Annotated in this window: 58 protein-coding genes and 1 tRNA gene (2 of these 59 only partly in view); 33 read left to right on the top strand and 26 right to left on the bottom strand. The window is 63.1% G+C overall.

Annotated features, from left to right (window positions below; translation table 11 throughout):
* Together MTX21_RS05490 and MTX21_RS05495 are read left to right on the top strand one after the other, a co-directional pair.
* Positions 1-35 carry the 3' end of an AI-2E family transporter gene (locus tag MTX21_RS05490; RefSeq protein WP_280963805.1) on the top strand. Its footprint begins 1,072 nt before the window's first position, so only the last 35 of its 1,107 coding nucleotides appear in the window; its start codon lies beyond the left edge, outside the window; the stop codon is at positions 33-35.
* Positions 36-137: 102 nt separating this feature from the next.
* Positions 138-530: an NUDIX hydrolase gene (locus MTX21_RS05495; protein ID WP_280963806.1), complete on the top strand. Its 393-nt coding sequence runs from the start codon at positions 138-140 to the stop codon at positions 528-530.
* Between the two features lie 6 nt (positions 531-536).
* On the opposite strand, the gene MTX21_RS05500 is transcribed toward MTX21_RS05495, so the two are convergent.
* The 6 genes from MTX21_RS05500 to MTX21_RS05525 form a co-directional block, all read right to left on the bottom strand.
* A complete protein-coding gene (locus MTX21_RS05500; protein WP_280963807.1) occupies positions 537-776 on the bottom strand; it encodes a hypothetical protein in 240 nt (79 codons plus the stop codon).
* A 243-nt stretch (positions 777-1,019) separates the two neighbouring features.
* The gene (locus MTX21_RS05505; protein WP_280963808.1) at positions 1,020-1,802 is read right to left on the bottom strand and encodes a YdcF family protein; all 783 of its coding nucleotides are present in this window, start codon (positions 1,800-1,802) and stop codon (positions 1,020-1,022) included.
* A gap of 239 nt (positions 1,803-2,041) precedes the next feature.
* Positions 2,042-2,368, bottom strand: coding sequence for a hypothetical protein (locus MTX21_RS05510; RefSeq protein WP_280963809.1), 327 nt, complete (start codon positions 2,366-2,368; stop codon positions 2,042-2,044).
* Positions 2,369-2,579: 211 nt separating this feature from the next.
* Complete coding sequence (locus MTX21_RS05515; protein WP_280971363.1) at positions 2,580-3,320, bottom strand: Crp/Fnr family transcriptional regulator; 741 nt, start codon at positions 3,318-3,320, stop codon at positions 2,580-2,582.
* Between the two features lie 218 nt (positions 3,321-3,538).
* Positions 3,539-4,633 carry a DUF305 domain-containing protein gene (locus MTX21_RS05520; protein WP_280963811.1) on the bottom strand — a complete coding sequence of 365 codons (1,095 nt, stop codon included), beginning with the start codon at positions 4,631-4,633 and terminating at the stop codon, positions 3,539-3,541.
* Between the two features lie 77 nt (positions 4,634-4,710).
* Positions 4,711-4,908 carry a CsbD family protein gene (locus tag MTX21_RS05525; protein WP_280963812.1) on the bottom strand — a complete coding sequence of 66 codons (198 nt, stop codon included), beginning with the start codon at positions 4,906-4,908 and terminating at the stop codon, positions 4,711-4,713.
* A gap of 360 nt (positions 4,909-5,268) precedes the next feature.
* Here MTX21_RS05525 and MTX21_RS05530 point away from each other — a divergent pair, with 360 nt between their 5' ends.
* The 19 genes from MTX21_RS05530 (at position 5,269) to MTX21_RS05620 (ending at position 20,284) form a co-directional block, all read left to right on the top strand.
* Positions 5,269-6,051 carry an SDR family NAD(P)-dependent oxidoreductase gene (locus MTX21_RS05530; protein WP_280963813.1) on the top strand — a complete coding sequence of 261 codons (783 nt, stop codon included), beginning with the start codon at positions 5,269-5,271 and terminating at the stop codon, positions 6,049-6,051.
* A 2,365-nt stretch (positions 6,052-8,416) separates the two neighbouring features.
* Positions 8,417-9,652 (top strand): site-specific integrase, encoded by a 1,236-nt coding sequence (locus MTX21_RS05535; protein WP_280963814.1) that lies wholly within the window; start codon positions 8,417-8,419, stop codon positions 9,650-9,652.
* Positions 9,649-10,035: a hypothetical protein gene (locus MTX21_RS05540; RefSeq protein WP_280963815.1), complete on the top strand. Its 387-nt coding sequence runs from the start codon at positions 9,649-9,651 to the stop codon at positions 10,033-10,035. Before MTX21_RS05535 ends, MTX21_RS05540 begins: the two co-directional genes overlap by 4 nt.
* A 69-nt stretch (positions 10,036-10,104) precedes the next feature.
* On the top strand, positions 10,105-10,368 hold the full coding sequence (locus tag MTX21_RS05545; RefSeq protein WP_280963816.1) for a DNA-binding protein: 264 nt from the start codon (positions 10,105-10,107) through the stop codon (positions 10,366-10,368).
* Positions 10,369-10,558: 190 nt separating this feature from the next.
* The gene (locus tag MTX21_RS05550; RefSeq protein ID WP_280963817.1) at positions 10,559-11,032 is read left to right on the top strand and encodes a RusA family crossover junction endodeoxyribonuclease; all 474 of its coding nucleotides are present in this window, start codon (positions 10,559-10,561) and stop codon (positions 11,030-11,032) included.
* Positions 11,029-11,226, top strand: coding sequence for a hypothetical protein (locus MTX21_RS05555; protein ID WP_280963818.1), 198 nt, complete (start codon positions 11,029-11,031; stop codon positions 11,224-11,226). The genes MTX21_RS05550 and MTX21_RS05555 overlap by 4 nt, the downstream gene beginning before the upstream one ends.
* Complete coding sequence (locus tag MTX21_RS05560; RefSeq protein ID WP_280963819.1) at positions 11,223-13,082, top strand: AAA family ATPase; 1,860 nt, start codon at positions 11,223-11,225, stop codon at positions 13,080-13,082. The genes MTX21_RS05555 and MTX21_RS05560 overlap by 4 nt, the downstream gene beginning before the upstream one ends.
* Positions 13,083-13,330: 248 nt before the next feature.
* Entirely contained in the window at positions 13,331-13,729 is a 399-nt protein-coding gene (locus tag MTX21_RS05565) for a DUF5681 domain-containing protein (protein WP_280963820.1), read from the top strand.
* A gap of 185 nt (positions 13,730-13,914) precedes the next feature.
* Positions 13,915-14,103, top strand: a complete 189-nt coding sequence (locus tag MTX21_RS05570) for a hypothetical protein (protein WP_280963821.1) — start codon at positions 13,915-13,917, stop codon at positions 14,101-14,103.
* On the top strand, positions 14,100-14,255 hold the full coding sequence (locus tag MTX21_RS05575) for a hypothetical protein (protein ID WP_280963822.1): 156 nt from the start codon (positions 14,100-14,102) through the stop codon (positions 14,253-14,255). The genes MTX21_RS05570 and MTX21_RS05575 overlap by 4 nt, the downstream gene beginning before the upstream one ends.
* Positions 14,248-14,598 (top strand): hypothetical protein, encoded by a 351-nt coding sequence (locus tag MTX21_RS05580; RefSeq protein WP_280963823.1) that lies wholly within the window; start codon positions 14,248-14,250, stop codon positions 14,596-14,598. The genes MTX21_RS05575 and MTX21_RS05580 overlap by 8 nt, the downstream gene beginning before the upstream one ends.
* Positions 14,595-15,608: a tail fiber protein gene (locus MTX21_RS05585; protein WP_280963824.1), complete on the top strand. Its 1,014-nt coding sequence runs from the start codon at positions 14,595-14,597 to the stop codon at positions 15,606-15,608. The genes MTX21_RS05580 and MTX21_RS05585 overlap by 4 nt, the downstream gene beginning before the upstream one ends.
* On the top strand, positions 15,608-16,810 hold the full coding sequence (locus MTX21_RS05590; RefSeq protein ID WP_280963825.1) for a hypothetical protein: 1,203 nt from the start codon (positions 15,608-15,610) through the stop codon (positions 16,808-16,810). The genes MTX21_RS05585 and MTX21_RS05590 overlap by 1 nt, the downstream gene beginning before the upstream one ends.
* Before the next feature lie 3 nt (positions 16,811-16,813).
* On the top strand, positions 16,814-17,062 hold the full coding sequence (locus MTX21_RS05595; RefSeq protein WP_280963826.1) for a hypothetical protein: 249 nt from the start codon (positions 16,814-16,816) through the stop codon (positions 17,060-17,062).
* On the top strand, positions 17,059-17,472 hold the full coding sequence (locus tag MTX21_RS05600) for a hypothetical protein (protein ID WP_280963827.1): 414 nt from the start codon (positions 17,059-17,061) through the stop codon (positions 17,470-17,472). The genes MTX21_RS05595 and MTX21_RS05600 overlap by 4 nt, the downstream gene beginning before the upstream one ends.
* A complete protein-coding gene (locus tag MTX21_RS05605) occupies positions 17,447-17,656 on the top strand; it encodes a hypothetical protein (protein ID WP_280963828.1) in 210 nt (69 codons plus the stop codon). Before MTX21_RS05600 ends, MTX21_RS05605 begins: the two co-directional genes overlap by 26 nt.
* Before the next feature lie 20 nt (positions 17,657-17,676).
* Entirely contained in the window at positions 17,677-17,832 is a 156-nt protein-coding gene (locus MTX21_RS05610; RefSeq protein WP_280963829.1) for a hypothetical protein, read from the top strand.
* Positions 17,832-19,403, top strand: a complete 1,572-nt coding sequence (locus tag MTX21_RS05615; RefSeq protein ID WP_280963830.1) for a hypothetical protein — start codon at positions 17,832-17,834, stop codon at positions 19,401-19,403. The genes MTX21_RS05610 and MTX21_RS05615 overlap by 1 nt, the downstream gene beginning before the upstream one ends.
* 80 nt (positions 19,404-19,483) lie before the next feature.
* The gene (locus MTX21_RS05620; protein ID WP_280963831.1) at positions 19,484-20,284 is read left to right on the top strand and encodes a hypothetical protein; all 801 of its coding nucleotides are present in this window, start codon (positions 19,484-19,486) and stop codon (positions 20,282-20,284) included.
* Here the strand turns inward: MTX21_RS05620 and MTX21_RS05625 are convergent.
* On the bottom strand, positions 20,232-20,801 hold the full coding sequence (locus tag MTX21_RS05625) for a hypothetical protein (RefSeq protein ID WP_280963832.1): 570 nt from the start codon (positions 20,799-20,801) through the stop codon (positions 20,232-20,234). The two genes, MTX21_RS05620 and MTX21_RS05625, sit on opposite strands and share 53 nt — an antisense overlap.
* A 424-nt stretch (positions 20,802-21,225) precedes the next feature.
* On the opposite strand from MTX21_RS05625, the gene MTX21_RS05630 reads away from it, so the two are divergent.
* A complete protein-coding gene (locus tag MTX21_RS05630) occupies positions 21,226-21,594 on the top strand; it encodes a hypothetical protein (protein WP_280963833.1) in 369 nt (122 codons plus the stop codon).
* 260 nt (positions 21,595-21,854) lie between these two features.
* On the opposite strand, the gene MTX21_RS05635 is transcribed toward MTX21_RS05630, so the two are convergent.
* The 5 genes from MTX21_RS05635 to MTX21_RS05655 form a co-directional block, all read right to left on the bottom strand.
* Positions 21,855-22,421, bottom strand: coding sequence for a hypothetical protein (locus tag MTX21_RS05635; protein ID WP_280963834.1), 567 nt, complete (start codon positions 22,419-22,421; stop codon positions 21,855-21,857).
* 73 nt (positions 22,422-22,494) lie between these two features.
* On the bottom strand, positions 22,495-22,782 hold the full coding sequence (locus MTX21_RS05640; protein ID WP_280963835.1) for a hypothetical protein: 288 nt from the start codon (positions 22,780-22,782) through the stop codon (positions 22,495-22,497).
* A gap of 295 nt (positions 22,783-23,077) precedes the next feature.
* Positions 23,078-23,153, bottom strand: a tRNA-Lys gene (locus MTX21_RS05645).
* Between the two features lie 313 nt (positions 23,154-23,466).
* Positions 23,467-26,136: a glycosyltransferase gene (locus MTX21_RS05650; RefSeq protein WP_280963836.1), complete on the bottom strand. Its 2,670-nt coding sequence runs from the start codon at positions 26,134-26,136 to the stop codon at positions 23,467-23,469.
* A gap of 215 nt (positions 26,137-26,351) precedes the next feature.
* On the bottom strand, positions 26,352-26,945 hold the full coding sequence (locus MTX21_RS05655; RefSeq protein WP_280970977.1) for a beta-1-3, beta-1-6-glucan biosynthesis protein: 594 nt from the start codon (positions 26,943-26,945) through the stop codon (positions 26,352-26,354).
* Positions 26,946-27,275: 330 nt separating this feature from the next.
* On the opposite strand from MTX21_RS05655, the gene MTX21_RS05660 reads away from it, so the two are divergent.
* Positions 27,276-28,835 carry a beta-(1-6) glucans synthase gene (locus tag MTX21_RS05660; protein WP_280963837.1) on the top strand — a complete coding sequence of 520 codons (1,560 nt, stop codon included), beginning with the start codon at positions 27,276-27,278 and terminating at the stop codon, positions 28,833-28,835.
* Here the strand turns inward: MTX21_RS05660 and MTX21_RS05665 are convergent.
* The 4 genes from MTX21_RS05665 to MTX21_RS05680 form a co-directional block, all read right to left on the bottom strand.
* On the bottom strand, positions 28,795-29,175 hold the full coding sequence (locus MTX21_RS05665; protein WP_280963838.1) for a hypothetical protein: 381 nt from the start codon (positions 29,173-29,175) through the stop codon (positions 28,795-28,797). The genes MTX21_RS05660 and MTX21_RS05665 overlap by 41 nt on opposite strands.
* Positions 29,176-29,325: 150 nt before the next feature.
* The gene (locus tag MTX21_RS05670; RefSeq protein WP_280963839.1) at positions 29,326-29,481 is read right to left on the bottom strand and encodes a hypothetical protein; all 156 of its coding nucleotides are present in this window, start codon (positions 29,479-29,481) and stop codon (positions 29,326-29,328) included.
* 115 nt (positions 29,482-29,596) lie between these two features.
* Entirely contained in the window at positions 29,597-29,770 is a 174-nt protein-coding gene (locus tag MTX21_RS05675; RefSeq protein ID WP_280963840.1) for a hypothetical protein, read from the bottom strand.
* A gap of 237 nt (positions 29,771-30,007) precedes the next feature.
* Complete coding sequence (locus tag MTX21_RS05680) at positions 30,008-31,375, bottom strand: hypothetical protein (RefSeq protein WP_280963841.1); 1,368 nt, start codon at positions 31,373-31,375, stop codon at positions 30,008-30,010.
* A gap of 173 nt (positions 31,376-31,548) precedes the next feature.
* Here MTX21_RS05680 and glmU point away from each other — a divergent pair, with 173 nt between their 5' ends.
* Positions 31,549-32,904 carry a bifunctional UDP-N-acetylglucosamine diphosphorylase/glucosamine-1-phosphate N-acetyltransferase GlmU gene (gene glmU, locus MTX21_RS05685; RefSeq protein ID WP_280963842.1) on the top strand — a complete coding sequence of 452 codons (1,356 nt, stop codon included), beginning with the start codon at positions 31,549-31,551 and terminating at the stop codon, positions 32,902-32,904.
* A 6-nt stretch (positions 32,905-32,910) separates the two neighbouring features.
* Here the strand turns inward: glmU and MTX21_RS05690 are convergent, their stop codons facing one another.
* Positions 32,911-33,129, bottom strand: a complete 219-nt coding sequence (locus tag MTX21_RS05690) for a hypothetical protein (RefSeq protein WP_280963843.1) — start codon at positions 33,127-33,129, stop codon at positions 32,911-32,913.
* Positions 33,130-33,347: 218 nt separating this feature from the next.
* On the opposite strand from MTX21_RS05690, the gene glmS reads away from it, so the two are divergent.
* The 4 genes from glmS to MTX21_RS05710 all read left to right on the top strand — a co-directional run bounded on the left by glmS (position 33,348) and on the right by MTX21_RS05710 (position 37,399).
* Positions 33,348-35,174, top strand: a complete 1,827-nt coding sequence (glmS, locus tag MTX21_RS05695; RefSeq protein ID WP_280963844.1) for a glutamine--fructose-6-phosphate transaminase (isomerizing) — start codon at positions 33,348-33,350, stop codon at positions 35,172-35,174.
* A gap of 88 nt (positions 35,175-35,262) precedes the next feature.
* Complete coding sequence (locus MTX21_RS05700; RefSeq protein WP_280963845.1) at positions 35,263-36,042, top strand: DUF502 domain-containing protein; 780 nt, start codon at positions 35,263-35,265, stop codon at positions 36,040-36,042.
* Positions 36,043-36,052: 10 nt separating this feature from the next.
* Complete coding sequence (locus MTX21_RS05705) at positions 36,053-36,490, top strand: rhodanese-like domain-containing protein (protein WP_280963846.1); 438 nt, start codon at positions 36,053-36,055, stop codon at positions 36,488-36,490.
* A gap of 54 nt (positions 36,491-36,544) precedes the next feature.
* Complete coding sequence (locus MTX21_RS05710; protein WP_280963847.1) at positions 36,545-37,399, top strand: NAD(P)-dependent oxidoreductase; 855 nt, start codon at positions 36,545-36,547, stop codon at positions 37,397-37,399.
* An 84-nt stretch (positions 37,400-37,483) separates the two neighbouring features.
* Here the strand turns inward: MTX21_RS05710 and MTX21_RS05715 are convergent, their stop codons facing one another.
* The gene (locus tag MTX21_RS05715; RefSeq protein ID WP_280963848.1) at positions 37,484-37,912 is read right to left on the bottom strand and encodes a hypothetical protein; all 429 of its coding nucleotides are present in this window, start codon (positions 37,910-37,912) and stop codon (positions 37,484-37,486) included.
* Between the two features lie 769 nt (positions 37,913-38,681).
* Entirely contained in the window at positions 38,682-40,790 is a 2,109-nt protein-coding gene (gene recG / locus MTX21_RS05720) for an ATP-dependent DNA helicase RecG (protein ID WP_280963849.1), read from the bottom strand.
* A gap of 218 nt (positions 40,791-41,008) precedes the next feature.
* On the opposite strand from recG, the gene MTX21_RS05725 reads away from it, so the two are divergent.
* The gene (locus tag MTX21_RS05725) at positions 41,009-41,299 is read left to right on the top strand and encodes a succinate dehydrogenase assembly factor 2 (protein ID WP_280963850.1); all 291 of its coding nucleotides are present in this window, start codon (positions 41,009-41,011) and stop codon (positions 41,297-41,299) included.
* On the top strand, positions 41,296-44,814 hold the full coding sequence (mfd, locus tag MTX21_RS05730; protein ID WP_280963851.1) for a transcription-repair coupling factor: 3,519 nt from the start codon (positions 41,296-41,298) through the stop codon (positions 44,812-44,814). The genes MTX21_RS05725 and mfd overlap by 4 nt, the downstream gene beginning before the upstream one ends.
* 227 nt (positions 44,815-45,041) lie before the next feature.
* On the opposite strand, the gene MTX21_RS05735 is transcribed toward mfd, so the two are convergent.
* The 5 genes from MTX21_RS05735 to MTX21_RS05755 form a co-directional block, all read right to left on the bottom strand.
* Positions 45,042-45,434 (bottom strand): hypothetical protein, encoded by a 393-nt coding sequence (locus MTX21_RS05735; protein WP_280963852.1) that lies wholly within the window; start codon positions 45,432-45,434, stop codon positions 45,042-45,044.
* A gap of 162 nt (positions 45,435-45,596) precedes the next feature.
* On the bottom strand, positions 45,597-46,157 hold the full coding sequence (locus MTX21_RS05740; RefSeq protein WP_280963853.1) for a hypothetical protein: 561 nt from the start codon (positions 46,155-46,157) through the stop codon (positions 45,597-45,599).
* A 249-nt stretch (positions 46,158-46,406) separates the two neighbouring features.
* Positions 46,407-47,636, bottom strand: a complete 1,230-nt coding sequence (locus MTX21_RS05745; protein WP_280963854.1) for a GGDEF domain-containing protein — start codon at positions 47,634-47,636, stop codon at positions 46,407-46,409.
* Between the two features lie 83 nt (positions 47,637-47,719).
* The gene (locus tag MTX21_RS05750; RefSeq protein WP_280963855.1) at positions 47,720-49,225 is read right to left on the bottom strand and encodes a class I adenylate-forming enzyme family protein; all 1,506 of its coding nucleotides are present in this window, start codon (positions 49,223-49,225) and stop codon (positions 47,720-47,722) included.
* Positions 49,222-51,081: an extracellular solute-binding protein gene (locus MTX21_RS05755; protein WP_280970978.1), complete on the bottom strand. Its 1,860-nt coding sequence runs from the start codon at positions 51,079-51,081 to the stop codon at positions 49,222-49,224. Before MTX21_RS05755 ends, MTX21_RS05750 begins: the two co-directional genes overlap by 4 nt.
* Positions 51,082-51,343: 262 nt before the next feature.
* Between MTX21_RS05755 and MTX21_RS05760 the strand changes: the two genes are divergently transcribed.
* Entirely contained in the window at positions 51,344-52,144 is an 801-nt protein-coding gene (locus MTX21_RS05760; protein ID WP_280963856.1) for an invasion associated locus B family protein, read from the top strand.
* Between the two features lie 78 nt (positions 52,145-52,222).
* Here the strand turns inward: MTX21_RS05760 and hspQ are convergent, their stop codons facing one another.
* The gene (gene hspQ / locus MTX21_RS05765) at positions 52,223-52,555 is read right to left on the bottom strand and encodes a heat shock protein HspQ (protein ID WP_280963857.1); all 333 of its coding nucleotides are present in this window, start codon (positions 52,553-52,555) and stop codon (positions 52,223-52,225) included.
* A 106-nt stretch (positions 52,556-52,661) separates the two neighbouring features.
* Between hspQ and MTX21_RS05770 the strand changes: the two genes are divergently transcribed.
* On the top strand, positions 52,662-53,615 hold the full coding sequence (locus tag MTX21_RS05770) for an AEC family transporter (protein ID WP_280963858.1): 954 nt from the start codon (positions 52,662-52,664) through the stop codon (positions 53,613-53,615).
* Between the two features lie 8 nt (positions 53,616-53,623).
* Here the strand turns inward: MTX21_RS05770 and MTX21_RS05775 are convergent, their stop codons facing one another.
* Positions 53,624-54,808: a UbiH/UbiF family hydroxylase gene (locus MTX21_RS05775; protein WP_280963859.1), complete on the bottom strand. Its 1,185-nt coding sequence runs from the start codon at positions 54,806-54,808 to the stop codon at positions 53,624-53,626.
* 85 nt (positions 54,809-54,893) lie between these two features.
* Between MTX21_RS05775 and pcsA the strand changes: the two genes are divergently transcribed.
* On the top strand, positions 54,894-55,394 hold the 5' portion of the coding sequence (pcsA, locus tag MTX21_RS05780; RefSeq protein ID WP_280963860.1) for a phosphatidylcholine synthase. 267 nt of this gene lie beyond the right edge of the window; the window shows 501 of its 768 coding nt (coding positions 1-501); the start codon lies at positions 54,894-54,896; its stop codon lies off the right edge, out of view.

Here is a 55,394-nt window from a genome sequence, read left to right on the forward strand (position 1 = left end):
GAGCGGCGAGCGAAGGATCAGCCCGCTCTTTGTGAGCGGTCGATCGATCTGAGCGACTGACACGCGGGGGCTCGAACTTGTCTATTCAAATAGACAAGTTACCATTGGCGCGATTCTGGTATTGATTTACGGCAGCAATGGCGAAGTCTTCCAAGCTGGTTGCCGCGAAGCGCGGCAAGGTTCTTTTGGTCAGACGACGATCGGACGGTTTGTGGATGTTCCCCGGCGGCCGCAGGCGCGCGCGCGAATCCTCGAAGGACTGCCTGCGGCGGGAGATCAAGGAGGAGTTGCCAAAGCTCAAGCTCGGCAGGATCAGCCTCTGGAAGGAAGTGAAGGCCAGAAACAAGCGCACCGGCCGCAGGATGAGCGATGCGATCTTCATCGCCAAGAACGCCAAGGGACGGCTCGCGATCGGCGACAAGAAGGAGATCGATCGCGCCGCCTGGCAGAAGCCGCGCGGCATCCGCCTGACGCCGACCTCGCGCTACATCCGCGACCGCTTGTTTCCGAGGAAGCGGCGGCGGAGTTAGGCCGCGCTACGGCTTGGCAGCGAGCGCGTCGAGGCAATGGTTGAGATAGGCGGTGCGGTCCCTCGGCAGCACCTTTTCCAGATCGGCCTTCAGGGCACACTCGCGTTGCCGTAGCTGCTCGGCTCGGCGCTTTTCGGCGGCCTCACGATATTCAGGGGCAACCTTGTTGGGATCGACCAGCGTCTGGGACCGCGCAGGGGCCGCAGCACACAGTGCGATGGCCGCAATGCAAATGACCTGTTTCAAATGAGCCTCCATGAAAGAGGCCATGCTACCTCGCGGCATCCGAACGTTCAAACCGACGATCGGTACGAGCGAGGCGTGTGAACCAGTTCACAAACATTTACCGCGTTTGCTGCTATGAAGACGTCATTGCTTGACCAGTTCATTTGAACGAAACGCCCCAGCGGTGCTCCAAGCGCTGGGGCTTTTCGTATTTTGCGAGCCAGGACGCGGTCGTACCGAATCCGCTGATGTCCGCGTGCCGAGCTAGGGCCCGGGCAGGAATGCATTCGTTCTTCCGAGTGCGCGATAGGCTGCAAGGCCAATCCATTCGCGGCTGGCAATATGGACGAGAAGGACGGAAGAGGCGAAGTTGCCGAAGTCGAGCCATGTGGTGTGCCCACCGGTCAACCAGCCGGTAGGAACGGGCTCGACCGGAAAGTCTGCCGCGCGGAATAGGCCGACGGCGCGCGGCATGTGGTAGGCCGACGTGACGAGCAGCCAACGGTCACCGGGTTTTGGCGAGGCCGCAGCCCTTGAAAGGATTGCATTCTCGGCTGTGTTGCGCGAGTCGCCTTCAATTTGAACGCGATCCTTCGAAATGCCCAGTTCACCCAGGATCTGCAGAGCGTAATCGGCCTTTCGCAGATTCCCGGGGAGGAGGTTGGGATTGCCGCTTGAATAGATGATGCGTGCATTCGGATAGCGCCGCGCAAGCATTGCACCGGTGATCAGCCGGTCTACTCCGATGTCGGACACCGGTCGTCCATGCGCCGCCGAGATATCGGGCTTGGTGCTTCCACCGAGGATGACGATGCCGGTCGGAGCGTCCGCCCCCGGGAGCCATGGTGGAAAGCGATCTTCGAGAGGCCTTAGCAAAAGGCTTCCCACCGGAGTGAACCCACACACCGCCAGGGCGACGGTGCAGCCTATCGCAAGTTTCCGGCCAGCGGCGGCGTATCGCGTCAACATCAGCAAGCAGCCGATCATGCTGCTTGCTGCAAGAAAATTTGGCAAGATGGCAACTGTGCCCAGGGTCTTGGAAAGCAAGAACACCGCTGTTGCCGCTACTTCAGGTCCTTCGGGATTGCGTTGAACTGGTCACCCAGCGCAGCGTTCGCCTCAAGCACGCACCCGCACGAGATCGCGAGCACGATCACTCCCACCACACCGACCAGTTTCACGGCAGTCCTCCCGCTGCGTCTCAGTCCAACTAACGAGTGGGACGGAATAGGTCAAACGCGCGACAGCCAGTGATCGCCATTGAGGAGAGAGAAGGGGCAAGCGATCTACGACCCGATGAATCCCGCCTGCGCGGCGAGACACCAGACGGCAGACAGTAGGACGATCGCCGTCACCAGCTTCGGCGCGACCCACCCGTCGTCCAGCAGGGTCCCCTGCGCCCGGGCCCTCCATCTCAAGCCGATGATGCCCACGTTGGTGATCAACGCGGCCACGCCGAAGAGCAGTGCGATCGTATTAAGGCCAGCCGCGAAGCAGAAGACCGCAATCGTCCCGAGCACCCAATCCATAACCTGCAACCCCTTTGGCCCACTCAACCAGCGCCGCGCGAACTCGTCGCAATTGGGAACAAGTTCAGCTAGCGCAGGTTCCATGGAGCATTGGTGGATTGCCCCCATCCGAATTCTTTGCCTGTTTGCGGCCTTCCCGTTTTCAGACCGCGTGGCGTAAGTCGTCCCTAGGGACTACTACCGTAAATTGCTGCGCTGCGCACTGGAAAATTGCAGGCGCGCGGTGGTTTGATCGCTGTTTTGCTTTCCATGGTCGAAAATCCGGCAGGCGCCGATATGCGCGCGATGTGATTGTTTACGCGAGAGCAGCTCCCGAGGCCACGAGGCTGGGTTGCGACGGTCGCGCGTCGCCGGTGGCACGAACGCCCAGATAGGTGGGATCGAAGCCGGCGAGCCGAACCAGGCCCGGCCAGTCCATGATCGTCATGAACTTGCCCTGCCATTGCAGGAGGTTGCAGCGGCGCAACTCCTGGACGGTGCGATTGGCATGCACCGGGGAGATGCTGCAAGCCGCGGCAAGGTCGGACTGGGTAAATGGCGAGGATAATCGGAGCTCCCTGGCGAGGCCGACATTTTGCAGGCGCGTCGTGATCTCGCAAAGCAGATGCGCAACGCGGGTCAGGGCGTCCCGGCTGCCGAGGTTCACGGTCCAGTTTCGCTGGATGGCGTGATCGACGAGCATCATCAGCAGCAGTGCGCGCGACATGGCGGGCGAACGCCCGGACAGGTCGCGAAAGAAGCGGTGCGGGACGAAGGCAACCACGGCCGGGCCGAGTGCGACCAGGTCGCTGTCGGCGCGAGCACGGTACAGCGTGTGCAGGTCGGGTATGTCACCGGGAACGTAGATTGACGTGATTTGCCCGTCGCCGCTTTCTGCGTCCTGCCAGGACAGATATCCCTGGAGCAGCAGGCAGCATTGGGTCGGCTCGTCGCCATGGCGCAGGATTGCGTGACGAGAGCCGAAATGAGCGATGGCGCTCGGCATATCCGAGAGAAGGTCGAGGTCCTCGGCACTGAGGTCGGCGAGACCCGCCAAACGATCGGCGAGTTTGGAGAACGCAAAGCCTGCTTGCATCGATTATCCGCTGGTCCCCAGCCATAGGTACTTTGCTCAAGGTCGTGAGAGCAGGCATTAACCTGTGATAGGTCCGCATGAGTGCAGCCTTTGCAGCAAGCGATGCCGTTCGAAGGGAACGGCCAGCGCAGCGACGAGCGCGCATCAGCCCGCTCGCCCGTCCAAGGTCCCTCAGCGGGTCAATTGACGTTGTCGCCGAGCATATTGCGGAAGGCGATGGTGACCGCGGCAACGCCGCTCGCGCCCTGCATCAGCGCGATCTCGCCCTGCTGCTCATGGCGAATGGCATGGGCCATGATCCGCAGTCGCGGGTCGCCGCTTCTGTGCCACATCTGATCAGCCATCTTCACCGCGCCCAGATGATGCAGCGTCATCATCTCGACAAAGATCGCGTCGAACCGCTCGGGCGCGGCGGTTTTGACCTGGCGTAGCTCAGCCGGGGTCAGGAAGCCCGGCATGACGGCGCGCTCTTGCGCGGTGCAGTCCGGCATCTCCGTGTCGAACCAGCTCAGCCACCAGTTCTCGAAAATCCTGTTCTCGCCGGTCTGACTCGCCACCATCAGCATGGCAAGCTTCTGCAGATGCGGATCGTGCGCGCGCTCAGCCGCGATCCGCGCAAGCTCGATGCCCTGTGCGTGATGCGCGGTCATGTGCCGAATGAAGCTCTGGTCCGCGTCCCTGTCGCGGCCCATCCACGGGAGTTCGTAGCAATGCCGGCCGAACAGCGCGATCGTCCCGAGCAGCGCAATCGCGACCAAGCCGCCCGTGATCCAGGCGTCGGTGAAGCGCACATCCTGCTTAGGCGCATCGCTGCCTGCCCAGCGCAGTCGCGCGAACAGGGGATACATCACGGCCGACGAGCTGTGCACGAGCAGGCCGATCCAGTAGGGCTGCTGCAGCGTGAACAGCGGCTGCCGGAACGGAAACAGCGGCACCAGCACAAACCATTCCATCGCCGAAGAGAACACCGCCCAGGGAAGCGCGAGGACCAGGATCGCCTGCGGCCGCAGGTGAGCGGTCCAGCGGCCGAGGACACCGAAGAAGACAAGCGCCCAGGAAAAATCCGCCCATTGGTGGAAAGCGATTCCGGACAGGATCGCGCTCCATGATGGCTCGGCACTGATCGCCCAGTCGCGCGCCGGAATGGCGGCGACCGTCATCCAGTCGACCGCTGCATCACGGCCGATCCGGGCAGCGAAGAGCTGGCTGACGACGGTCGAGAAGGTGCTGCTGATCAGGCCGAGCTCGACCGCAGCAATCCAGCGCGACCGCAAGCGGCGTTTGGAAACCGTCGAAACATGATCGTCAATGCGTCGATCTGCATCGAAAACCGCAGGTTGCGCCCCGTCGTTCACGTGAGCTGCTTGAGCTTCTTCAGCGGATTGAGCGGGCTCGGCTCCTTCTCCCGCTCGTCGCGCTCCTGCTCGTCGCGGCCGCTCTCCGCTTGTGCCTTCCCATCCTCATGGAGATCCTGGTCGCCAAGGATTTCGCCGACAGCCTGCTTCGTCTTGCCGATGATCCGCTGTTGCAGACCTTTGGTCCTGCTCATCGCCTGCCTCCAAGCTCACGCCGAGACCCGGCGCGCGCTAAAGGGAATGACGCCGGGGCTACGGCTTCGTCCAAACGGCTTCCGGCAAGCAGGGGGCGGGAACACCGGAAGCATCGGCTAGACTCCGCGGCAGGCGAATGGTTCCTCGCGCGCCAAATGACATGCCGCAGCGCAAACAGCTCCACCACGCCGAGGCCGAACCAGCCAAGCCCACGGAAAAGCTGATCCCCGGGCCGCTTCAGGCTTGATCCGACGATCTTCGGGCCTTCCTTGGAGCGCACATGCGCTTGCGCGCCGGAGTTGGAACGAGCGGTCGGCGCGGCGATTGGGCGTAGCGAACGCAATCTGGAGGATAGGCCCATGGCCGCCAAGCAGCTCGCTGTCGTCACCGGTGCCTCCACAGGAATCGGCCTGGAACTCGCGAGATGCTGCGCCGAGGCCGGCTTTGATCTCGTCCTCGCGGCGAACGAATCGGCGATCGAGGACGCGGCCATCGATCTGCGCAAACTCGGCGTCAGCGTGGAAGCGGTCGAGACCGATCTTGCCACCACCGAAGGTGTCGACATGCTCTGCGCGGCGGTGGGCGAGCGGCCGATCGAGGCGCTGCTGGCCAATGCCGGCATCGGTCTCGGCAAGGCCTTCCTCGATCAGGAGTTTGCCCGCATCAGGTGCGTGATCGACACCAATATTGCCGGCACGCTCTATTTGATCCATCGCGCCGGCAACCAGATGCTCCGGCGCAATTCGGGACGTATCCTCATCACGGGCTCGATCGCCGGCTTCATGCCGGGGAGCTTCCAGGCCGTCTACAACGCTACCAAGGCGTTCCTCGATTCATTCTCCTTCGCGCTGCGCGAGGAGTTGCGTGACAGCGGAGTGACTGTCACCTGCCTTATGCCTGGCGCCACAGAGACGGAATTCTTCCGCCGCGCCGACATGATGGACACCAAGGTCGGCACCGAGAAGAAGGACGATGCGCATGAGGTCGCGAAGGCCGGATTCGACGCGATGCTGCGCGGGGACTCCAACGTCGTCACGGGGCTGAAGAACAAGATCCAGACGACTATCGCGAGCATCACACCGAACGAGATGCTCGCCAGGCAGCACCGCAAGATGGCCGAGCCCGGCACGGCGAAGCCGTAGCGGCGGCCGAATGCAATCGCAAGGACGCGCGTTCACGCTCGGGGGCGCTCACCTGGCCGGCGTCGGCTTCCACCCGTAGGACGGGTGCGGAATTTGGCCGGTGATGTCGAGGCCTCTCTCGTCGGAGAGGCGCCAGGCCGCCACCCCAAAACATACCGTCAGCATGAGAGCCGTCGCTAGCAACAGCACGGATAAGAACTGGCTCACGTCTCCCCCCGCGATCGGAACACTCGCGAGAGCGAGCATGGAGCGCCGATTCGGAAAATGCAGAGGCACTGACGCAATAGCGGTTTTCCCCAAGCATCACGGTGGATTGGGATGGCTCCGCCGTCCTTGGCTTCAACGAGCACGACGACCATCGGTGCCCGGCGCGGCTTCCCCTACGAGCGCCATGCTCGGGCAACGGGTCAAATGCGGTCCATTGGAGACTGTCGGCCGTCGTTCATCCGAATTTCGGGCCTTCTATGAGTCGGGAACGACAGGCAATGTGGCGCGTTCTCGATGTGCTTCGGTCACCGGGTCCCCCTGTACGGTGCCGGAGTTCGACCCCAAGGCCCCAGCCGCCGCCAACCGCTGGGGCCGACTTTTTTCCGCGATGAATGCAGAGAGGCCGCCCGAAGGCGGCCTCAGTATTGAAAGCGCTGATCTCATTCCGTGCGGAAACAGGCCCACGGCCAACCCTAAAGCTGTGCGCCGCCGCGGGTACAACAATAGATCGGAAATTTAAAAACCAGCCCGGCCATCGAAAGCTACCGAGGCAGCGAGAGAGCCATAACAAATGCGAATCCGAACGGGAAAAAACGGCATGTTCTATGAGGAACATTGCCGCCAATGTGCGGAAGCGAACAGAACGGCGCCGTGAGCTTTGAGTAAGCTTGCGGTCGCTTGGCCTTCCCCAAAGGTCCAAGCGCCTCCAAACGGCCCCGGCCACCACGATCCCCTTAAAAGCCCCCACGGCCGGGGCCGTCTTTGAGCCGCTATCGATAATCCCATAGCGGCAAGCCCATCCCAGTTGAAGCCGGACCGGCTCGCCGCTCCACGCTTTCCACAATCGTGCAGACAAAACCGAGGCTCAAAGTCCGACGGGCTCAGCTCGTCCGGCCCACTGATCAGCAGTCAGCGGCGCGGAAGGGGCGCGAGCTGGCGAACGTATTGGATGTAGAAAATTCCTTGGAATGCATGGGCTTAAAGCCGCCAGAAGCGACGGAACTTTAAGTACTCTGTGTTCTACTTAGAGACGGTCACGGCCGCCCCGTGACCGGGGCGGCCGAGTGCCGTGCGTCCTCAACCTACCCCAGGCTGGTGCTTGGCCGCCTCCAGTAGCAACGCTTGCGATGTAATGCAAAGTAGAGTTGCAACCGCGCTGCAGGCAAATCGGTCGGCAGGTTGCGACCGAATTCGCGGTCGAGTCGCATTGTCGTGGCCGTCAGTGGATGGCGTGTTCTCGACCTCGTCGCAGACTCATCGGCTTTGAGGGAAGGCCCGCCGGGGGCTGGCATTTGGCGGGCCCTCACCCCAAGCTCGAGGCAGCCACACATCCCTGTGATGGCCCCGTAGCAAGTCAACAGTTTGCGCAAACTGCGTACCGCTTGCCTGAACAAACGTTAAGGAAAAATCCGAAGCGTTTGCAAAAATCCTGATTGACATCAGACTTGAGAACTCACGAAACTCAGAAATGTTAAAGGGGGAACAAGCGGTCACGAAATACCTTGTGCGAACCGGGGCTGGCATTTCATTTCGGATTTATTGCAACCCGGTAGGGCCGCTGTTTCAAAGCAGCGGCCCTTTGGCGTCCCGGGCGATGAGGGCGGTTCAACTGTTGTAACGCGAGCCTTGTCGACATGATGGGCTGCACCTGCCGGCTTCAGGCGGCGGCAGGGGTCTCGACGCCCGGCACCCTCAATCCCATCAAATCCAGCGTCGCAGCAACCGAACAAGCGTTCCGCTCTGATGTAGATCGAGCCTGCCGCGTTCGGCCGCATGCATGATCTCGGCGCCGAACTCCTCGCCCGGCACCTTTGAGCTTGAAGAGGAAAGGCGCGTTGACCTTTTCGATGTGGACGACTTCGACGTGGCGATCTTGGCAAGCTCCTCAACTTGCAACAGTCTCGTCGAACTTGCTTTTGCTTGGTGAGCGCGCTGGGGCTCGAACCCAGGACCCCGTGATTAAAAGTTATGGCCGTGCACACAGGCCAAGTTGCTGCAAACATTGCGTTTCCTCCGAAACCCCAAGAAAATCCTATAGATTCAGGCTTTACTGCGCTTGTCAACTGATGGCGAGAAATGACTTGCGTTGACCCTGCCGTGTGTGCATAGAGTGTGCACAGAGACCACGTAATGATTTGGTGTGCACGGAGGGCGGGCGATGCAGGTCAAGATCAGCAAGACGCAAGTTGACCGGATGACAGCGGGGCAGATCCTCGCGGACAAGGAAGTGAAGGGCTTTGTGGCGCGCTGCCTCAACAGCGGTGCCGTGACGTATGGATATCGCTATCGCGACAAGACGACCGGCAAGCAGCGTTGGCTCGGCCTGGGGTTGCACGGGAATATCACTGCCGAGCAGGCTCGCGACTTCGCCAAGAAGGCAGCCGGCGAGGTGGCGGACAAGAAGGACCCGCAAGGGGAGTTGGAAACCTCCCGCGCCGACGCCAAGCGGGAGAAGCTGGCCGCCGTCAACACGGTGAACACGGTGCTGGACGCCTTCGAAAAGGACCACGTTGACGCTCTACGGAGCGGCGATCAGGTCAAGGCGGCCTTCACCAATCATGTTCGGCCGCGCATTGGTGATAAGTCGATTTACGATCTGAAGCGCAGCGACATCACCACCATGCTCAACGAGATCAAGGCCGAGAGCGGTCCCGTGATGGCTGACCGGGTGTTGGCGCACGTCCGCAAGGCCTTCAACTGGCAGATGGTGCAGGACGACGAATTCAAATCACCGATCGTCCGCGGCATGGCGAAAACGAAGCCGAAGGAGCGGGCTCGCAAGCGCATCCTGGCGGATGACGAGATCAGGGACGTTTGGGCGGCCCTCGACAAGATCGAGCAGCCGGCCTGCTATCCCCGGTATGTGAAATCTCTGCTGCTCGCCATGGCCCGGCGCAACGAGTGCTCCGAGATGCACTCGGAAGAGATTAATGGCGATCTCTGGACCATCCCCGGGGCGCGCTACAAGAACAAGCTCGATCATGTCATTCCGATCACGCCCGCCCTGCGAGCGCTCATAGGCGAGAAGCCTGACGGCTACGTGTTCTCGACCACCGGTGGCAAGAAACCCTTCAGCGGCTTCAGCAAGGCCAAGAAAGAGCTAAACCGGATCATAGCCAAGATCCGGAAGGCAGAGGGCAGGGCGCCAATGAAGCAATGGCAGCTACACGACCTGCGGCGCACCGGCCGTAGCCTCATGAGCCGCGCCAAGGTTGACGCTGATCATGCCGAACGGTGCATGGGCCACGTCATCGGCGGTGTGCGTGAGACGTATGACCGTTACGAATATCTGGAGGAGAAGCGGCAGGCATTCGAGGCGCTGGCCTCGATGCTGAACATGATCCTGAACCCGCCGGCAAACAACGTGATCCAGTTTGCGGAAGCTTCCAAATGAAAAAACGGAAGCCCTTCCCTGAGGTGCAAGACCATGAATTGGACATCGCGTTTCAATGGGTGCGCGCTCTGCTCGACGCCCTTGCAGAGAGCCCGCTTAAGACGGATCGCGAAAGGTATGCCGCTTTAGTAACTCTCAAGAAGGCTGGCGGCATATTGACATCCGGCGACACGCTGGCCGGCAACCGGCCCAAGGGTGAACTCATTTCGCCCGTTGATGCCGCAGTGATCGCTGACGAGGAGCGCTACGGATCTCTGCGCAAGGCAGTTGCCGCCCATGTGGCGGCGGGCAAGCTGTCTCGGCACACACAAGAAAACTCACACTATCTTCGTATCCTTGGCTTAAGGAACGGGGCGAAAACTAAGATCAAACGCAAGCGATAGTCCTAATCGTGCGCGGCCAGGTAATAGGCCGTAATTGGATGGCGGTTCTTTCAACACAAGGACTGCCAAATGACCACCACGACCAAGACCCGGCGCCCGCCAGTCGATACTCAGGGTGCCGCGATCTACACCGGCTTCGCCGAAAGTTATCTCACCAAGATCCGCTGCACTGGCGGTGGCCCCATCTTCATTAAGCGCAACGGCACCGTCCGGTATGACCTGGACGACCTTGATGCGTGGCTCGAGGCCGGCAAGCTGGCTTCTACTTCCGGCGAACGCCGCGGCATCCCGCGAAAGCGGAAGGCCAAGGAGAGCGCGGAGGCCGCCGCCTGATGCAGCCTCACATGGAAAACCCGGCGCTGGCGGGCACCGGGCTTCCGAAATCTGATCTGGCTGGCGCTTCGATCTGTTCGGAATCTAACTCACCGCTTCGCAAACTTCAAGCATCTCGCCTCATGCGACGTTGCGCGATCAGCTTCGCGCTGGCGGCTGCCATCGTTCCGTACGTTCACGGAGATGCAGCATGAGTGAGCCCATCACCATCACTCTTCCTGGTGCCCCTCAGGGGAAGGGCCGCGCTCGAGCTTTCCTTCGCGGCGGCAAGATCGGCCACTACACGCCCCAGAAGACACGCTCTTATGAGAGCCTGATCTTCGGCGCCGCCGTCGACGTAATGCGCGATCGGCCACCATTCGATGAGGCGGTGCAGTTCACGCTCCGCGCCATCTATCCGGTCCCGGCCTCATGGTCTGAACGCAAACGCCAGAAGGCACTAGCCGGCGAAATCAGGCCGGCGAAGAAGCCGGATCTCGACAATGTCGCAAAGGCCTGGAACGACGCTCTCAATGGCGTGGTGTACCGGGACGATGCGCAAATTGTCTTGATGTGGATCGAAAAGCGCTATGGCCCGCAGCCGCTTGTCGTCTGCACCATCCAACCGGTGGAGGCCGCAAAGATGTCCGAAGTCCGGACAGCTTCGGCGGAGGGCTCGCGATGAACCCGCTAGCTCTCGCAATCATTGGTCAGCTTCGCGCCATCAGCGAAGCCACCTCCCAGGTTCATTGGCGGGCCGAGGAGCTTCAGGCGATGTCGAGCTTGCTGCACCAGGCAGCCGGCAACGTGGAGCAAGCCATCTCCCGGCGGCAGGTCACGAGGAAGCGTAACTATCCCGACCAGGGAGGCGCTGCATGAACCTTTCGCTTCAGCAACTGGCTGCGGCCCTTGGTGGCGAGATCTCAGGGAAGCAGATATTGGCTCCTGGACCGGGGCACTCTCCGAAAGACCGATCCCTTTCGATCAGGCTGGACGATACCGCGCCCGGCGGTATGGTGGTGCATAGCTTCGCAGGCGATGATGCGCTGACGTGCAAGGACTATGTGCGCAATCGGGCCGGCCTCGCGCGGTGGGAGCCACAAACATCCGGCAACGCCAATAACGCCATTTCGAACATGACGAGCCGTGTTTCGCGCCCGGTTGCGAAGGCCGGTAGTCCGCCAGCAGAATACATCTATCGGCAAGCGGACGGCACGCCATACCTCCGCGTCAAGCGTCCTGGCTTCTACCAAGCGCATTGGGACGGCAATGTGTGGGTTAACGGTGCTCCAAAGGGGCCGAAGATCCCTTATCGGCTGCCCGAACTAACCGCGGCCGAGCACAATGACGTGGTCGTGGTCGAGGGCGAGAAAGACGCCGACAACGTTGCTGCGCTCGGCTTCGTCGCCACGACCAACTCTGGCGGTGCGGAGAAGTTCACTCCCGACCTGGCCGAACACTTCGAGGGCAAAGACGTCTATATCCTTCCTGACAACGACGACCCAGGCGAGGCGCACGCTGAGCAGGTAGTGGCAACGCTGCAGAGCGTCGCCCGCTCAATCCGCGTGGTGCGTTTGCCGGGCCTCCCCGCGAAAGGGGATGTCTCTAACTGGATCGAGGCCGGCGGGACCGCGGACGAACTCGCGGACCTGTTGCGCCGCGCGCCCGTCATTGAAGCAGTGGCTCCTCAGCGCCTCATTAAGTCCAGCGCGGAGTTTCTGGAAGGCTTCACGCCGCCGGACTATCTGATTGATGGGCTTGTGCAGCGCCGCTTCCTCTATTCGATCACGGCCCCAACCGGACACGGCAAAACAGCGGTTGCGCTGCTCATCTCGGCTCATAAAGCGCTGGGCCTGCCAATCGGCAAGCACGATGTCGATCCGGGCCGCGTTCTCTACTTTGCGGGCGAAAACCCCGACGACGTTCGGATGCGGTGGATTGCTCTTTCTGAGAGGATGAACTTCGATCCCAAGACTATCGACGTTCATTTTCTCGAAGGAACGTTCAAGGTTTCCGAGCTGATCGCACGCATCAAGCAGGAAGTGAACGACCTTGGCGGCGTGTCTCTTATCGTTGTCGACACGAGCGCGGCGTATTTCGAGGGCAGCGAGGAGAACGGAAACGTTGAGTCTGGCACACACGCCCGGATGTTCCGGCAATGCCTGAAATTCGCTGGCGAGCCGTGCACACTTGTCCTTTGTCATCCGGTCAAGAATGCGAAGCAAGACAACCTGCTTCCCCGTGGCGGCGGCGCCTTCGTTGCGGAGGTCGATGGCAACCTGACATGCTGGAAGACGGACAGCCTCGTGTCCCTGCATTGGCAGGGCAAGTTTCGTGGTCCCGACTTCGCGCCGATCACCTTCCAACTCGAGACCGTCACATCAGCGCACCTCAGGGACAGTAAGGGCCGACGAATCCCCAGCGTGGTGGCCAAGGTGCTTTCCGATGCCGAGAAGAGCCGGGCTGAGACCACTTCGCGGGACGATGAAGATGTTCTGCTGCTCGCGGTCGCAGACCACCCACGCGCGTCCTATGCCGGCCTGGCTGTCGCGCTCGGGTGGGTATCGGACAAGGGCGAGAACAAAGCCAAGGTGAAACGATGCGCCGACCGGCTGAAGTCCGACAAGCTCGTCAAACCTGATCGTCGCGGCACTCTCTGCCTCACAGAAAAGGGTGAAACGGAGGTGAAACGGCTGCGCGCCAATCAACCTCATCAAGCCGGCGTTTCAAACTGAGTGAAACGACTGAAACGACGTGAAACGACACAGCGAAAAGGCAAGCAGATGAAAGTACTTCTCCAATCCACGAAGGCTGAAACGGTTGAAACGGTCTCCCCATTACGGGGTGGGTTTTCAAACCCCGTAGGGTCGTTTCGTTTCAGTCCCTTCCCTAGGGGTGAAACGATGAAACGCTCGAGGTGCTATTGCGAGGAATGCGAAGGGTTGATGGCAGAAGGGCTGGTCTACGGGCCGGACGATTACCGGTGAAGAAACAGCAACGAAGCACCGGGCTGAAAGCGCCGTGGAAGCCTGGCCAATCTGGGAACCCCCTAGGACGGCCTCAGGGCGCCCGTAGCAAGTTCTCCGAAGCCGCATGCGCTGATGCGCTTGCGGACTGGACGAAGAACGGCGCAAACGTCCTGGAGCGGGTGAGGGAGACCGACCCGTCAACCTACTTGAGAGTTTTGTTCGCGATCATCCCGCGCAACGTCGAGCTTTCGATCGAGAACCGCACTGGTCCGATGGACGCCGTTGAGATGCAGGCGATGCGCCGGCTTGTGGCGCTGATCCAGGCGACGGCGAGCGCGGTCGATCCTGAGACCGTCTTCGCATGGATCGAAGAGGATCTGAGGGCTCGAGTTGCGAAGCAGGTTGGCGGCTAACCCTGAGTCATTTTGACGCACATTTTTGCCGTTTGTGTGCATAGTGTGTGCATCAATTCCGACGAATTACCTAACGCATTTGAAAAAACGATGTAAAAGCACGATGAGCGCGTGATTAAAGATTACGTGGTCCGCTCAAACGTAGTACATTCGTACGACTCTGATTTGCGAAAGGACGCAACTGAATGGCCTACGACTCCAACGACGACCGCTCGAACAACCCCAAGGCGGTCCTCCGCCGTGCCGGCTTCACGATTGTGAACAAGAGCATTCCGGAGGGGTATATGCGGAATCAATCGACCACGGAAATCGGCCGCAAGATCACTCCGAGCGGCGACGGTTCGGGCTGGGGCGATAATGGGAAGCTTGGGTGATCGCCATGCTTTCCGAAGAGCAACTGCGTCAGCTTATCAACGACCTGCGCGACCAAACCGCACTGGGCCGGATCGCCCTTCGCGAGGCTGAAGAGATCTTCGCCCGGCTGGTTGAGCTTGGCTATGTCGTGAGCAAGCCCGCCAATGGCTGAGTTTAGATACGCCAGAGAAGACCTCCTGAAGGCCGCAGCCGAGCGCAAGGGTTTGACCGTCTCAGCCTATCTCCGCTCACTGGCGGACTCCGCATTGGCTTCTGAGGGCTTTCCCGTTGCCGAGCAGCAGTACTGCCTGGTTCGTGGCGGTGAGCTGATCGCCACCAGCTTCAAGCCGGCCAAGGACGAGGACGGCGGCGAATGGCTGCCGATCGAGAACGAGGACAGCCAACCCTTTGACCCTGCCAAGCATTGGCGGCTGAAGCCTCTCCCGCTTCGCCTGGATGGTGATCGGGTGGTGCGGGTCTATCCGGTGGTCGTGAAGTCGCAGGAGCACGCATGACCGGCGTAGCATGGTGGTCTCAGACGGCGGCAAGCAACGCCACCCAGGATCCGACTGTCGGGTGGGCTGAAGGACAATCGCCTTCCAGCGTCAATGACAGCGCCAGAGCCATGATGGCCTCTGCGGCCAAGTGGCGAGATGACATCTCCGGCGCTATCACGACTGGAGGCGTTGCCACTGCCTACACGGTGGCTAGCAACCAGAACTTTGACAGCCTCTCACGGCTCGCCAACCAGGTGATTGCCTTCACCCCGCACACGACTTGCGGCGCCACGGTGACGTTGTCCGTTGACGGTCTGGGCGCGAAGCCTCTTCGCTCGGCGCCTAACGTCGAACTCGCTGCCGGACATCTCGTCCAGGGCACGCCGTATGTTGCCATCTACAATAACGGCGACGGGGTGTTTTACCTTCAGGGCTTCTACGGCAATCCGTACAACACCCCGATTGGCGGTGTTTTGCCCTACACGGGCACCAGTGCGCCCAACAGCTCGTTTGTGCTGCCGTACGGTCAGGCGATCAGCCGCACGACCTATTCCACCTATTTCGGGATTGTGGGCACGACGTACGGCGGCGGTGACGGATCAACGACGTTTAACATTATCGACCTTCGTGGCCGCGTTGTCGCGGGCAAGGACGACATGGGTGGCGTTGCTGCAAATCGGCTCACTGCCGCCGGAGCGGTGACGGGAACGACCCTCGGTTACGCTGGCGGCGCCGAACTCCATACGCTGAGCGCATCTCAACTTCCGACGATCAACTCATCTGGCACAGCCTCGGTTACTTCGACGGAAGACAAGATCCCCTCAAACACCGTTCAGCTCGGAACGGTGACTGCTGTGGGTGGCGCTCAGTGGGGCATTGTCGGTCCGTCAAACGGTTCTCAGCCGGCAACGATTGGACTGATCCATTCCACCGGTACGGCCACCGTGGCCTCTACGAACACCGCGGGCGGGTCGCATAACAACGTGCAGCCGACGATCATTCTCAATTATCTTCTGAGGATCATTTGATGTCCGAGACCGAACAGCCTCGCAGCGAAAACGGTCAATTCACGAGTGGCAATGAGCAGTTGTTCGGCCGATCTGCTGAGCTTGTGGATCACGGGTGGGTTGAGCCGGACAAGCCGAAAGAGGAAGAACCTGAGGCCAGCCTTGATGACCAACTCCGGCAAGCGGCTGACGCGTTGGCGGACTCTCGGTTCTCGGGCGACCCTTTCGAGACCAGCCCAATCGAGTTGACGCATGGCGGCGAGAAAGCGGCAGATAATCTTGCACTGACGCCTGAGGAGGCGTCAGACTCGCTGAAGCAGTGGCGGGCAGACGAGGCCGAAACGAAGCAGGTGCTCGAGGATGCCGAGTTCCTGGAATCGATCGGGCTTGACCCGCTGCCGCCGCAATTACAGCAGCCGGCTGAAGCGGCTCAAGACGGGGTGGCGAATAAGTCCGCAGAGGCACAACAGCAGCCTGCGGACCAGCATCAGCATGAGGCGGACGAACTCGGCAAGGCGCTGGCGAACCCGGTCATTGTGGAGGCGTTGAAGGGTGAGTTTGCCAAGGCCGAGCAGGTTAGGTCAGCGTATGCGCAAACCCTGGACAACGCTGTCGCGGTCGCCGAGTTTAGCTTCCTATCCCAATTCCCCGAGTTTCGGGGAGTTACCGATGCCGGTCATCTGAAGTCGATTGCGAATTCGATCGCTGTTCAAAATCCGCAGCGATGGCAGGCCATTCAGCAGACTGCGGCACAGGCCGGCCAGCTCGTGCAGGCGCAGGCGGCGGAACGTGCCCATGCTGCGCAGGCTCGTCAGGCGGATCTCGACCGCGTTGGTGCGGAGCATGACGGCAAGTTTGCCGCATGGGAGAAAACACTGCCAGAGACAACGCGGCGCGCGGCAGCAGCCGAATTGCCAGCGATGTTCGCGGAGGCGGGGGTCTCGGTCGATGACTTCGCGCGTGAGATGAAGACCAATCCGGCGCTGCGGCACCATGCATTTCAACGCATGGTGATGGAGGCTGCGGCCTATCGGGCTATGCAAAAGAACGTGCCGAAAGCCCTCCCCAAAAACCTGCCTCCGGTTCAGCGGCCGGGAACGGCACAGCCGCGCGCTCCCCAGGGTGTGCAGGATGTCAGCCGAGCGAATGCACGGTTTCAGGCGTCGGGATCGATCGACGATGCACTTGAATTGTTGTCCGCACAGCGAGCCTCAAGAGGATAAGCCATGGCTGATGATTATTTGACCCGCTCGCGGCGGCGCGCCGGCTACTTCGGTACCGACGACACGCCGCAGGAAATTGCCCGCAACTTTGGAACGATGCCTCTCGAGAAGAGGGCCAACGTTCTCGAGGAACTGGAAAACGGCTCGGACGATTCGATTGACAGCACGGACATGACGGCCGCGCTTGATAAGCGTCGTTACGTCGAGCTGATGCGGCGCACTCATGACGCATTGCGGAGGCAGGGCCGATGAGGCTGTTTCTGGGCTGGTGTAAGCTCAACCAGGCGCATCATTTGCCTGCCTCGGTGCCGGACGTTGTTCGGTTCGTTACGGACAATTCGAACATTTCGCCCGACCTGATGCATGCGGAGCTTACGGCGATCGATGAGGAGCACGAAGCCTTGCTTTATGCCCCTCCCGGCAAGGCTCGCGCAGTAATCAAGGCAGTCAACGCGGCATGGCCGATTGATGCGCCGCGATCGTGGCCCGCAGAAGATAAGGGGCGTTTTGCCGAGCTGCCGCATCATCTTCAGGTCTACCTTGAGAGGCGGGAGAAGCAGCGCGATCAGGCCGTGAGGGACGCACAGAACGAGGCCGCCGAGCTGCGCAAAAAGCTCAAGAAATTCGAGGAAGCAAATGCTGAAACCAAAACCGCAGCCTGAAAAGCCGCTGGCTGAGCGGATCGCAGATTTTCGGGCTGAACTTGACGCCTTTATCGATGCGAGGGCCAAGGAGGTGGCGGAGGATTGCCCCGGTGTGCCGCTTGGCGTGGTGCGCAACATGCTGACCGCTCACGCTGGCGCCTGTCAGTGTCAGGCCGTGCAGAACCTAGAGCAGAGCGCATGAGCGATATGGGACTCCTCTCCATGCTGGCCGACAACGATTTCATGGCTCGATTGGCCGAGAAGGAGCGCATTGCCGAACGCGTTGCCGAGCAAATGGGTGTAACGCTCCAGGAGGCTCATCAGGCGCTCTATCATTTCGCGGCCGATCTCTCCAGTGATGGGCAGACGTTGCATTGATGCACTGGACGGACGCAATCAACGGCGCCCTGGATCATGCCGAGCGGCTTGATACGGACCTGGAGTATTTCGCCGAGCAGCACCTGAAGATCCGCCCCAAGGCCGGCGGCCTTGTGCCGTTCAAGTTCAATCCGGTGCAACGGAAGCTACATCAGATCATCGAGGAGCAGCGCGCCAAGACCGGGATGGTGCGCGTTGTGGTCCTCAAGGCGCGACAGGAAGGCGTCAGCACCTATGTTGCCGGCCGCTACTATCACAAGACGATCAAAAAGCCCGGCTTCCTCACCGCGATCGTGGCGCACGAAAAGCCGGCGGTGCGAAACCTGTTCGGCCTGGTCAAGCGCATGCACGATTGCATGCCTGACGATATGCGCCCGGTGACTGGTGCAAGCAACGCTGAAGAGCTGAAGTTCTCTAGCATCGATAGCGGCTATCTCGTCTCCGTCGCGACGGAAGACGGCGCCGGCCGATCGTCAACCGCGCAGGCTTTGCACGCTTCGGAGGCTGCGTTCTGGGTGAACCTCAAGGAGCAGCTTGCCGCACTGATGGAGACCGTGCCCGATCTCCCCGACACGGAAATCATCGTGGAGACCACGGGCAACCAGTTCGGTGATGAGTTTCATCAATTCTGGTGCAAGGCCGTTGCCGGCGAGAACAGCTTCCTGGCGGTCTTCCTTCCCTGGTCTGAAGATCCGACCTATCGCAAGGCCATTCCCGACGACTTCGCGATGACGGCGGAGGAGAAGCGGCTTGCCGAGCTGCACAACCTCGATGCCGAGCAGATTTACTGGCGGCGCTGCAAGATCGCCGACAAGGGGGACATCAACTATTTCAAGCGCGAATATCCGCTGACACCGGATGAAGCTTTCCTTGCCTCCAGCTTCGACAGCTTCATTCCGCACGAGCTCGTGATGCGAGCCCGGAAGGCCCCGAAGACTGGATCGGGGCCGCTCATCATCGGGGTTGACCCCGCGCGCTTCGGTCCTGACAGCACGGCCATTGCCTGGCGCCGCGGTAGCTGCATCGAGAAGATCGAGAAGCGGAAGGGCCTTGATACCATGCAGGTGGCCGGCTGGGTTGCCTCGATCATGCGGGAAGACAAGCCGGCCAAGGTCAATATCGACGTGGGCGGCCTCGGCTCCGGCATCTATGACCGTCTCGTGGAGCAAGGCTACGGCGGCTCATTCGGAAGCGGCAAGCTGAACGCGATCAACTTCGGTTCAAAGCCGATCGAGCCTCCGCCCCTGGATGACACCGGCAAGCCGTCCGGTGGTCCCGCCAACCGGCGGGCTGAGATGTGGTCTCATCTTAAAGCCGCGCTCGAGGGGGCTCACTTCTCATTGCCGGACAGCGACAGCCTGCAAACCGACATCTGCGGTCCTGGCTACCGCTACATGAGCGACGGCCGGCTCGTGCTGGAGAGCAAGGACGAGATGAAGAAGCGGGGGATGCAGAGCCCCGACGAAGGCGACGCGGTGGCGCTGTGCTTCAGCGAGCCTGGAGGGGCTCCCATGGTCGCCAACAGCAACTTCAATCGGCCGATCGTGTATCCCAATGCGGGGATCGTTTGAGCGAACCACTTACTCCAGACAAACGAGAACTTAGCCGTTTCGTTGCCTCGATCTTCAAGCACGCAAACCGTGAGGGTCACGTGCTGTTGCAGGCCTTCCCGGCCGGCAAAGGATATGATGAAGCACTGTTTGCCGAGACGATTGCCCTTGATGACCCGCGTTTTCTCGACGCTGTCTATGAGCGAGCGCGGGAGACGGCAGGCCACCCGGTCCCGGCTGCGTTCTGTCCTCCTGTGTGGACGTTCAGGCCCGATTCGACGGAGCCATTCGAGGGTTTATGCATCAGCATCGATGCCGACTTCATGCCAAACGCGGGACGGGATAGGCTCGAGCGAACGCTAGGCCCCGCAACGATCGTCATTGCCTCCGGCGGTAATTGCCTTGGGACGGGCGAACCAAGGCTGCATCTGTATTGGCGTCTCGCCAGTCCGGCTGTCACGCCTGAAGATCGGGCGTTGTTGGCTGATGTGCGCGAGCAGGCAATCAGGCTCGCGATTGCTGACAGGGGTATATTCCCACTGCGCTGGCCGGGGAGTTGGCACCGCAAGGGTGATCCAAAATTAGCGAGGATCATTTTCGAGAGTGAAACAGAGATAGATCTGAATGTGGCCATGAGCCGCCTTCAGGAGGGATTTGACCAGCTAACGGACGTTGAGCAGCTTGCCATCGATCTTGAAGATCAAATCAATCACTTCGCTTGCCTGATTGCCGATCTGGCCATTCCAGAACTCTTGGAAATGTTTGAATTTGCGGCCCGCGAATACGGCCTTTCCCTGTTGCAGTATCTACGCGCCATGATCAGGCTGTGGGCTACGGGATCAGGCCTGCCTATCGGTGATTGCGCAGCGCCCGCTTCTGTTGCCAAGCCCTTAATTCATTGATGATCTCGGTCACCAGGAACGCCGCCGACCCTCCGAGGATTGCGGCGAGATGCCCGTTAGGTGTCCATTGCCAATGGATGTTTGAAGCCACCACGGCAAAGAATATCGAACCTTGAAGCAGATACCACCACATGGCGTTAGATCCTGCTGCGATGCGTGGATTCAACCGAAACGGGCGCGTAAAGGCAAGATGTGGAGATGAGCCATGGATGTGATCGATTTTCACAACGTCCCCGAGCTGTTTTTTGACGGCCTCCACGAGGTGAAAATCATCAACGGCATCGTGCGCGCCGCGCTTTTCAGCCGGCAGAATGACGTTGGCGTCGTCGTCGCGCGTCTCGCTCTGCCGGTCTCCGAGCTTGCTGACGTAATCCAGGCACTCGTCATTGCGCAAACCGAAGCGGCAAGGAACCCGCCGGCAACGAGTTGATGCCCCCGAAGGGGATGGATTTTTAAGCAAATCAGGTGCAGGCTGTCCGTGGGTGTCGAAACCCGGACCAGTGATAAGCCGCTTCATGCTTGGTCTGCATGTCCACTCGATTGGCGTCGAGCGGTGACGGCTGAATGAAATGGTACCTCGACGGTACCGTTTCGACGGACGCACTTGGCGGTGCGGCTCCGACCCGAGAGTTATTGCCTATTCGGTTCCGAATGGCAAGGCCGGGGGCGGACTGTGCTGTCCAGGGCGAAAGCCTAAAAGCGTCCGACCAGTCTCACTGGCTGGTTTCGACCCCCCGGCTGCCTCGTCTGACACGGGGTACGGCTGTCGAAAGCCGAACCAGTGAGAAACCACCATGAAAGCCCAATACGTCCTAGACGCCCCTGGCGAGTCCCAGGAATCGTTCGCCGCGCTCGCGGCTGCCGTACACCCCGCTTGGCACCAGGCCATCATACGACTCGCTAACGCCTCTGAGAGGGTCGCCTTTCGCCTTGAGGCGTTCATGGGTACGCCCATCGACCGCGGAATGGTCCACCACGCCCGAGAGCTGGTTAAGGATCTCATCGACTTCCTGGACCAGCTCGAGGCCGATCCCGACCTCGAACCTTCGTTCGGTTCGGTAGCGTATGGCTACGGTCCCGGCGCCGATGAATGCGAGCCGGACGACGCAGAGCCGTCCCTTGGCTCTCTCGACCGCGCCATGGACCAAGTCCGCTGGGCTATGGGTGCCTGCGACGATGCCGAGCACGAGCACGATGGCCGGGAGCCGGAGGACCGCGAGGACGACCCTGCCGAGGCCGGCGTCGCCGATTTCGAGGGGCTGCTTGAGCAGATCGGCATGCGGGACTGGACAAACACGGTGATGGCCTGATGCGTCTGATCCGGCTTCTAGTCATGCGAGCGCGGGTCCGGCTCGTCTGCTGGGCGATTAAGGGCAGCCTCTTGCTTGCCAAGCTCTATAGCCTCTTGATGCCGGAGGAGCATCGTTGAAAGCAGGGGCGCTGCCGGGCTCGAAATCCATGTCCCCCCGGCAGCGTCCTGTTTCAAGACTGGGCACTGAAATCCCAGTCCGTTTCGAATGTGCAATGGTCATGCCACAGGTTTGTGACAGTGCCCATCGGCCCGACGGTCCTACTGCGATTGCCAGCTAAGCTTTCCGTCGCGCTCAGGGCGCGTGAAGAACCGGAATTGTGTCTCCCACAGTGTAGGCCAATAGCCCGGCCGGTAATTCACCTTCAGGATAAAATCCGCTGCTGTCAGACTGACCGGCTTTTCGGCCGTCAGAGCGTCGTCAATCCGAAATGTGTACTTTTGATCGCGAGTACGGGTATCAACATGTAGCTGCGCAAACCGTAGCCACGTAGGGGAGCATGGAATCGGGTCTATTCGAATAAGCGGTCCATCCGTTTGGACAAAGCACAGCCCCAGGTCGATCTGGACGTCGTTGAGGCTAATGAATCCGGTGTTGGTTAGCTTGAATTGAAGCGGATGCGGATCCCGCGGGTCGAAGCTCGATGGGTCAGCGTCAAGCGTCATCCGTGGCCAAAGGAATTGGAAACTGAGCACAAAACCGACGATGGCAATTGTGCCGAAGAAGACGGCAGCCCTTCGACTGCCTTTGCGCTTGCGCTCTTTCGCAAGTTGATCCTCTAGCCATTTGATGTGCTTTCGGTCGGCTCTGCTGTTTCTTTTCGACATAGCTCCCTATCGGACGACAGGACCTGGGCTGCTTTCGTCTACCAGAATCAGATCTTCGAAAGGCCGCCCCAGATCATGTCGTGTTTCGATACCCCATCGATGGACCACGCGTTTGGCCCCAGTTGAAATCAGGCCGGATCTCGGCACCGCGCCTGCCGCAGGCCTTGCAGGCGAATCGGGGCTCGAGGTCGGACAACCGTACTTCATCAGGCCAGGAGTCCGCATTCAGGGCAACGCTATGGCCGCACTGATAGTCGGCGCAATAGACCAGCACGCCGCGCACGCCCATCTCGCGCATCTCGCCGAGGGTGATTTTGACCGGGCGGTGACCGGGCGGTGTGTGGGGAACGGGCTTACGCATGCCGCCATCAAAGCGGCGCCCAACACGGCGTCAAACTATCGATTCCTAGCGGCCCGGAACGCGCGCGAGCTACTGCCGGTCGTGGGTGTGGAAAAGCGTCGGGTCTGCCGGCGAACCGCTCTTTGCCCGCCGGGCGAGGCGAACAACGATTATGCACCAAAACATTATCAGGCCCCCGAAGGCGAAAGCGTCTTCGCTCATTGCGGCACCCGCGGTGTGTGCATGACGTGTGCACGCATTAAAAAAGCCCCTCGATTTGAAGGGCTGAAATACAGGATAAGTCCTTGATTTTGCTTGGTGAGCGCGCTGGGGCTCGAACCCAGGACCCCGTGATTAAAAGTCACGTGCTCTACCGGCTGAGCTACGCGCTCCCATGGCCGCTTGATGGCGTTGCGAGATCGGTCGCCATCGTCGTCGGTCATTCGAGAAGCATGTCTTGCCGCTTACGTCTTAACGCGCGCCGCGGGGAAAACCGGTAAGGCAATTTCCGGATCATGCTTCGGCCCGCGCTGTGTAGGGGGAGCCGCCGCCGAGGTCAATAGCGCGGATGGCTACCGGAGTTCGCGGCAGGGATGGGGATTGTTCCGGCGTTTCCGTCGCTTAGCCCCAAATTTTCAACCCGATTGACGGCCCGTCATCCACGCCGAAGAGTGCGGGATGATGCCGCCTTGGCCCCGTGCCCCCTTAGTTCACCTCGCGGCGGACCTCGCTCGGCACTGCTTGCGAGGAACCGACCGGCGTCGGCAGTGCGACGGGGCGTAGGCCGATGAGCTCGGCGGTGCGGATCGCGCTGTCGCGCCAGAACTTGAAGGAATTGATGCGGCTGAGCTCGAGGATCGCGATTGCGACCGCAGCCAGGAACGGCAGGCTTTGCAGCACCAGGACGCCGGCGAAGATGTAGATCTCGGTAATCTGCCGAAAACTGTTGGAGGCGATCAGGACGCCGGCGCCGATCAGGAGCAGGGCGCCGATCACGGCCTCCCAGAACGCCTGGAATTCGATCGACATCCGCGACAGGCCGCCCTTGGAGGTACGCGCGAATGCAAGGTGCTCGGTGATCAGGCCCTGCGCCACCGCGCGCGACACCGTCCATTGCACGCTCATCGCCGCGATCATGGCGCCCAGCATCTGGCCAGGCTTCACCGCGACGCGCAGGCGGTACATCGACAGGAAGTGCGCGAGCGAGACGATGAAGGCCGCGATGATCGGCAGCGTCAGGATCTTGTCGGGGATGGCGATGTCGGCAAAGGCGACGATCGGCACCCAGACGAGGTTGAGCAGCGCCACGACCACGCCGAGGCTCTCGGCGCCAAGCCAGTTCAGCCAGCCGAGGCCATAGTCGCGCTTCTGATCGGGTGTCAGGCGGCTCCTGCCCGGGAGGAACTGGCGCCAGTGCTTCTTCACGATCTGGAATCCGCCATAGGCCCAGCGGTGACGCTGTTTCTTGAAGGCCTCGTAGGTATCGGGCAGCAAGCCCTGGCCGTAGCGGTGGTTGGTGTAGTGGGTGGTCCAACCGAGCTCCTGGATTGCGAGGCCGAGATCCGAGTCCTCGCAGATCGTGTCGCTCGACCAGCCGCCGGCCATGTCCATCGCGGCGCGGCGAATCAGGCACATCGTGCCGTGCACGATGATGGCGTTGGCCTCGTTGCGCTGGACCATGCCGATGTCGAAGAACCCCGCATATTCGCCGTTCATGATGTAGTGCATGATCGACTGGTCGCCGTCGCGATGCTCCTGCGGCGCCTGCACGAGGCCGACACGCGGATCGGCGAAGGCCGGCACGAGGTCCTTCAGCCAGTCGGGATCGACCACGTAGTCGGCGTCGAGGATGCCGATGATCTCGGCATCCGCCGCTGTGCGGTCCATCGCTATGCGTAGCGCGCCGGCCTTGAAGCCTTGCACCTTCTCGGCGTTGATGAACTTGAAACGTTCACCGAGCGCGCGGCAGTGATCCTGGATCGGCTGCCAGAAGGCGGGGTCGGGCGTGTTGTTGATGATGACGACGCATTCATAGTTCGGGTAGTTCAGCCGCGACAGTGCATCGAGCGTCTGCTTGAGCATATCGACCGGCTCGAAATAAGCCGGGATGTGGATCGAGACCTTCGGGCAGTAATTCTCGGGCACGTCGGCGATCGGCTTGCCCTTGGCGAGCAGCCGCTGCGGTGGCCTGCCGAAGGCAACTGCCGCGATCTCGTCGATGCGCGCCATCGCGATGAGGACGAGGGGAACGAGCAGGATCATGCCGAGCGTCAGCGCGAAGGCCGAGCCGAAGATGAAGTAATGCCCGTTCCAATAGGCGAACACGGTCGCGGCCCAGGCGCCGACGCCGTTCGCGGTCGCCGACAGCAGGAAGGCCTGGCGCGCGGTCGGCTGCTCCAGCCGCAGGATCGGGAGCGACAAGAGGATGCCGACCAGGAGCGCGATCGTCATCAGCTTCCAGTAGTCGGGGTTCTCGACCGGGCCGGTCCAGGCGAATTTCGGCTCGCGGCTGGCGTCGAGGATGCCCCAATAGGGACCGACGCCGCCTTCGAAGAATTTCCAGGGCTGATCAATCGCCTCGACGATGTTGTAATCCATGCCCATGGCGTCGGCGCGGCTGACGAAATTGCGCAGCGTCAGCGCCTGCTGGAACGGACCGGGGTCGGCGTTGCGAAGGTTATAGCCCGCGCTCGGCCAGCCGAACTCGGCGATCACGATGCGCTTGCCGGGGAACAGGTTGCGCAGCAGGTTATAGCGGTCGACGGCCTGATCGACCGCCTGGTCCGAGCGGAAGTTCTCCCAGTAGGGGAGGACGTGGGCGGCGATGAAGTCGACATTGGACGCAAGGTCCGGATTGTCGCGCCAGATATTCCAGATCTCGCCGGTCGTGACGGGGACGCGGACCGCGCCCTTGACCTTCTTGATCATGTCGATGAGGTCTTCGACCTTCTGCTCGCCGCGGTAGATCACCTCATTGCCGACGACAACGCCGATGACGTTGCTGTTCTTCCGGGCGAGCTCGATCGCGGCCTTGATCTCGCGCTCGTTGCGATCCTTGTCCTTGTCGATCCAGGCGCCGACCGTGACCTTGAGACCGAACTCGGCCGCGATCGGCGGCACCAGTTCGACGCCGCCGGTGGACGAGTAGAGGCGGATCGCGCGCGTCATCGTCGACAGCGTCTTGAGATCTGCGCGGATTTTCTCGACGGTCGGGATGTTGTCGATGTCGGGGTGCGCCGACCCCTCGAACGGCGCGTAGGAGACGCTGGGCAGCAGGCCCTTGAAATCGGGCGCGGGTTCCTTGTCGCGCAAGACTCCCCAGATGCCGGCGTGGAGCACGGACACGAGCAACAGAACGGCGGCGACAACGCGCATCGCGGCTAAACCAAATGGGGCTGAGATGGCAGGGAAGCGGATCCGACCCCGAGATCCGACCAAGTCCGCGGCAAATGGAGCATACCTCTGCCGCGTGGTTTCACAACTGTCATGGCCTCATGTCCTTATGAGGGCACGGACTTTCGGAAAACCTGGCAGTGCCAACCGGAGCTATCGTCGATCGTTCCTGAACGCAGGCTGAAAACGATCGCGGGTTATTTCGAGGGCGCGGGCGAGGGGCTGGCTGCAGGTGAGGGGCTCGCCGCCGGCTGCGGTTGCGTTGCGCCGGTCGTTGGCGCGGCGGGTGCCGGGGCTGCGGCGGTTGCCTGCTGCGGCTGGGCTGCCGGGTTGATCCAGCAGGCGTGCACGCGGCTGTCCAGGGTCTCGGCGACCTTCGGGTCGATCTGGGCGCCGAACCGGGTCAGGCAGCGGAAGGCGGCCTGGATGTGGCCGCCGGGGCAGCCGAAGCGGTCGTAGAGATCAAGGTGGCGGAACGCGGTATCGAGGTCATCGCGCCACATCAGCCGCACCACGCGCCGGCCGAGCCAGACGCATTCGGGGTTGCCGGCCGGGCCGTTGATGACTTGCGCCGCTTCCGCGAACTCGTCGGTGCGGCGCTGGTTCTGGGCCGCATCCTTGGCCGCATCGGCTGGCTGCGCCGCAGCCGGCTTGCCTTGGTCCGGCGCGGGGGTGCCGCTCTGGGCGGAGGCGCCGCTGAGGCCGATTGGAATGACAAGGGAGGAGACGGCCAAGGTGGCGGCGAACTGCCGCAGGACCGCATTTCGTAACTCGAGCACCCGTCGCCGCATGAATTCCCCAATTTCTCCACTGATCGCCCACATCAGACCTCGCGGACGCGCGCTGTGATGGCGTCCAAATGGGTCTCCAATGCGGCGGAAAAGTCCCGCGGAATCCCATGACCTGTATTTGGATTTTTGTCCAGCAAAGTCACGCTCGTAAGACCCGGTCGAACGGCCGCAGGTTAATTCGCCGGGGAGACCGGGACGTTGCCGCATACCACCCCCCTTGGCAGACGGCGTGCGAGCAGGTAATCGACGGGCCCTTCGCGGAGGACGGAACCGATTTCTCTTCGTACGCCACTGGCGCTTCTCCTCGCTTCCCTGTGTGCGATTGCTGCCGTGTGGTGGTGGCTGGCGACGCCGATCACGCTCGCGCGCGCCCCGATCGACCCCAGCGACAAGCTGCAATGTGTCTCGTATGCGCCGTTCCGCGGCGACCAGACGCCGCTGAACCAATGGACCCATATCGAGGCCGACCAGATCGAGCAGGACCTGCGCCAGCTCAAGGAGATCACTGACTGCGTCCGCACCTATTCGATCGAGAACGGTCTCGACCAGGTGCCGGCGGTCGCGACCAAGGTCGGCGGACTGAAGGTGATCCAGGGCATCTGGCTCGGCAGCAATCGCGCCAAGAACTTTGCGCAGGTGGCGACCGCCATCCACCTCACCAAGGAATTCCCCAACACCATCTCCTCGCTCGTCGTCGGCAATGAGGTGCTGCTGCGCGGGGAGATGACGACGGCCGATCTGATCGCCATCATCCGTTCGGTGAAGGCACAGGTCAGCGTGCCCGTCACCTATGCTGACGTCTGGGAGTACTGGCTGAAGAACCGCGACGTCTACGACGCCGTCGACTTCGTCACGATCCACATCCTGCCCTATTGGGAAGACATGCCGGTGCGGGCGAAGTTCGCAGCCTCCCACGTGGAATCAATTCGCGAGCGGATGGCGGTGGCATTCCCCGGCAAGGAGATCCTGATCGGCGAGACCGGCTGGCCGAGCGAAGGACGAATGCGCGAGGGCGCGCTGCCGTCGCGCACCAACCAGGCCCGGGTCGTCTCGGAGATCCTGGGGCTAGCGAAGGCGCAGAAATTCCGGGTCAACCTGATCGAGGCCTATGACCAGCCCTGGAAGCGCCGGCTCGAAGGCACCGTCGGCGGCTATTGGGGCCTGATCGATTCCGTGCGCCGGCAGCTCAAATATCCGCCGGGGCAGCCGATCAGCAATTTCCCTTACTGGAAATGGTACATGGGCGCCGGCATGGGCCTCAGCGCGCTGGTGTTCGCCATCGCCGGGATCACGCTGCGGCGCAGGCCATGGACTCCGCGCTTCTCGGCCTGGCTGGGGGTCGGAATCTCGGCGACATCAGCGGGTATCCTGCTCGGGATCGGCGCCGACAAGATGTACTATGAGAGCTATGGCTGGGGCGGCTGGCTGCAATGGGGCGCGCTGCTGCTCGCCGGCATTCTGTCGCCGATCCTCTGCTCGCAGGCGCTGGTCATCGGCCGCGGCCTGCCGACCTTCCTCGATCTGCTCGGTCCGCGCGAGGAACGGAAGTGGTCGAAGCTCACCGCCGTGCTCGGTCTGACGCTCGTCGTGACCGTGGTGATCGCGGCCGAGACCGCGCTCGGCTTCGTGTTCGATCCGCGCTACCGCGACTTCCCCTATGCCTCGCTGACGATGGCGGTGGTGCCGTTCGCGCTTCTGATGCTGAACCGGCCGCAGATCGGCGTGCGCCCGATCGCGGAGGCGGTCTTCGCAGGGCTACTCGCTTTGTCGGCGGCCTACACGCTGCTCAATGAAGGCCGCGACAACTGGCAGTCGATGTGGACCTGCGCGATCTATCTCTTGCTGGCGCTCACGCTGTGGCAGGCGCGGGCCGCGCAAAGCCAAGAATGAGCAGGCCGATCGCCAGGCCCGACAGGACGATGTTGTAGAGCACGATGCCGAGGCCCGCGGCGATTACGCCGAGGGTCAAGAGCACGATCGAAGGCCGCATCAGGTTCAGCGTCGCGATCACCAGCGCGACGATGCCGAACACCGAATTCTTGAACAGCGACGTCGAGACCGAGCGTGCCTTGCAGATCATCGTCTGCAGGCCGGCATCGCAGGCGAGCGCCACCTGCGAGAACTCGATCGCGAGATAGCGGACATAGAGCGCCCAGCCGACGGTCACGAAGCCGACGACGAGCAGGAACTGCACCTGATAGGGCGTCAGGCGAAAAGGCTTTTTCTTCATAAGGCCAATATGGTCGGGAAGGGGCGAGCGGGCAACAGGGGAGGTGAATCTTTCCCGCGAATTCGCCTGAGAATCTTGAGCTAATCGCCTGATGGCGTGGAGGTTTCGCGGTCAACCGCACGCGCGGTTGATGGGTCGAGAGAGATGGCTTCACGGGATGATCCGGCGCAGCACACGTTCGTAGATGTGATCCGCGCGGAACGTGGATCTGGCTTTCGCGCGGAACGCCTGCGCAAGCTCCAGGCGCCGTTCGTAGATCCCCTCTGTCAGATCGACCAGATAGGGATCGACAATGTCGTCGATCAACGGCTGCGTCAGTGGAGTGCTGGAGTTGCAAAGCGCCAAGAGAGCATTGACGGTACCGTCAAAAGTAGATGCGGCCATCTTGGTTCGCTTTCCTCGATAGCGACGTGGCCGTCTCTCAGGGAAGCAGCCACACGATGAGCTGCCAGCTCACCCAACTGATCGCCACCGCCCAAGCGGCCGTCGCCGCCGCGGCCAGCGCCAGGACGCCGGCTGGCAAAACGCTGTCGCGAAGCCTCTGCCGATGATCGGTTGGGGCAGCCGGGTTTGCCTTGTTGGTTTCGTCGAGCATGTCCGCGCCGGCGCACCTAAGACAGAAGTGAAAGCCGGCGCTCCGTCGGCCGCTCCGGTTCACGACCGAGTTAACTTGGCAGCCGATGGCCGGTTTCTATGGCGGACTGAAAATTTGGGTGTGTCCAACTGGCGGTTCACTGCGGCCGCCGCGCCCAGCGCATAGGTAAGATCGTTTCGGCCCCGGCGGACCGCTTGTCCATAAATTGCATAATGCGGTGCGGCGTTTGACGGGAGCTTAGTCCGTCCTGCGCCTGAAGAAGGACGACAGGGTCGATCCCGTCGACGCGGTTTCCGGCTTCGCGGGAGCAGCCGGCGGCGGCGGAGGCGGGGGGTCTTCATGTTTCGCGCGCTTGGAGGAGTAGCCGCGGCGACGCTGCGGCTTTTCGGGCTTGACGCTTGGGGCGGGCGGCGTCTCGGCCTGGGTCGTCGTGTCCTGATCCTTGCTCGCCTCCGAGCTCTTCTCTCCCTTTTCTTGCGCCTTCTCTGCCTTCTCTTGCGCCTTGTCCGAGCCGCCGCGCATTGAGAGCCGCTGGCCGTCGAACACGGTGGTCTCGCAGTGGCGGTTGCTCTCGGTCAGGCCTGCGCAGAGTTTCGCCGCGGCGGCGGCATTGATCAGGGGACCGGCGCCGAGGCGAAGCTGCATGCCGAGCCCGTTGGTGCCTTCCTTGATCATGATGATGGGTCGGAGCCCGGCGACCTCCGGATTGGACTTGGTCAGGCCGCGCCAGAGCGCACGCAAGCCGTCGATCGAGTTGGCGCCACCGAGATCGATTGCAAAGCGCGTCTGCTGAACCGCGATCGCAGGCGCCTCGCTTTCGGCTGCCTCCGGCGACTTCGCCGTCGTTGCCGCAACTTCGGTGGAAGCGGGCGGCGGCTCGGCCTTCTTCTCGGCCGCTTCGGGCTGCATCAATTTTTGTGCGGCTGGATCAGGCGGCGCCATGATCGACTTCGATGCGACCAGCGGAATGGTTGGCAGCGCCGAAGCGGCGGGCGGTGACTGCGGCACGAGCGAGGCTGCGGCCGCGGTCTGCGGCGGCGCGCTCGGTTGATCCTTTGCAGTTTCCTTCGAAGCTTCCTTCGGCTCCTTGGCGGCACCCGCACGCGGCTTTTCGCCTGACGCCGCCGTCGAGGCGACCGGCGCGACATCGGGCGCTGGCTGCGCGGCCGCGACCGACGCGTCCTGCTGTTTTGACGCGGATGCTTGCGGCGGCGGAGTCTGCTTGGCGATGGCACCGGTGACGGAATCGAGCCCTTGCTCCAGCACCGTGACGCGCGCGTAGAGGCGGTCGCGATCGGTGTTCAGCGTCTCGATGGCGGAGGCGAGCCTGCGGGCTTCGGTCTGGCTTTCCTTCGTCAGCATCTGCAGCCGGTCGGCCTGGCGCGCCAGATCGGTGGCCGCGACCTGATCGCGCCGCCAGCCGAGCTGCGCCTGGTTGGCGAGGACGGCCACCACGACGGCGCCGACAGCGGCCACGCTCCACGAGCCCAGCCGCCACATCATGCGGCGGTCGAACGTGCTCTCCTCGGCCACCAATCTGGAGAAAAGCCCGCTGGTCTCCTTGGTGTCGAAGGCACTGGCCAGCGGGTCGGAATCCTTTGCCATGAAGTTTAGGTGCCCAGCCCCGTCGATCTTCCCCGAATCAATCAGGGAACATTAACAGGAAAACTGTCCTGCACTTGAATTCCGGGCATTTGCGGGGGTAGCAAGACCGCTATGAGGGTATCGCCCGCTGCCCGCCGGGGCCGATTGATTCGGCCGTATTTGACAGGATTGCAATGACCGTTCGCTCAAGCCTCACCATCGTGCTCGCCGCAGGTGAAGGCACGCGCATGCGATCGAGCCTGCCGAAGGTGCTGCATCCCGTTGCAGGCCAGACGTTGCTCGCCCATGTGCTCGCCGCTGCACCCAAGGGAACCGGCACCTCGCTCGCGGTTGTGGTCGGTCCCGGCCATCAGGCGGTCGCGGACGAGGTCAAGCGGATCCGGCCCGATGCGCTCACCTTCATGCAGGCCGAGCGGCTCGGTACCGCGCATGCGGTGCTGGCGGCGCGCGAGGCGATCGCGCGCGGGGCTGACGATCTCTTGATCGCGTTCGGCGACACGCCGCTGATTTCCGCCGAGACGTTCGCGCGGCTGCGCGCGCCGCTCGCCAAGGGCGCGGCGCTCACCGCGCTCGGCTTCCGCGCCGCCGATCCCACCGGCTACGGCCGCTTCATCGTCGAGGGCGACCGCCTGATCGCGATCCGCGAGCAGGCCGACGCCAACCCTGAAGAACGCAAGATCACGCTGTGCAACGCCGGCGTGATGGCGCTCGACGGGCGCCGCGCGCTCGAAATCCTCGGGCAAATCGGCAACGCGAATTCGAAAGGCGAATATTATCTCACCGATGCGGTCGGCATTGTCCGCGAACAGGGAGGGGAAGCCGTGGTGATCGAGACCAGCGAAGACGAGGTGCGCGGCATCAACACCAAGGCCCAGCTCGCCGAGGCCGAAGCCGTGATGCAGGCGCGGCTACGGAAGGCTGCGATGGAGGCCGGCGTCACACTGATCGCGCCTGAGACCGTCTATCTCGCCGCCGACACCGTCTTCGGCAAGGACGTGACGATCGAACCGTTCGTGGTGATCGGCCCCGGCGTGTCGATCGCCGACGGCACGGTGATCCATTCCTTCTCGCACATCGTGCAGACCTCGCTCGGCAGGAACGTCTCCATCGGCCCCTATGCGCGCCTGCGGCCCGGCACCTCGCTCGGCGACGGCGCCCGCATCGGCAATTTCGTGGAGACCAAGGCCGCGACGCTGGAGGCTGGCGTCAAGGTCAACCATCTCTCCTACATCGGCGATGCCACCATCGGGGCCAATTCCAACATCGGCGCCGGCACCATCACCTGCAACTACGACGGCTTCAAGAAGCACAAGACGACGATCGGGCAGGGCGCCTTCATCGGCACCAACTCCTCGCTCGTCGCTCCTGTGACGATCGGCAAGGGCGCCTATATCGGCTCGGGCTCGGTGATCACGCGCGATGTGCCCGACGATGCGATGGCGCTCGAGCGCAGTCAGCAGACCATCAGGGAAGGCGGCGCCACGCGCTATCGCGAACTGAAGACGGGCGGCAAGAAGCCGGAGAAGTGAGCGGCGTTATTCGTCCTCGGCAAATTCCGAGAAGATCGCGCGGGTCAGGCGCCAGCCGCGCGGCTTGGCGCGCTTCGCCGGTTCGCCCGCCGGGTGCTTGACGAAGACGGGCTTGCTTTCCTTGCCGCGTTGGGGTGGAGGCCAGTGTGCCAGATGCGTGCCCGCGGTCTCGCTCGCGCGCAAGTACATCGACGACGGACCTTTGCGGTCGGATGAGCCTCTCATGGCCGTATCTCCTGGGCGGGAATCGTTGGCCAAATGTGTTGACAGCGCGTTAATGTGCGGGGTTAAAGGCCGGCCAATTCGACGCACGTCAGGCTGACGGAAATTGATGCTGTCGCAATCCGCAACAATTGTTGAGTATCTGGTTCGTTGCGAATTTCGATAAAAACCGAACGCGTCGTTTTGGCGATTTTTCGACGATTTAGGGGATATTGAACCGCATGTGCGGGATTGTCGGCATTCTCGGGCGCGAACCGGTTGCGGAGCAACTGGTGGATTCGCTCAAGCGTCTTGAATATCGCGGCTACGATTCCGCAGGCGTCGCCACGCTCGAGGGCAGCCATCTCGAGCGCCGCCGCGCCGAAGGCAAGCTAAAGAATTTGGAGAAGCGGCTCTACGCCGAGCCGCTGCAGGGCACGACCGGCATCGGCCACACTCGCTGGGCCACGCATGGCAAGCCGACCGAGCACAACGCGCATCCGCACGCGACCGAGCGCGTTGCCGTCGTCCACAACGGCATCATCGAGAATTTCCGCGAGCTGCGCGAGGAGCTCGAGAGCAACGGCACGGTATTCCACACCGAGACCGACACCGAGATCGTGCTGCATCTCGTCGACGACCTGCTGGTGCGCGGCACCAAGCCGGTCGAGGCGGTGAAGCTGACGCTGGCGCGGCTGCGCGGCGCCTTCGCGCTCGGCTTCATCTTCGCCGGCGAGGACGATCTCATGATCGGCGCCCGCAACGGACCGCCGCTCGCGATCGGCTATGGCGAGGGCGAGATGTATCTCGGCTCGGACGCCATCGCGCTCGGCCCGTTCACCGACACGATCGGCTATCTCGATGATGGCGACTGGGTCGTGCTGACCCGCAAGGGCGCCACGATCTTCGACAAGGACGGTCATGCCGTCCAGCGTGAGAAGATCAAGCACGCGGCCTCGACCTCGCTGGTCGACAAAGCCAACTACCGCCACTTCATGGCGAAGGAAATTCACGAGCAGCCGGAGGTGGTCGGCCATACGCTGGCGCGCTACATCGACATGGCGACCGAGCGTGTCTTGCTGCCGGTCAAGCTGCCGTTCGACTTCAGCACCATCGAGCGCGTCACGATCACGGCCTGCGGCACCGCGAGCTATGCCGGCTATGTCGCAAAGTACTGGTTCGAGCGTTTTGCGCGCCTGCCGGTCGAGGTCGATGTCGCGTCCGAATTCCGCTATCGCGAGGCCCCCTTGCGCAAGGGCGATCTCGCCATCTTTATCTCGCAGTCCGGCGAGACCGCCGATACGCTGGCCGCGCTGCGCTACGCCAAGGCCGCGGGCGTGCACACGGTAGCCGTGGTCAACGTGCCGACCTCGACGATCGCGCGCGAGAGCGAGACCGTGCTGCAGACGCTGGCCGGCCCGGAGATCGGCGTTGCCTCGACCAAGGCCTTCACCTGCCAGCTCATGGTGCTCGCCGCACTCGCAGTCGCCGCCGGCAAGGCGCGCGGCGAATTGTCCGAGGCCGACGAGACCAAGCTCGTGCACGGTCTCGTCGAAATCCCGCGCCTGATGGCGGACGCGCTCACCACCGAGCTCCAGATCGAGAAGCTCGCGCGCGAGATCGCGAAATCGCGCGACGTGCTCTATCTCGGCCGCGGCACCAGCTTCCCGCTCGCGCTTGAGGGCGCGCTGAAGCTGAAGGAGATCTCCTATATCCACGCGGAGGGCTACGCCGCCGGCGAGCTCAAGCACGGGCCGATCGCGCTGATCGACGAGAACGTGCCGGTGGTGGTGATTGCGCCCCACGACCGGGTGTTCGAGAAAACCGTCTCCAACATGCAGGAAGTGGCCGCCCGCGGCGGCAACATTATCCTGATGACCGACGCCAAGGGCGCAGCCGAGGCGACCGTCGATTCCCTCGTCACCATCGTCATGCCGGACATGGCAGCGGCCTTCACGCCGATGGTCTACGCCGTGCCGGTGCAGTTGCTCGCCTATCATACGGCGGTTGTGATGGGCACCGACGTCGACCAGCCGCGCAACCTCGCCAAGTCGGTGACCGTGGAATAGGCAGGCGGGAAGGGTGCCGCTCGCTATGTGGTCTTCAAAAATCTGCTAGAAGACCTTAGCTAAAGAGTTGCGACCACCTGGAACCCGAATGACCGCCCGCCACGACGCGTCTCCGCCTGCGCCTCCGGCTGATCCCGTCCCGGAACCTCATACCGGCCTGATGGGCCGTTTCCGCAACTATTTTCTTACCGGCCTCGTCGTGACGGGGCCGATCGCGATCACGCTTTACCTGGTCTGGTGGTTCGTGACCTGGGTCGATGGCGTGGTGCGGCCCTTCGTGCCGCTGGCCTATCGCCCGGAAACCTATCTGCCCTACGGCGTCCCCGGTTGGGGACTGATTGTCGCAGTCTTCACGCTGACACTGCTCGGCTTCCTCGCCGCCAACCTGATTGGCCGTACGCTGGTCGATGTCGGCGAGACCTTTCTCGGCCGCATCCCGGCCGTTCGCGCCATCTACCGTGGCCTGAAGCAGGTGTTCGAGACGCTGTTCTCGGGCAAGGGCTCGAGCTTCCGCAAGGTGGGCTTGGTCGAGTTTCCTTCGCCGGGCATGTGGTCGATCGTGCTGATCTCGCAATCACCGAGTGAGGACGTCGCGCGCAGCCTGCCGGGAGAGGAGCACGTCTCGGTGTTCCTGCCGTGCTCGCCGAACCCGACCACCGGCTTCTTCTTTTACGTACCCAAGAGCAAGATCATCGAGGTCGAGCTGAGTGCCGAGGATGCGGCGACGCTGATCATGTCGGCTGGCGTGGTGCAGCCTGGCTCCGTAGCCGATCCGAAGAAGGTGGCGGCGCTCGCCGGCGTGGCGAATGCCGCGCGGATCGCCAATGCCTCCACCACGCTCAAGCCCGAGCCCGCGAAGGTGGAATGAGCAGCAGTCGATGAGCGACGGAAAGACGTTCGATGGCAAAGTGCGGGACGCCCGCGAGGGCAGCGTTCGCATGGTTGCGCCAGACGAAGCCAGGCGACTGATCGAGCAAGGTGGTGTCACCGTCATCGATGTCGGCGACGAGTGGCAGTTGCGCGAGCGCGGCACACTGCCCGGTGCCCGCAACATCACGCATGGCGAGCTCGCGATCAAAGCCGACACGAAGCAAGAGCATCGCGATCCTGCCTTGCAGGACAGCAATCAGAAGATCCTCCTCACCTGCGGCGGTGGCGGCAAGGCGACGCTGTCGGCCGCCGCCCTGCAGGAGATGGGATTTACCGACGTGTCCGTGCTCCAGGGTGGCTGCCGCGGCTGGCAGAAGGCCGGCTATGCGCTGGAGCCGTATCCCGGCTCGGACAGCGCCACTACCGCGCAGGACGCCGGCAAGTAGAATCCGCGGCCGACGGTTGGCCACGCTATGGCCGGAACCCGATCGGAGCCGACGATGACAACCACGATAGCGATTCTTGCACCGGGCGCCATGGGTAGCGCGGTGGCCCGCCGCCTCGGCGAGCACGGCGCGCGCGTGCTCACCTCCTTGAAGGAGCGGAGCGAAGCGACGCTGAAACGGGCGGCAGACGCGGGCATGGTCGGCGCCGAGGACGATGAGATCGCTGACGCCGACATCATTCTCTCGATCGTGCCGCCGGGCGAGGCCGTCGCGCTGGCGGAGCGCCTGGCGCGACTGATCGTCAGGCGCGAGAAGAAGCCTGTCGTCGTCGACTGCAATGCCGTCAATGTCGAAACCGTGCTCCGCATTGAGGAGATCATCAGCTCGGCGCAGGCGCCATTCGTCGATGCCGGCATCATCGGCTTCCCGCCGCAGCCCGGCAGCAAGGGACCGGCGTTCTACATGTCCGGCGAGCATGCCAAGGACGTCGCCGTGTTGAAGCAACTCGGGCTGGACCTGCGCATCGTCGAGGGGCCGGTCGGCGCAGCCTCCGCGCTCAAAATGTCCTACGCCGGAATCGTCAAGGGCCTCGCCGGCATCGGCTCGGCCATGGTGCTTGCTGCGACCAAGGCGGGCGCGGCGGATGCGCTTCGCAACGAGCTCGCACTGAGCCAGCCTGCGATCCTGGCGCGGCTCGAGGTCGCGCTGCCGGACATGATCCCAAAGGCCTATCGCTGGATTGCGGAGATGCGGGAGATTTCCGGCTTCCTCGGCCCGGATCATCCGGCAAGCCAGATCTACGAAGGCTTTGCACGCTGGTTCGAGCATCTTGCCGAGGATGCGAAGGGCGAGGCGACGGAAGCGGAGCTGTTGAAAGCGTTCGCGGCGAATGTCCAAAAGAAGGTCTAGATTGCACTCGCAAGCCCGGTGCGCTCGCCAAGGCTCGGCCTCAAGGCCGAACTCCATCGAATGTCTCGGCTAGAATGTGTTGAGCTAAGACAGCGGCTGCGTCTCCGAGAACATATCGACGATCTTGTTGGTCATGCCGTTCACGATCAGCACCTGATCCTTCATCTTGGCGTACATGTAGTCGCGCAGCTCCGGCAATTGCGAGATCACCTGCGTGGGTAGGCCTTGAGCCTTGACGCCTTTCGGAAGTGTTGCCCCAACGGCAGGTGTGAAGTCCTTGGCTGACTTCGTGGCTGCTTGCCGGAATTGTATATCGTTATGCTCGGTCAGCACCGTCTTGCGAATCTGCTCGCGCTGCGCGTTTGTCAGGCTGAGTTTCGGCAGCGATGGATTTTGCGATACCGTCGTGCCACCGCTCAATTCGACCGCACCTTGCGCAGCCGGTTGTGCGAGCGAAAGTGCGGGCGCGCCGAGTATGATCGCGAGCGCAGCGATTGTGGTGGGAGCCCTCATGGTTCTGCTCCTTCCTGTACCGCCCTTGAGCAGTTAACGGGCGCATGGTGCGTCCGTTCCGCGGCCGGCGAGCAACGTGCGCGCCTTTGTCTGCCGTACAGGCGGGCAATGGTGGCAGTGTGCTGGACCAGCTCGCCCGAGTATCGCTTCCCCGGCGGCATTACGGCGGCCATGGATCAGCGTGCACTCGTCCATGTGCGCCAATGGGTCGGCTGAATGTCGGCGTGCGTTTTGCCTGATCGGTCGACCCAATTGGATCCATCCTTGCGACAAGGAAAAGGAAGCGAATGGACGATACCATCAAAGTCCAGCGCGCAGATTTCGAGGTCTCCGTCTGACGGAGCTGTCGAAGTTGACTGCCATTCGGTGGAGATGAACTGCATGATCTACCTCCAGCAGGAAATATGGGGATAGTTCCAATGTACTTTTTAGCACGAGTGATCGTCCTTGGGTGTGAACCAGCTCGCAATGACGCAAGGAACCCGTACCCTTCATTGGGGCAATTGCCTTGTCCTTGCCTCGGGCGTCTCTGATACGTCCGGGCGCACGATCACCGCTTGCAAGTGAGTCTGTCTCGGCTACGGGCGGTTCATGGGCGTGGGGCCGAATGTCGCGAAACGCCAGGCCCGGCTTGGGCATGCTCTGCGGCCGAGACAACGCGTCACGCGCGAGTGTGACCGGCGCATCTATTGGAGATGCATCACGGAGAAGAGTTGCTTCGGGCGATGGATTGCCGGGTCAAGCCCGGCAATTACGAGAATGAACCACTTTAACCCGCCCCAATCAGCGGAATTGCTTCATCCCGCTCATACAGATACAGCAGGCAGCGCAGCGCTTCGCCGCGCTCGCCCTTCAGCTTCGGATCGTCGTTCATGATGCGCAGGGCCTCGTCGCGGGCCTGCGTGATGAGCTGGCTGTGGACCTCCGAACGCGCGATCCGATAGCCGGGCAGGCCGCTTTGGCGCACGCCGAGCACGTCGCCTTCGCCGCGCAGCTTCAAATCTTCCTCGGCGATGCGAAAGCCGTCGGTGGTCTCGCGGATCACCTTCAGCCGCGCCTTCGACATTTCGCCGAGCGGCTCTGAGTAAAGCAGGAGGCAGGTCGAAGCTTCGGAGCCGCGTCCGATACGGCCGCGCAATTGATGGAGCTGGGCAAGGCCGAAGCGCTCGGCGTTCTCGATCACCATGATGGTGGCGGCCGGCACGTCGACGCCGACCTCGACCACGGTGGTCGCAACCAGGAGCCCGATCTCGTGGGCGGCGAACTGGCCCATCACGCGGTCCTTCTCTGCGCCCTTCATCTGCCCGTGGACGAGCCCGACGCGGTCGCCGAAGCGCTTCTGCAAACTCTCGAAACGTTTCGTCGCGTTGGTCAGGTGCTCGGTGCCTTCGGCCTCGGACTCCTCGACCAGCGGACAAATCCAGTAGACCAGCTTGCCGGACTGGAGCGCGCGGCCGACGCCGTCCATGACCTCCTCGATCCGGCTCATCGGCACCGCGCGGGTGTCGATCGGCTGCCGGCCGGCGGGCTTTTCGCGCAGCTCGCTGATGTCCATGTCGCCGAAATAGGTCAGCACCAGCGTGCGCGGGATCGGCGTGGCGCTCAGCACCAGCACGTCAACGGCCTCGCCCTTCGAGGTCAGCGCCAATCGCTCGCGCACGCCGAAACGGTGCTGCTCGTCGACGACGGCAAGCGCGAGATCCCCAAAGATCACGTCGTCCTGGATCAGCGCATGGGTGCCGACGAGGAGATCGATCTCGCCCTCGGCGAGCCGCGCGAGAATCTCGCGCCGCTCCTTGCCTTTTTCCCGCCCGGTGAGGATCGCGACCCGCAAGCCGGCGCGCTCGGCGAGCGGCGCGATGGTCTTGATGTGTTGGCGCGCCAGGATTTCGGTCGGCGCCATCAACGCGGCCTGCTTGCCGACCTCGGCGACGGCGGCAGCAGCGAGTAACGCCACCACGGTCTTGCCGGAGCCGACGTCGCCCTGAAGCAGACGGAGCATGCGCACGGATTGTTTCAGATCATCGGCGATCGCGGCCGCGGCACTGCGCTGGGAGGGTGTCAGCGCATAGGGCAGGGCATCGATGATCTTGTTGCGCAGGTGGCCGTCGCCGGCGTTGCGCACGCCGGCGGGCCGGCGCAACCGCGCACGGATCAGCGCCAGCGCCAGTTGCCCGGCCAAGAGCTCGTCGAAGGCGAGGCGCGACCAGAAGCGCTGGTCGGGCAGGACGTCGGTGAGCTCGACGGGCTGATGCACACGGATGAGTGCCTCGGCGAGAGGCGGGAAGTTGCAGCGGCGGAGCACGTCCGGGCTGATCCATTCCGGCAAGGAGGGGAGCTTCTGCAGCGCCTGCGCGATCGCGCGGCGCAGCGAGCCGAGCGCCAGCCCCTCGGTCAGCGGATAGACGGGATCGATCCCGGAGAGCTTCGCGATGGCCTCCTCGTCCAGCACGCGGTCGGGATGCACGATCTGCGGGATGCCGTCATACATCTGCAGCGTGCCGGAGACGTAGCGCTTCTCGCCCATCGGCAGCAGCTTCTCGACATAGCCGGGCTTGGCGCGGAAGAAGGTCAGCACGACGTCGCCGGTATCGTCGCTGGCGTAGACGAGATAGGGCGCGCGCGCATTGCGCGGCGGCGGAGGGCGGTGGCGGTCGATCGTCACCTCCAGCGTCACCACGGTTCCCGGCACGGCGTCACGGATCTTCGGCCGCGCGCGGCGGTCGATCACGTTGCTCGGCAAGTGCAGGAGGAGGTCGACCAGCCGCGGCGTCTCATCGCGGTCGAGCAGATAGCGCAACAGCTTGTCCTGCTTCGGACCGACGCCGGGGAGGCTGGTCACGGGAGCAAACAGCGGGTTGAGCAGGCTGGGGCGCATGGGGCGAATCTAGGATCGTTTCGGCTCGTCATGCCCGGCTTTATGCCGGGCATCCACGCTTTTTTCTCGGCAACGCGTGGATGGCCGGGACAAGCCTGGCCATGACGGGGCGGAGAGTGGCAAACCAGAACAACAAAGGGCTGACATCGGTCATCCGAGTGGCTATATCACCCGCGCCCGGCACGTCCGGGCTTTTGGCGTTGGACTGGATTTGAGACATGACGGGAACGACACGATCGAGCGACGGGCTGGATGAGCGTCGCAAGCGGCTTCTGTTCCGCTGCTGGCACCGCGGCACGCGCGAGATGGACCTCATCCTCGGCCGCTTTGCCGATGCCGAGATTGGCAACCTGTCCGATGCCGAACTGACCGAGCTCGAGCACCTGCTGGAGGTGCCCGATCCCGATTTCTACGCGGCCGTCACGGGAGACAAAGTGCTTCCGGGTGACGTTGCAGGCGCGCTGTTCGCGCGTATCAAGGCATTTCCGATTGCGGACGGCAACGCATGAAACAGCCGTCGAAATCTCCGGCCGAGCTGCTCGCGCCGGGCCGCGCACTGACGCTCGCCAACGTCGCCGAAGGCGCTGAAGGCCTCGTCGTCTCCGACCTCGCGCGCGCCATCGCGGCACGGCCGAAGAAGCCGGCCGTCAGCCTCGCTGTCGTCTGCCGCGACGGCCCGCGCATGCAGCAGCTCGAGCGCGCGTTGCAATTCTTCGCGCCCGACCTGCCCGTGCTGACGTTCCCGGCCTGGGACTGCCAGCCCTATGACCGGGTCTCGCCGCATGGCGGCATCCTGGCGCAGCGCCTGACCACGCTGGCGCGGCTTGCTTCGCTCACCGGCAGCGACAAGCCGCTGATCGTGCTGACGACCGTGAACGCCGTCGTGCAGCGCGTGCCGTCGCGCGATCTCGTCGCCGCCCAGGCGCTGTCGGTCGCACCCGGCAATGTCGTGCCGATGGACACCATCGTCGCCTGGCTCGAGCACAATGGGTACAGCCGCTCCTCGACGGTGCGCGAGCCCGGAGAATATGCCGTGCGCGGCGGCATCCTCGATCTGTTCCCGGCCGGCCTCGACCAGCCCGTCCGCTTCGATTTCTTCGGCGACAGCCTGGAATCGATCCGCTCCTTCGACGCCGAGACCCAGCGCACGCTGCTCGACATGCGCGCGCTCGATCTCGTGCCGATCTCGGAATTCCAGCTCGTCACTGACACCATCCGCCGCTTCCGCATGGGCTATGTCGCTGAGTTCGGCGCGCCCGAGCGTGACGATGCGCTGTACGAGGCCGTCAGCGAAGGCCGGCGTCATCCCGGCATGGAGCACTGGCTGCCGCTGTTCCAGGAGCGGATGGACACGCTGTTCGACTATCTGCAGGGCGCGCCGATCGCGATCGAGCCGCAGGCCGAGGACGCCATCCGCGAGCGCTTCAAGCAGATCCTCGACTACTACGAGGCGCGCCGCGACGCGCTGGAGCATCCGACCGGTGGCGGCATCTACAAGCCGCTGCCGCCCGACCGGCTCTATCTGACCGAAGAGGAGTGGACCAAGCGCGAAGCCGACATTCCGCTGGCGCGGCTGACGCAATTCTCCGTGCCGGCTGATGGCGCGAGCGTCGTCGATGCCGGCGCGCGCAAGGGGCGGGATTTCGCACCCGAGCGCAACGACACGACCGCCAACGTGTTCGAGGCCGTGGTGGCGCACGTGATGGCGTTGCAGGCGCAGCGCAAGAAGGTCGTCATCGCGCTCTGGACCGAAGGCTCGCGCGACCGCATGACCTCGATGTTGCGCGACCATAAGCTGACCCACACCACCAGCGTCAATAGCTGGCGGACGGTGCAGGCAACTCCGCGCAACGAGACCATGCTCGCCGTGCTGGGCCTCGAAAGCGGCTTCGAGACCGACGAGATCGCGCTCATCAGCGAGCAGGACATCCTCGGCGATCGCCTGGTGCGGCCGCGCAAGGCGAGCCGCAAGCTCGACAACTTCATCTCGGAGGTCACGAGCCTCGCTGCCGGCGACATCGTCGTGCACGTCGATCACGGCATCGGCCGCTTCATCGGCCTGCAGACGCTCGACGTCGCCGGCGCGCCGCATGACTGTCTCGAGCTGCATTATGCCGCCGAGACAAAGCTGTTCCTGCCGGTCGAGAACATCGAACTGCTGTCGCGCTACGGCTCCGACCAGACCACGGTCGAGCTCGACCGCCTCGGCGGCTCGGGCTGGCAGACCCGCAAGGCCAAGCTGAAGAACCGCATCCGCGAGATCGCCGGCGAGTTGATCAAGATCGCTGCCGAACGGCAGCTCCACGAAGCGCCAAAACTGCCGGTGCAGCCGGGCCTCTATGACGAGTTCTGCGCGCGTTTCCCCTATGACGAGACCGAGGACCAGTTGGGGGCGATCGAGTCCACGCTGAAGGACCTCGAGCGGGGCCGGCCCATGGACCGGCTGATCTGCGGCGACGTCGGCTTCGGCAAGACGGAGGTCGCGCTGCGCGCGGCGTTTGCCGTCGGGCTGGAAGGCAAGCAGGTCGCGGTCGTGGTGCCGACCACGCTGCTTGCGCGCCAGCATTACAAGACGTTCTCCGAACGCTTCCGCGGCTTCCCGGTGCAGGTCGCGCAGGCTTCGCGCCTGATCCCGGCCAAGCAGCTCAACCAGGTCAAGAAGGGCATCGCCGACGGCTCGGTCGACATCGTCGTGGGTACCCATGCGCTGCTCGGCAAGTCGATCAAGTTCCGTGACCTTGGCCTCTTGATCGTCGACGAGGAGCAGCATTTCGGCGTCAGTCACAAGGAGCGGCTGAAAGCACTCCGCGCCGAGGTGCATGTGCTGACGCTATCGGCAACGCCGATCCCGCGCACGCTCCAGCTTGCCTTGACTGGCGTGCGCGAGCTCTCGATCATCGCCTCGCCCCCGGTCGACCGCCTTGCGGTGCGCACCTTCGTCGCCCCGCACGATCCCCTGATGATCCGCGAGGCGCTCTTGCGCGAGCGCTATCGCGGCGGGCAGGCATTCTACGTAGTGCCGCGCATCGACGATCTCGCCGAGGTCAAGGATTTCCTCGACAAGAACGTACCGGAGATGAAGGTCGCGGTCGCACATGGCCAAATGCCCCCGGCCGTGATCGAGGACATCATGACGGCGTTCTACGACGGCAGGTTCGACATCCTGCTGTCGACCACGATCGTGGAGTCCGGCCTCGACATTCCGAACGCCAACACGCTGATCGTGCATCGGGCCGACATGTTCGGCCTCGCCCAGCTCTATCAGCTCCGTGGCCGTGTCGGACGCTCCAAGCTGCGCGCCTACGCCTTGTTCACGCTGCCGGCGCAGCAGAAGATCACGGCACAGGCCGAGCGGCGGCTGACCGTGCTGCAATCGCTGGAGACATTGGGCGCGGGCTTCCAGCTCGCCTCCCACGATCTCGACATTCGCGGCGCCGGCAATCTGCTCGGTGAGGAGCAGTCCGGGCACATCAAGGAGGTCGGCTTTGAGCTCTACCAGTCGATGCTGGAAGAGGCGATCGTCAACCTCAAGGCCGGCGTCGCCGAGCCCGCCGCCGACCGCTGGTCGCCGCAGATCACGATCGGCATGCCTGTACTCATTCCGGAGGACTATGTCGGCGACCTCTCGGTCCGCCTGTCGCTCTACCGGCGGCTCGCAGATCTCGACACCGAGGAGGAGATCGAGAACTTTGCCGCCGAGATGCGCGACCGCTTCGGTGTGCTGCCGGATGAGGTGCGCTATCTCTTCAAGGTCGCCGCGATCAAGGCGTTCTGTCGACGGGCCAATGTCGAGAAGATCGACGCGGGCCCGAAGGGCGCCGTCATCGTGTTCCGCGACAATTCCTTTGCGCATCCCGACCGCCTGGTGTCGTTCATCCGCAGCCACGGCCAAGCCGCAAAGGTGCGGCCCGACATGAAGGTGGTGTTCTTCCAGGACTGGGAGACGCCGGAAGAGCGCCTCGTCGGCACCACCGAGATCATGCGCCAGCTCGCGCAGCTCGCACAGAGCAAGAAGGCGGCGTAGGGACTTCTCCTTCGTCATTGCGAGCGAAGCGAAGCAATCCAGAAATCTATCCGCAGAAGGACGCTGGATTGCTTCGTCGCTTCGCTCCTCGCAATGACCGTGTTACTGGGAGCATTGTACGGTGCGTAAAAGCGCGTAGTGTGCCCACCATCTCCGCACTCGGATCTGAAAACAGGTGGGCACGCTTCGCTTTGCCCACGTCGTCAATCGAGGTGGAATCTCAAGTATCAATCGAGGTGGAATCTCAAGTAAAGGTTTCCCGCCGGCTCATTCTGGAAAAACAAGAGGCCTCGCGGCGCCATGCCGGCAAAAAAGCGAAGCCTCGGTGGCGGGTCGCCTGGCACTATTCTCTGCGATGGCGCACCTAGTTCGAAGAAACAGCAGCCGGGCTTGCCTTCGATTTGAATGCGCGCGTGGTCAGGGTCGTCGCGAGACAGGGAAATGATGACCGTCAAGTTTAGCTTCTCGACCTTCACATGGCATACCCCATAGGGGCACGTCGTCGAACCTGCATCGCTGTCTCTCGGTGTTTCAATGCCGTAATCCAACCTGTAGTCCTTGGCGTAGGAGGCCGGCAAAAGCAGAACGGCGGAAATGAACGCTGTTGCGAATTTCATCATCAACCATCATATCGTGGCGCGCTTAGCAGACAATTTATCGCTCACAGGTTGCGGGTGGTATGTATAGAACGAAGCAGGAACATCGTCAACCGATTTTCGCACATTGGCGACAGCGCTGATGCCACCGCGTGGGCGCGCCTCCTCAGCATCTGATGGACTATCTCAATCCCTGACGATGCGACGGAGAACACGGATGTTCGGGTCGTCACGATCGGGAGCTTTCTCGACTGGGGGCACGACCGGAGCACGATTGATCTGAGCTGCCTTGGGCGTCGAGAGCACGCCCTGGTTTGTCGGCGCTGCAAGAATTTGAATTTTCCCATTCGTGGTTGGTGGAGCAAAGATTGGCGGGCGCGCCCGCATGATCGAATCGTTTGGATCGCGCGGACGGATCTCGCCACGGCCGTCATTCTCTAGACTCGGGATTGCATTGCCGGCCTGCTTGATAGCCGCGTCAATCATTTCCTTTACAGAACCCAGTACTGAGCCGGGGTCATCGATATATTGCTCGGACGCTACAACGCTGTCCTTAAATCGTTTGAGGTCATCGATGGTCTGCTGGACGGATTTTCGCGGCCCTTCGTCCCACCAGGATCCCTTGCCAGACATGTAATGATCTATGACGTCGCGCGCGCGACTCGTAACGTCTTCCTTGTCTGACGGATTGATCGTGACAAACCCGGAGCCGATCGGCGGTAAGGGTTTCTTCTCAATCGTCGGCATGAAAAATCTCCTGCGCAAATGAAAAAACCCGCAGCGGATTTCTCCACGCGGGCCAACTGACTTATTTCGATGATGCCACTATGCCGGTGTTTTGCCCGACGTGTCAAATGGCTTCGTAAAATCCGTAGGACTTCACGTCAGCAATTGACATTTCCTTTGCATGGGGTTGTTTTTCAGATTTTGTCGGATCCCAGGGCAAACCGAGATCCTACGAAAGGGCCGATCCCGCGAAAACGGGCGCGATGGTATCTACGACGCCGCCCGTGACGCGTCGGCGGATAGCCGCGCCAGCAGCGACCTTGCCGTATCCGATGGCGACAGCGAATCCACGCTGACGACGGGGTCGCTGCGCATCTCGCCTTTGCCGTTCGAGGTGTGCCGCATCACCGCAGAGAGGCGTCGGGCGATCATGTGGGCGGTGCGGAAGTCGGTCTCTGCGAACACGACGATCACCGAGCCGTCCTTCTGGGCGGTGCCAAAATCCATCTGCCGCATCAGCCGACTCAGGATGCGCGCGGCGTCTAACTGGGCGCGGGGATTGCCCGAATCGAAAGCGAAGCGCGCAACCGAGAGACCACCGCCGCGGGCGAGCGTCTGCTCGACCGCTTTGGAAAAGTCGCGGGCGAAGGCTTCGACCGTCAGCAGGCCACTGCGCGGATCGAGCCAGCCGCCGGCATCGATCGAACGCAGCGTGCGGCCAAGTTGTGCCTCCATCGCGTGCTGGCGGATCAGCGGCAGCGCGTTGGCCGCGATCCTGGTGGGTTCACCCGAGATGACCTCGAGATTGGGCAGGTCGTAGCTCTGCGCGAGCTGGTGCGCGGTAACAACGACGGGCAGGTTGCGGAAGCGGGTATCTTCCGCAAGCACTGTGAGGAAGGCGTCAGTGACGCGCGCAGTGAAACCTTCGGCGAGCACGACGCCGTCGATGTCGCGGGTGTTGAGATGCTTTGCGGCGGCTTCGATCGACAGCGCCCCGATCACGCCCACGCGTTCGCCGAGCGCGACCGAGAGCGCGGGATAGGCGGCGCCGCGGCCGATCAGAAGCACCGTGGCATCGCGCGCAGGATCTGCCTCTGGGACCGAGACCTTCGTCGTCACCTCTGGCAGCCGGCGCAGCACGGTCGCGTGCAGTGTGCGTACGCGCAGCCCGGCGCGCAGCCGCGCGATCAGGCGGTCTGGATTGCCGCCGCTCGTGGCGAAGGGCAGGGCGTTGTGGGGGAGAGTGCCCGGCGCGTCCAGTGCGACGAACGGAATGTAGAGTGGCTGGTCGGCGATTTTCCTGGCGAACGGCGCGATGTGCGGCTCGTGTCCGCCTGACATGGCGGCAAGAACCGCAGCAGGCTGCATCTGCTCGACGGCGCGCGCAGCACTCGCCCAGTCGCTGTCGACAATGGGGAAGAGGCGGCCCTCGTCCAGCGCCGCAATGAAGGCCGGCCGCTCGGCGTTGGACACAAACAGGATCGGGCCCGCCTGGGACATCGCAAACTCTGATCACGCAATACTGCTGCGCAATCTAGTTTGGTCGCCTTAATGCCGCGTCAACATATCAGCCGAAAGTGCGATCAAACCGGGCCGGAACGATCGCGAAAAGCCTCAACCATCAGAGGGTTAAGCCCGAGTTCGCTGAGCGCCTCGCGGGCGCGGGTGTTATCCTGGGCGCGACCCGCCAGCCGGTGTCCGGAGAGCCGGTCGGGCAGCGCAGTCAACAGCGCGCCCTGGCCGAGCCGCCGGGCCCATTCCTGCAGGTCGTTGGAGAGGAAGCGGTAGCCGCCGACCGCCATGATGCCGGACGGGGGTGCGGTGATGCAGATCGCGCCGTTTGCCCTGTCGATCCGCGCGGCGTAGCCGGTGTCGACATAGTCCCGCGGCGGCTGCGCCGTCAGGGCCTCGCCGACCGGCTGCGGCGGGGCGTAGGCCGCGATCGGGACCATCGCTCCGCGCAGGCCCAACGTTCCCTTCGGCGTGAGCAGGATCTCGCCGGCGATGGAGGAGCCCGACTGCTCGCGCGGCGCGCCATGGGGACCCGGCATCACCGCCACCGGCATGCCGTCCTCGCCGCGCCGGACGCCGAACAGCCCGGCCTCGCCGAACAGATAGACGTCGGTGAGCGGCGCATGCGGCGCGATCCAGGCATCGCTCGCCGCTACCTGCTCCGGCGCGCGCCACAGGCCGATGACGTTGCGTAAGCTCGGCATCCGCGCCGCGAGATCGGAATCGCCAAGCCTAAGCGCGAGTTGAGCCGGCGCGATCAGCACGTCGCAATCGTGCTCGTTGATTTGCTGCTCCAGCACCTCGCTCTCGAAGGGATGATGCAGCGCCAGCGTGCCGCCGGAGAGCAGCCACACCGCGAGCGAGGAGGCGAGGCCGGCGAACGACATCGGCGTGAACGCCGCCATCACGGTCGCGCCCTGCTTGACGTCGGCCTCCAGCGACATCGCAAGGCCACCGGCGATCAGGCTGAAATGCGGTCGCGGCACCGGGCGAAAGCCCTCCGCCGTAACATCGAAAGAGATCATCGCCGCCTTGCGGCCATCCTGGATGACGCGGCGCGTAGTGCCGGGCGGGCGCGCCAGCACCTCGTCGAGCGGGGCCATGCCTTCGGGCAGGTCGGTGCCGAAACCGAAGACATGGCGGATCGAAAACGCTTCCGCTGCGGCATGCATGGCGAGGTCGGAATAGATCACGCCGTCGACCTTGCTCATGGTGACGATTGCGCGTGCCGCAGTGCGGTTGAGCGCGGCGGTCAGCTCCGCATGACGCCAGAGCAGCGGCAGCACGGCAACGACGAGGCCGGCGCGATGGGCGGCGAGCACCGTGAGCACGAACTCGACCGTGTTCGGCAACTGGATCGCGATGACGGAATTGGCCGGCAGGCCGGATTCGACGAAGTGCGCCGACAGCGCGTCGATGGCGAGATCCGCCTCGGCGTAGGTCAGCCGCCTCGGCTCGTGGCCGGTCACGCGCGCCTTGTTGATGGGGTCGAGCAGTGCCGGCGCGTGCGGCTGGCGAGACAGCGTGCGCTGAAACAGCGTGTCGAGCGTCGGCGATGCGGCTGGCTGATTCGTCATTTCGCTTGCGGCTGCCCCTTGGACCACCAGGTCTCCGGCAAATAGCCGGACAGCGCGGTAGCCGATGGCCGTTCTATCCGATTCCAGCGCGCGATCCATTGCTCCGATACGTTAAAGAGGGGGATTGTGTAGAAGCCTGCGATCAGGGTGCGGTCGAGCGCCCGCACTGCCGACACGAAGGCCGTATGTTCGCGGGCCTCCAGTAGGGCTGCGATCATGGCGTCGACGGCCGGATCCTTGGCGCCCATGTAGTTGCGGGTGCCCGGATTGTCGGCAGCGGCGCTGCCCCAATAGAAATATTGCTCGTTGCCGGGCGACAGCGACTGATCCCAGCGGTTCTGGATCATGTCGAACTCGAAAGCGAGCCGGCGCTGGTCGAACTGCACGGGATCGACCGATCGCACGGTCGGCTCGATGCCGGCGCGCTTCAGGTCGCGCTGGAAGGCAAGCGCGATGCGCTCCTGGTCGCGCGTCGTGACCAGGATCTCGAAGGTGAAGGGAGCCTTGGTCTTGCGGTTGCGCAGCACGGTTCCGTTGAGATCGTAGCCGGCCTCCGACAGAAGCTTGAGCGCCGCGCGCAGCGTCGTGCGATCGCGCCCCGAGCCGTCGGTGACGGGCAGGCGGTAGCTGCCATCCATGATGTCGGCTGGAATTTGCGCAGCGAACGGTTGGAGCAGCTCGCGCTCGCGTGCATCCGCAGGACGGGCGTAGGCGGAGAGGTCCGAACCGGCGAAATAGCCGGCGACGCGCGAGTAGAGCCCGAAGAAGTAGTTGCGATTGACCAGCTCGAAGTCGAACAGCAGCGTCAGCGCCTGGCGCACGCGGATGTCGGCGAAGATCGGACGCCGGGTGTTGAACACCAGGAATTCCGACGGCTGTGGCACGCCCGGCTTGATGGTGTCGCGGATCACCTCGCCGGTCTTGGCTGCAGGGAAATCGTAGCCGTCGTGCCAGCGCAACGGCTCGTTCTCGACGCGGAAGTCATAGAGGCCGCGCTTGAAGGCTTCGAACTGGCCGTTGGCCTCGCGGTAGTAGTCGAGCCTGATCTCGTCGAAATTGTAGAGGCCGCGATTGACCGGCAGGTCGCGGCCCCAATAGTCGGGGTTGCGGGTCAGCGTCACGCTGGTGCCGGGCTTCACCGCCGTGACCCGGTACGGGCCCGAGCCGATCGGGCCTACCATCGTCGTCTCCTCGAAGGTCGCGACGTCGACCGCATGCTTGGGCAGGATCGGCATCAGGCCGAGGATCAGCGGCAACTCCCGGTCATTGGCGCCGGCCAGATCGAAGCGGATCGTGAGGGGATCGAGCACTTCGGCCTTTGCTACTTTCGCATAGTAATGGCGGTGGTTCGGTCGGCCGTGATCGCGCAGGAGCTGCCAGGAGAACTCGACGTCCTCGGCGAGCACCGGCTTGCCGTCGGAGAACCGCGCGCGAGGATCGAGGCGGAAAGTGACGTAGGTCCGCTCGTCGTCGGTTTCGACCGTCCTGGCCAGGAGGCCATAGAGTGTGAACGGCTCGTCGTTGCCGCGCGCCAAAAGACTCTCGATCACGTAGTTCCGGACCTGCTGCACCGCCAATCCCTTCACGATGAGGGGATTGAGGCTGTCGAAGGTACCCAGAAGGTCCCAGGTCAGCCGGCCGCCCTTGGGTGCGTCGGGGTTGGTGTAGGGCATGTGGGTGAAGTCGGCCGGCAGTGCCGGCTTGCCGTGCATGGCGATGGCGTGGGCTTCTTCGGCCCGCGCCGCGGCCGTCGGCAACATGATGGCGAGGAGAAGGGCGAGGCCGCGAAGCCGGGCGCCAAGGACCCCGACAAGGACCTCGACAAGCCCCTCGAGAAGGCGCGGGAACATGAACATCGGCACACGTTGATTCGAGAACCGGCGGATATGAATCCTAACACAGCGATTTTCCCCGGGAGCGCACGTGCTGTCGCGGTCAAAGAGAGTTGTCGGCATTGATCTTTTCGTCCGCCACGTTAAGAAGGCGGGCAATCGCGCAAGAGCGCCGGACCCGTCACTTTTCCGCCTCTATTGACGGGGAGACAGCCGCGCCCAAGGCGGCTTGGTTCGGTGTTTCGGAGCGGCTCGGGCCATTCCCGTTCAGAAAGGGTTTTCCGCAATGAATTTCCGCTATTTGGCCGCGTCCGTCCGGCCGCGCGGGCGACTTCTCGCCCTGTTGACGGCGACGGCATTGGTCGTTCCGTTCGCCGCAGAAGCCCAGGCTCCAGCGCCGGCACCCAAGGCAGCGCCGAAAGCCGCGCCGAAGGCCGCCCCCAAGGCGCCCGCGCCGGCTCAAACTCCTCAGGCCCAGCAGGCCCCAGCTCAGGGCGCTCCAGCCCAGCCGAACGGCCAACCGGCGGATCAGCAGATTCAGCTCATCTACGCGCCGTGGACCAAATTCTGCCTCAAGGGCCAGGACGCCAACGCCAAGCAGGTGTGCTTCACCGGCAAGGACGGCCGCATCGAGTCGGGCCAGCCGGTCATCGCCGCCGTGATCATCGAGCCCGAAGGCGAGCCCAAGAAGATCCTTCGCGTGACGCTGCCGCTCGGCATGCAGCTCGTCCATGGCACCCGCATCATCGTGGACAACAATCCGCCGCTGCAGAGCCCGTACGTGATCTGCTTCGCCAATGGCTGCATGTCGGACTACGAGGCGACCCCGGACCTCATCAACAACATGAAGAAGGGGCAGAACCTCGTGGTGCAGGCAATCAACGCCAACGGCGCGCCGCTGACGCTGCCGCTGCCGCTGGCCGGCGAGTTCGCCAAGGCCTATGACGGCCCGCCGACCGACCCGAAGCAGTTCGAGGAAACCCAGAAGAAGCTTCAGGAAGAGCTGCAGAAGAAGGCTGAAGAGCAGCGCAAGAAGCTCGAGCAGCAGGGCGCGGCCTCCGGCGCGGCTCCGGCTGGGCAGAAGTAAGCAGGCCGCTCAAGCCTGGACATGAAAAAGGCGCTCGGTTCGAGCGCCTTTTTTGCTGGTCCGCGTGCGGAGCGAAGTTCAGTTCAGCGACGGATTGCGCGGGCGGTAGCCGCCGGTCTTGTCCTTGATGAAGATTTCGGCCACCTGGGAATGGCGGATCGGCTCGCCAGAGTTATCCGGCAGCAAGTTCTGCTCCGAGACGTAGGCGACGTACTCCGACTCAGCGTTCTCCGCGAGCAGGTGATAGAACGGCTGGTCCTTACTGGGCCGCACCTCCTCAGGGATCGACAGCCACCACTCCTCGGTGTTGTTGAATTCCGGATCGATATCAAAGATCACGCCCCGGAACGAGAAGATCCGGTGGCGAACGACCTGTCCGATCTGGAACTTGGCAGTCCGAGCTTTAATCATTCCCCGTCGATAGACCAGGATTGTGGCCGATGCTAGTGCCCAGATTCGGAATTAACCCACCGGTAATGGGCAGATAGCCCCCAAGCCTTCAGAAAACACTTCATCAATGGTCGATATCCTCAATCTGGCCCTTCCTTATTTCGGCCTGATCTTCGTTGGTTTTGCCTGCGGCAAGGCTAAGTCCCTGCCGGAATCGGGACTAGCCTGGATGAACTTCTTCCTGCTCTACGTGTCGCTGCCGGCGCTGCTCTTCGCGATCATGTCGAAGACGCCGTTCTCGGAGCTCAACAACCCGCCGTTCCTGGTTGCGACCACGCTGTCGACCATCGCGGCGTTCACCATTGCGCTCAGCGTCGGGAAGATCCTCGGCCGACTGTCGCTGCGCGAGGCGACGCTTGCCGGACTCTCCGGAGGTTACGGCAATATCGGCTATATGGGGCCGGGGCTGGCGCTCGCGGTGCTCGGGACGAAGGCGGCAGCGCCGACCGCGCTGATCTTCTGCTGCGACAGCATCTTCCTGTTCACGATCGTGCCGCTGCTGATCGAGCTCTCCGATCGCGATCATCCTTCGCTTGTGCACGCCTTCGGCGTGGTGCTGAAGCAGATCGTGCTCAACCCCCTGATCATGTCGGCCTGCTTCGGCGCCGCTGTCGCGGCGCTCCATATCGAGCTGCCGGTGGCGCTCGATCGCACCATCACCTTCCTCCAGAACGCCGCAGCCCCGACCGCGCTGTTCGTGCTCGGCGTGACTGTGGCGCTACGTCCGTTCGATCGCGTGCCCTGGGAGGTGCCGGGCGTGATCGCGGTCAAGCTGCTGGTCCATCCGCTCGCTTCGTTTGCGCTGATGCTGGCGTTCGGTCCGTTCGCGCAGCCCTGGGCCGCGACTGCCGTACTGATGGCCTCGCTGCCGCCGGCGCTGAACGTGTTCGTCATCGCGCGCCAGAACGATGCCTGGATCGAATCCGCATCCGTCGCGGTGCTGCTCGGGACCTTCGCCTCCGTGGTTACGCTGACGAGCGTGATGTGGTTCATCCAGACCGGGCGACTGGCGTTTCCGTGAGCGGGTGGCTAGCGCCACCAGGTGGGGGTCAGTCCCTCGCGCATGGCGAAACGCCGCAGCGGGCCGATGGCGCCGAGCAGGTGCATGCCCATGGCGCGGACCGGCTGGAGCGGCAGGAAATCGTTGAGCAGGGAGCGGTTCGCAATGTCGATCATGAAAGTCCGGCTCAGGATGTCCGGCCGCCGCGCCCAGTCGTAGCGCGCCAGCGCCTCGGGCGCGCCGGGATCGCGGCCGGCCGCAACCGCCTCACCCGTGACCTTGGCGATGTCGGCGGCATCTCTGAGGCCAAGGTTGAGGCCCTGGGCGCCGATCGGGGGGACCACATGCGCGGCCTCGCCGACCAGCGCGATGCGGTCGCGGGCGAATGATTTCGGCCGCTCGATCGCCAGCGGGAATAGGTTGCGGCCGGGCTCGACCGTCATGCGTCCCAGAATGGAATGCGACTGCTTCTCGATCGCTATGGACAGCTCCTCGTCGGTCAGCGCGCGAAGCCGCTCGGCCTCGGCGGGAGCCGCAACCCAGACGATGCTGGAACGGTTGCCGGGCAGGGGCACGAACACGCAAGGGCCGTGCGGGGTGTGGAACTCGGTCGAGACGCTCCGGTGCGGCCGGGCATGGGCGACGTTGAAGGTCAGCGCGGTCTGGGTCAGGTCGCGCCGCGTGACTGCAATGCCGGCGGCCTCGCGGCACAGCGAATGTCGGCCGTCGGCGCCCACCACGAGCCGTGCCGTCAAAAACCGTGCGGACGCCGTGCGGATTGCGACATCGTCGGCCTCGATGACCACGCTCTCGGCTTCATCGTCGAAACGGACGAGCTGGAGCAGCTCGGCCGCGCGTTCTTCCAGCGCCAGCATCAGCGAGCGGTTGTCGATGTTGTAGCCGAAGGCCTCGAGCCCGATTTCGTGACAGGAGAACCGGACCTCCGGCGCGCGGATCAACCGGCCGGTGTCATCGATGAGACGCATGACCTCGAGCGAGGCGGCCTTGTCCTTGCAGCGCGGCCAGACGCCGAGCCTCTCCAGCAGATCGACGGAGGCGCCGAGCAGCGCGGTGGTACGGTTGTCGGCATAGGGCGCGCGCCGCGCCACCAGCGCGGTTCGCACACCGGCCTCCGCCAGCGCGATCGCCGCCGCCAATCCGGCCGGTCCGCCGCCGATAACGGCCGCGTCAAAAGAGACCGATGCATCTATCATGAAGGAGAAATGACATGCCCCGCGGCAAATTCAAGCCCGCAAATTTTCCCTGATTTTGTGCCGAATTGCGCGGCCGAACGCCGCAATGGCGGATGTGCAAACCGGTCTCATTCTGATAGCAGAAGCCATGGACAGCCAGGAGGATTCCCTGAAGCCCACGCCGGTGATCCGCGCCGCGGCCTTCTCGGTGCACATCTTCACCGCATGTGGCGCCGCGCTGGCGCTGCTGGCGATGCTGGAGGCGGTGCGCGAGCACTGGGCGGCGATGTTTCAGTGGCTGGGTGCCGCGCTGATCGTCGACGCGATCGACGGCCCGATCGCGCGCAGGCTCGACGTCAAGAACGTGCAGCCGAACTGGTCGGGCGACGTGCTCGATCTCGTGTGCGACTTCGTGACCTATGTGTTCGTGCCGGCCTACGCGATCGTCGCCAGCGGTCTGTTGCTGCCGGTCGCAGCGCCACTGCTGGGGATCGCCATCATCGTCACCAGCGCGCTTTATTTTGCCGATCTGCGCATGAAGGCCGACGACAATCATTTCCGCGGCTTCCCGGCGCTGTGGAACGCGGCGGCGTTCTACCTGTTCCTG

Source organism: Bradyrhizobium sp. ISRA430 (assembly GCF_029909975.1).
Lineage (GTDB): Bacteria > Pseudomonadota > Alphaproteobacteria > Rhizobiales > Xanthobacteraceae > Bradyrhizobium.

Bases quoted from the DNA above. Each gene is read 5' to 3' on its own strand.
- MTX21_RS05770 (WP_280963858.1), top strand. From the start codon at position 52,662: ATGGTCGATATCCTCAATCTGGCCCTTCCTTATTTCGGCCTGATCTTC.
- recG (WP_280963849.1), bottom strand. From the start codon at position 40,790: ATGCGCCCCAGCCTGCTCAACCCGCTGTTTGCTCCCGTGACCAGCCTC.
- MTX21_RS05775 (WP_280963859.1), bottom strand. From the start codon at position 54,808: ATGATAGATGCATCGGTCTCTTTTGACGCGGCCGTTATCGGCGGCGGA.
- MTX21_RS05675 (WP_280963840.1), bottom strand. From the start codon at position 29,770: ATGCTCGACGAAACCAACAAGGCAAACCCGGCTGCCCCAACCGATCAT.
- MTX21_RS05725 (WP_280963850.1), top strand. From the start codon at position 41,009: ATGACGGGAACGACACGATCGAGCGACGGGCTGGATGAGCGTCGCAAG.
- MTX21_RS05755 (WP_280970978.1), bottom strand. From the start codon at position 51,081: ATGTTCATGTTCCCGCGCCTTCTCGAGGGGCTTGTCGAGGTCCTTGTC.
- MTX21_RS05580 (WP_280963823.1), top strand. From the start codon at position 14,248: ATGGCTGAGTTTAGATACGCCAGAGAAGACCTCCTGAAGGCCGCAGCC.
- MTX21_RS05650 (WP_280963836.1), bottom strand. From the start codon at position 26,136: ATGCGCGTTGTCGCCGCCGTTCTGTTGCTCGTGTCCGTGCTCCACGCC.
- MTX21_RS05630 (WP_280963833.1), top strand. From the start codon at position 21,226: ATGGGTACGCCCATCGACCGCGGAATGGTCCACCACGCCCGAGAGCTG.
- mfd (WP_280963851.1), top strand. From the start codon at position 41,296: ATGAAACAGCCGTCGAAATCTCCGGCCGAGCTGCTCGCGCCGGGCCGC.
- MTX21_RS05655 (WP_280970977.1), bottom strand. From the start codon at position 26,945: ATGCGGCGACGGGTGCTCGAGTTACGAAATGCGGTCCTGCGGCAGTTC.
- MTX21_RS05715 (WP_280963848.1), bottom strand. From the start codon at position 37,912: ATGAGGGCTCCCACCACAATCGCTGCGCTCGCGATCATACTCGGCGCG.
- MTX21_RS05510 (WP_280963809.1), bottom strand. From the start codon at position 2,368: ATGGAACCTGCGCTAGCTGAACTTGTTCCCAATTGCGACGAGTTCGCG.
- MTX21_RS05700 (WP_280963845.1), top strand. From the start codon at position 35,263: ATGACCGCCCGCCACGACGCGTCTCCGCCTGCGCCTCCGGCTGATCCC.
- MTX21_RS05595 (WP_280963826.1), top strand. From the start codon at position 16,814: ATGGCTGATGATTATTTGACCCGCTCGCGGCGGCGCGCCGGCTACTTC.
- MTX21_RS05545 (WP_280963816.1), top strand. From the start codon at position 10,105: ATGACCACCACGACCAAGACCCGGCGCCCGCCAGTCGATACTCAGGGT.
- MTX21_RS05585 (WP_280963824.1), top strand. From the start codon at position 14,595: ATGACCGGCGTAGCATGGTGGTCTCAGACGGCGGCAAGCAACGCCACC.
- MTX21_RS05555 (WP_280963818.1), top strand. From the start codon at position 11,029: ATGAACCCGCTAGCTCTCGCAATCATTGGTCAGCTTCGCGCCATCAGC.
- MTX21_RS05535 (WP_280963814.1), top strand. From the start codon at position 8,417: ATGCAGGTCAAGATCAGCAAGACGCAAGTTGACCGGATGACAGCGGGG.
- MTX21_RS05550 (WP_280963817.1), top strand. From the start codon at position 10,559: ATGAGTGAGCCCATCACCATCACTCTTCCTGGTGCCCCTCAGGGGAAG.
- MTX21_RS05705 (WP_280963846.1), top strand. From the start codon at position 36,053: ATGAGCGACGGAAAGACGTTCGATGGCAAAGTGCGGGACGCCCGCGAG.
- MTX21_RS05495 (WP_280963806.1), top strand. From the start codon at position 138: ATGGCGAAGTCTTCCAAGCTGGTTGCCGCGAAGCGCGGCAAGGTTCTT.
- MTX21_RS05610 (WP_280963829.1), top strand. From the start codon at position 17,677: ATGCTGGCCGACAACGATTTCATGGCTCGATTGGCCGAGAAGGAGCGC.
- glmS (WP_280963844.1), top strand. From the start codon at position 33,348: ATGTGCGGGATTGTCGGCATTCTCGGGCGCGAACCGGTTGCGGAGCAA.
- MTX21_RS05760 (WP_280963856.1), top strand. From the start codon at position 51,344: ATGAATTTCCGCTATTTGGCCGCGTCCGTCCGGCCGCGCGGGCGACTT.
- MTX21_RS05570 (WP_280963821.1), top strand. From the start codon at position 13,915: ATGGCCTACGACTCCAACGACGACCGCTCGAACAACCCCAAGGCGGTC.
- MTX21_RS05625 (WP_280963832.1), bottom strand. From the start codon at position 20,801: ATGAAGCGGCTTATCACTGGTCCGGGTTTCGACACCCACGGACAGCCT.
- MTX21_RS05525 (WP_280963812.1), bottom strand. From the start codon at position 4,908: ATGAGCAGGACCAAAGGTCTGCAACAGCGGATCATCGGCAAGACGAAG.
- MTX21_RS05640 (WP_280963835.1), bottom strand. From the start codon at position 22,782: ATGCGTAAGCCCGTTCCCCACACACCGCCCGGTCACCGCCCGGTCAAA.
- MTX21_RS05540 (WP_280963815.1), top strand. From the start codon at position 9,649: ATGAAAAAACGGAAGCCCTTCCCTGAGGTGCAAGACCATGAATTGGAC.
- MTX21_RS05740 (WP_280963853.1), bottom strand. From the start codon at position 46,157: ATGCCGACGATTGAGAAGAAACCCTTACCGCCGATCGGCTCCGGGTTT.
- MTX21_RS05745 (WP_280963854.1), bottom strand. From the start codon at position 47,636: ATGTCCCAGGCGGGCCCGATCCTGTTTGTGTCCAACGCCGAGCGGCCG.
- MTX21_RS05690 (WP_280963843.1), bottom strand. From the start codon at position 33,129: ATGAGAGGCTCATCCGACCGCAAAGGTCCGTCGTCGATGTACTTGCGC.
- MTX21_RS05710 (WP_280963847.1), top strand. From the start codon at position 36,545: ATGACAACCACGATAGCGATTCTTGCACCGGGCGCCATGGGTAGCGCG.
- MTX21_RS05665 (WP_280963838.1), bottom strand. From the start codon at position 29,175: ATGAAGAAAAAGCCTTTTCGCCTGACGCCCTATCAGGTGCAGTTCCTG.
- MTX21_RS05735 (WP_280963852.1), bottom strand. From the start codon at position 45,434: ATGATGAAATTCGCAACAGCGTTCATTTCCGCCGTTCTGCTTTTGCCG.
- MTX21_RS05590 (WP_280963825.1), top strand. From the start codon at position 15,608: ATGTCCGAGACCGAACAGCCTCGCAGCGAAAACGGTCAATTCACGAGT.
- hspQ (WP_280963857.1), bottom strand. From the start codon at position 52,555: ATGATTAAAGCTCGGACTGCCAAGTTCCAGATCGGACAGGTCGTTCGC.
- MTX21_RS05530 (WP_280963813.1), top strand. From the start codon at position 5,269: ATGGCCGCCAAGCAGCTCGCTGTCGTCACCGGTGCCTCCACAGGAATC.
- MTX21_RS05600 (WP_280963827.1), top strand. From the start codon at position 17,059: ATGAGGCTGTTTCTGGGCTGGTGTAAGCTCAACCAGGCGCATCATTTG.
- MTX21_RS05615 (WP_280963830.1), top strand. From the start codon at position 17,832: ATGCACTGGACGGACGCAATCAACGGCGCCCTGGATCATGCCGAGCGG.
- glmU (WP_280963842.1), top strand. From the start codon at position 31,549: ATGACCGTTCGCTCAAGCCTCACCATCGTGCTCGCCGCAGGTGAAGGC.
- MTX21_RS05750 (WP_280963855.1), bottom strand. From the start codon at position 49,225: ATGACGAATCAGCCAGCCGCATCGCCGACGCTCGACACGCTGTTTCAG.
- MTX21_RS05605 (WP_280963828.1), top strand. From the start codon at position 17,447: ATGCTGAAACCAAAACCGCAGCCTGAAAAGCCGCTGGCTGAGCGGATC.
- MTX21_RS05680 (WP_280963841.1), bottom strand. From the start codon at position 31,375: ATGGCAAAGGATTCCGACCCGCTGGCCAGTGCCTTCGACACCAAGGAG.
- MTX21_RS05635 (WP_280963834.1), bottom strand. From the start codon at position 22,421: ATGTCGAAAAGAAACAGCAGAGCCGACCGAAAGCACATCAAATGGCTA.
- MTX21_RS05560 (WP_280963819.1), top strand. From the start codon at position 11,223: ATGAACCTTTCGCTTCAGCAACTGGCTGCGGCCCTTGGTGGCGAGATC.